General features: G+C 66.3%; 45 protein-coding genes, 1 tRNA gene and 1 pseudogene (2 of these 47 only partly in view). 22 read left to right on the top strand and 25 right to left on the bottom strand.

Features of this window, described 5'->3' with window-relative positions; translation table 11 throughout:
• Positions 1–122, top strand: partial view of a LuxR C-terminal-related transcriptional regulator gene (locus tag ACFWUP_RS03255; protein ID WP_379230939.1) — the 3' portion only. The gene continues 526 nt to the left of window position 1, outside the view; the window shows 122 of its 648 coding nt (coding positions 527–648); its start codon lies beyond the left edge, outside the window; it ends in the stop codon at positions 120–122.
• A 107-nt stretch (positions 123–229) separates the two neighbouring features.
• Positions 230–907 carry a DUF6308 family protein gene (locus ACFWUP_RS03250; protein ID WP_379230239.1) on the top strand — a complete coding sequence of 226 codons (678 nt, stop codon included), beginning with the start codon at positions 230–232 and terminating at the stop codon, positions 905–907.
• A 71-nt stretch (positions 908–978) separates the two neighbouring features.
• Here ACFWUP_RS03250 and ACFWUP_RS03245 read toward each other — a convergent pair whose 3' ends face one another.
• Complete coding sequence (locus tag ACFWUP_RS03245) at positions 979–1797, bottom strand: hypothetical protein (RefSeq protein ID WP_379230237.1); 819 nt, start codon at positions 1795–1797, stop codon at positions 979–981.
• 713 nt (positions 1798–2510) lie between these two features.
• Between ACFWUP_RS03245 and ACFWUP_RS03240 the strand changes: the two genes are divergently transcribed.
• Positions 2511–2584: transfer RNA gene (locus ACFWUP_RS03240), tRNA-Pro, on the top strand.
• A 717-nt stretch (positions 2585–3301) separates the two neighbouring features.
• Here the strand turns inward: ACFWUP_RS03240 and ACFWUP_RS03235 are convergent.
• Positions 3302–3499 (bottom strand): hypothetical protein, encoded by a 198-nt coding sequence (locus ACFWUP_RS03235; protein WP_379230235.1) that lies wholly within the window; start codon positions 3497–3499, stop codon positions 3302–3304.
• A 78-nt stretch (positions 3500–3577) separates the two neighbouring features.
• A complete protein-coding gene (locus tag ACFWUP_RS03230) occupies positions 3578–3820 on the bottom strand; it encodes a hypothetical protein (protein WP_379230233.1) in 243 nt (80 codons plus the stop codon).
• A 181-nt stretch (positions 3821–4001) separates the two neighbouring features.
• Between ACFWUP_RS03230 and ACFWUP_RS03225 the strand changes: the two genes are divergently transcribed.
• Positions 4002–4874: an alpha/beta fold hydrolase gene (locus ACFWUP_RS03225; protein ID WP_379230231.1), complete on the top strand. Its 873-nt coding sequence runs from the start codon at positions 4002–4004 to the stop codon at positions 4872–4874.
• 285 nt (positions 4875–5159) lie between these two features.
• Here the strand turns inward: ACFWUP_RS03225 and ACFWUP_RS03220 are convergent, their stop codons facing one another.
• Positions 5160–6800, bottom strand: a complete 1641-nt coding sequence (locus ACFWUP_RS03220) for an MFS transporter (RefSeq protein ID WP_379230229.1) — start codon at positions 6798–6800, stop codon at positions 5160–5162.
• Between the two features lie 172 nt (positions 6801–6972).
• On the opposite strand from ACFWUP_RS03220, the gene ACFWUP_RS03215 reads away from it, so the two are divergent.
• Entirely contained in the window at positions 6973–7605 is a 633-nt protein-coding gene (locus tag ACFWUP_RS03215) for a VC0807 family protein (protein ID WP_379230228.1), read from the top strand.
• A gap of 165 nt (positions 7606–7770) precedes the next feature.
• Here the strand turns inward: ACFWUP_RS03215 and ACFWUP_RS03210 are convergent.
• The 4 genes and pseudogenes from ACFWUP_RS03210 to ACFWUP_RS03195 form a co-directional block, all read right to left on the bottom strand.
• Positions 7771–9009: pseudogene (locus ACFWUP_RS03210) on the bottom strand (ABC transporter ATP-binding protein); the annotation flags it as partial.
• A complete protein-coding gene (locus ACFWUP_RS03205; protein ID WP_379230226.1) occupies positions 9006–9824 on the bottom strand; it encodes an ABC transporter permease in 819 nt (272 codons plus the stop codon). The gene ACFWUP_RS03205 and the pseudogene ACFWUP_RS03210, both read right to left, overlap by 4 nt.
• Complete coding sequence (locus ACFWUP_RS03200; RefSeq protein ID WP_379230224.1) at positions 9821–10780, bottom strand: ABC transporter permease; 960 nt, start codon at positions 10778–10780, stop codon at positions 9821–9823. The genes ACFWUP_RS03205 and ACFWUP_RS03200 overlap by 4 nt, the downstream gene beginning before the upstream one ends.
• The gene (locus ACFWUP_RS03195) at positions 10777–12324 is read right to left on the bottom strand and encodes an ABC transporter substrate-binding protein (protein ID WP_379230222.1); all 1548 of its coding nucleotides are present in this window, start codon (positions 12322–12324) and stop codon (positions 10777–10779) included. Before ACFWUP_RS03195 ends, ACFWUP_RS03200 begins: the two co-directional genes overlap by 4 nt.
• Before the next feature lie 157 nt (positions 12325–12481).
• Here ACFWUP_RS03195 and ACFWUP_RS03190 point away from each other — a divergent pair, with 157 nt between their 5' ends.
• From ACFWUP_RS03190 to ACFWUP_RS03140, 11 genes are all read left to right on the top strand, one after another.
• Positions 12482–13405 (top strand): thioesterase II family protein, encoded by a 924-nt coding sequence (locus ACFWUP_RS03190; protein WP_379230221.1) that lies wholly within the window; start codon positions 12482–12484, stop codon positions 13403–13405.
• 13 nt (positions 13406–13418) lie between these two features.
• Entirely contained in the window at positions 13419–20963 is a 7545-nt protein-coding gene (locus tag ACFWUP_RS03185) for an amino acid adenylation domain-containing protein (protein WP_379230219.1), read from the top strand.
• Entirely contained in the window at positions 20960–22042 is a 1083-nt protein-coding gene (locus ACFWUP_RS03180) for a saccharopine dehydrogenase NADP-binding domain-containing protein (RefSeq protein ID WP_379230217.1), read from the top strand. The genes ACFWUP_RS03185 and ACFWUP_RS03180 overlap by 4 nt, the downstream gene beginning before the upstream one ends.
• Entirely contained in the window at positions 22039–23127 is a 1089-nt protein-coding gene (locus ACFWUP_RS03175) for a Gfo/Idh/MocA family oxidoreductase (protein ID WP_379230215.1), read from the top strand. Before ACFWUP_RS03180 ends, ACFWUP_RS03175 begins: the two co-directional genes overlap by 4 nt.
• Positions 23127–24527: a methyltransferase gene (locus ACFWUP_RS03170; RefSeq protein WP_379230214.1), complete on the top strand. Its 1401-nt coding sequence runs from the start codon at positions 23127–23129 to the stop codon at positions 24525–24527. The genes ACFWUP_RS03175 and ACFWUP_RS03170 overlap by 1 nt, the downstream gene beginning before the upstream one ends.
• Positions 24524–25228, top strand: a complete 705-nt coding sequence (locus ACFWUP_RS03165) for a VOC family protein (RefSeq protein ID WP_379230212.1) — start codon at positions 24524–24526, stop codon at positions 25226–25228. The genes ACFWUP_RS03170 and ACFWUP_RS03165 overlap by 4 nt, the downstream gene beginning before the upstream one ends.
• The gene (locus tag ACFWUP_RS03160; protein ID WP_379230210.1) at positions 25218–26576 is read left to right on the top strand and encodes an FAD-binding oxidoreductase; all 1359 of its coding nucleotides are present in this window, start codon (positions 25218–25220) and stop codon (positions 26574–26576) included. Before ACFWUP_RS03165 ends, ACFWUP_RS03160 begins: the two co-directional genes overlap by 11 nt.
• Entirely contained in the window at positions 26573–31960 is a 5388-nt protein-coding gene (locus ACFWUP_RS03155; RefSeq protein WP_379230209.1) for an amino acid adenylation domain-containing protein, read from the top strand. Before ACFWUP_RS03160 ends, ACFWUP_RS03155 begins: the two co-directional genes overlap by 4 nt.
• Positions 31957–33276: a salicylate synthase gene (locus ACFWUP_RS03150; RefSeq protein ID WP_379230207.1), complete on the top strand. Its 1320-nt coding sequence runs from the start codon at positions 31957–31959 to the stop codon at positions 33274–33276. The genes ACFWUP_RS03155 and ACFWUP_RS03150 overlap by 4 nt, the downstream gene beginning before the upstream one ends.
• Before the next feature lie 121 nt (positions 33277–33397).
• Positions 33398–35245 (top strand): ABC transporter ATP-binding protein, encoded by a 1848-nt coding sequence (locus ACFWUP_RS03145; RefSeq protein ID WP_379230206.1) that lies wholly within the window; start codon positions 33398–33400, stop codon positions 35243–35245.
• The gene (locus tag ACFWUP_RS03140; protein ID WP_379230204.1) at positions 35242–37005 is read left to right on the top strand and encodes an ABC transporter ATP-binding protein; all 1764 of its coding nucleotides are present in this window, start codon (positions 35242–35244) and stop codon (positions 37003–37005) included. Before ACFWUP_RS03145 ends, ACFWUP_RS03140 begins: the two co-directional genes overlap by 4 nt.
• Here ACFWUP_RS03140 and ACFWUP_RS03135 read toward each other — a convergent pair.
• Both ACFWUP_RS03135 and ACFWUP_RS03130 read right to left on the bottom strand, forming a co-directional pair.
• Positions 36995–37711, bottom strand: coding sequence for a TetR/AcrR family transcriptional regulator (locus ACFWUP_RS03135; protein ID WP_379230202.1), 717 nt, complete (start codon positions 37709–37711; stop codon positions 36995–36997). The genes ACFWUP_RS03140 and ACFWUP_RS03135 overlap by 11 nt on opposite strands.
• A gap of 400 nt (positions 37712–38111) precedes the next feature.
• Positions 38112–38411: a hypothetical protein gene (locus ACFWUP_RS03130; protein WP_379230200.1), complete on the bottom strand. Its 300-nt coding sequence runs from the start codon at positions 38409–38411 to the stop codon at positions 38112–38114.
• Positions 38412–38614: 203 nt separating this feature from the next.
• Between ACFWUP_RS03130 and ACFWUP_RS03125 the strand changes: the two genes are divergently transcribed.
• Positions 38615–39319 carry a hypothetical protein gene (locus ACFWUP_RS03125; RefSeq protein ID WP_379230938.1) on the top strand — a complete coding sequence of 235 codons (705 nt, stop codon included), beginning with the start codon at positions 38615–38617 and terminating at the stop codon, positions 39317–39319.
• A 42-nt stretch (positions 39320–39361) separates the two neighbouring features.
• On the opposite strand, the gene ACFWUP_RS03120 is transcribed toward ACFWUP_RS03125, so the two are convergent.
• Both ACFWUP_RS03120 and ACFWUP_RS03115 read right to left on the bottom strand, forming a co-directional pair.
• On the bottom strand, positions 39362–39883 hold the full coding sequence (locus ACFWUP_RS03120; RefSeq protein WP_379230198.1) for a hypothetical protein: 522 nt from the start codon (positions 39881–39883) through the stop codon (positions 39362–39364).
• 289 nt (positions 39884–40172) lie between these two features.
• Positions 40173–40712 (bottom strand): hypothetical protein, encoded by a 540-nt coding sequence (locus ACFWUP_RS03115; RefSeq protein WP_379230197.1) that lies wholly within the window; start codon positions 40710–40712, stop codon positions 40173–40175.
• Between ACFWUP_RS03115 and ACFWUP_RS03110 the strand changes: the two genes are divergently transcribed.
• Complete coding sequence (locus ACFWUP_RS03110) at positions 40617–41819, top strand: dihydrolipoamide acetyltransferase family protein (RefSeq protein ID WP_379230195.1); 1203 nt, start codon at positions 40617–40619, stop codon at positions 41817–41819. The two genes, ACFWUP_RS03115 and ACFWUP_RS03110, sit on opposite strands and share 96 nt — an antisense overlap.
• 42 nt (positions 41820–41861) lie before the next feature.
• Here ACFWUP_RS03110 and ACFWUP_RS03105 read toward each other — a convergent pair whose 3' ends face one another.
• Together ACFWUP_RS03105 and ACFWUP_RS03100 are read right to left on the bottom strand one after the other, a co-directional pair.
• Positions 41862–42494 (bottom strand): MBL fold metallo-hydrolase, encoded by a 633-nt coding sequence (locus ACFWUP_RS03105; RefSeq protein ID WP_379230193.1) that lies wholly within the window; start codon positions 42492–42494, stop codon positions 41862–41864.
• Entirely contained in the window at positions 42491–43576 is a 1086-nt protein-coding gene (locus ACFWUP_RS03100) for an S-(hydroxymethyl)mycothiol dehydrogenase (protein WP_379230192.1), read from the bottom strand. The genes ACFWUP_RS03105 and ACFWUP_RS03100 overlap by 4 nt, the downstream gene beginning before the upstream one ends.
• Positions 43577–43788: 212 nt before the next feature.
• On the opposite strand from ACFWUP_RS03100, the gene ACFWUP_RS03095 reads away from it, so the two are divergent.
• Complete coding sequence (locus tag ACFWUP_RS03095; RefSeq protein WP_379230936.1) at positions 43789–45027, top strand: LuxR C-terminal-related transcriptional regulator; 1239 nt, start codon at positions 43789–43791, stop codon at positions 45025–45027.
• Between the two features lie 93 nt (positions 45028–45120).
• Here ACFWUP_RS03095 and ACFWUP_RS03090 read toward each other — a convergent pair whose 3' ends face one another.
• The 10 genes from ACFWUP_RS03090 to ACFWUP_RS03045 form a co-directional block, all read right to left on the bottom strand.
• Complete coding sequence (locus ACFWUP_RS03090) at positions 45121–45777, bottom strand: cutinase family protein (RefSeq protein ID WP_379230190.1); 657 nt, start codon at positions 45775–45777, stop codon at positions 45121–45123.
• Positions 45778–45920: 143 nt separating this feature from the next.
• On the bottom strand, positions 45921–46865 hold the full coding sequence (locus tag ACFWUP_RS03085) for an isopenicillin N synthase family dioxygenase (RefSeq protein WP_379230189.1): 945 nt from the start codon (positions 46863–46865) through the stop codon (positions 45921–45923).
• Positions 46866–46894: 29 nt separating this feature from the next.
• Positions 46895–47623 (bottom strand): alpha/beta fold hydrolase, encoded by a 729-nt coding sequence (locus tag ACFWUP_RS03080; RefSeq protein ID WP_379230187.1) that lies wholly within the window; start codon positions 47621–47623, stop codon positions 46895–46897.
• The gene (locus tag ACFWUP_RS03075) at positions 47620–48690 is read right to left on the bottom strand and encodes an isopenicillin N synthase family dioxygenase (RefSeq protein WP_379230185.1); all 1071 of its coding nucleotides are present in this window, start codon (positions 48688–48690) and stop codon (positions 47620–47622) included. Before ACFWUP_RS03075 ends, ACFWUP_RS03080 begins: the two co-directional genes overlap by 4 nt.
• A 54-nt stretch (positions 48691–48744) precedes the next feature.
• Positions 48745–49692, bottom strand: a complete 948-nt coding sequence (locus tag ACFWUP_RS03070) for an isopenicillin N synthase family dioxygenase (protein ID WP_379230184.1) — start codon at positions 49690–49692, stop codon at positions 48745–48747.
• A gap of 14 nt (positions 49693–49706) precedes the next feature.
• Complete coding sequence (locus tag ACFWUP_RS03065) at positions 49707–50726, bottom strand: Rieske 2Fe-2S domain-containing protein (protein ID WP_379230182.1); 1020 nt, start codon at positions 50724–50726, stop codon at positions 49707–49709.
• Positions 50723–51571, bottom strand: a complete 849-nt coding sequence (locus ACFWUP_RS03060; RefSeq protein ID WP_379230180.1) for an ABC transporter permease — start codon at positions 51569–51571, stop codon at positions 50723–50725. The genes ACFWUP_RS03065 and ACFWUP_RS03060 overlap by 4 nt, the downstream gene beginning before the upstream one ends.
• Positions 51568–52326 (bottom strand): ABC transporter permease, encoded by a 759-nt coding sequence (locus ACFWUP_RS03055; protein WP_379230179.1) that lies wholly within the window; start codon positions 52324–52326, stop codon positions 51568–51570. Before ACFWUP_RS03055 ends, ACFWUP_RS03060 begins: the two co-directional genes overlap by 4 nt.
• Positions 52326–53156: an ABC transporter ATP-binding protein gene (locus ACFWUP_RS03050; RefSeq protein ID WP_379230177.1), complete on the bottom strand. Its 831-nt coding sequence runs from the start codon at positions 53154–53156 to the stop codon at positions 52326–52328. The genes ACFWUP_RS03055 and ACFWUP_RS03050 overlap by 1 nt, the downstream gene beginning before the upstream one ends.
• Positions 53153–54178: an ABC transporter substrate-binding protein gene (locus ACFWUP_RS03045; protein ID WP_379230175.1), complete on the bottom strand. Its 1026-nt coding sequence runs from the start codon at positions 54176–54178 to the stop codon at positions 53153–53155. Before ACFWUP_RS03045 ends, ACFWUP_RS03050 begins: the two co-directional genes overlap by 4 nt.
• A 244-nt stretch (positions 54179–54422) precedes the next feature.
• On the opposite strand from ACFWUP_RS03045, the gene ACFWUP_RS03040 reads away from it, so the two are divergent.
• From ACFWUP_RS03040 to ACFWUP_RS03030, 3 genes are all read left to right on the top strand, one after another.
• The gene (locus ACFWUP_RS03040; RefSeq protein ID WP_379230174.1) at positions 54423–55148 is read left to right on the top strand and encodes a GntR family transcriptional regulator; all 726 of its coding nucleotides are present in this window, start codon (positions 54423–54425) and stop codon (positions 55146–55148) included.
• A gap of 24 nt (positions 55149–55172) precedes the next feature.
• Positions 55173–56129 (top strand): PDR/VanB family oxidoreductase, encoded by a 957-nt coding sequence (locus ACFWUP_RS03035; RefSeq protein ID WP_379230172.1) that lies wholly within the window; start codon positions 55173–55175, stop codon positions 56127–56129.
• Positions 56130–56579: 450 nt separating this feature from the next.
• Positions 56580–56942 (top strand): VOC family protein, encoded by a 363-nt coding sequence (locus ACFWUP_RS03030; protein ID WP_379230171.1) that lies wholly within the window; start codon positions 56580–56582, stop codon positions 56940–56942.
• A 27-nt stretch (positions 56943–56969) separates the two neighbouring features.
• Here ACFWUP_RS03030 and ACFWUP_RS03025 read toward each other — a convergent pair whose 3' ends face one another.
• Positions 56970–57671: the 3' portion of a helix-turn-helix domain-containing protein gene (locus tag ACFWUP_RS03025; RefSeq protein WP_379230169.1), read on the bottom strand. The gene runs 156 nt beyond the window's last position; the window shows 702 of its 858 coding nt (coding positions 157–858); its start codon lies off the right edge, out of view; its stop codon occupies positions 56970–56972.

The raw sequence follows: 57671 nt of genomic DNA, 5'->3' as shown, positions 1-57671 counted from the left end.
TCAACACACACCTCGAGCGCATCCGGACGAAGTACGCCCAGGCCGGCCGACCCGCCTCGACGAAAGCGGCGCTCGTGGCGAGAGCCATCCAAGACGGATTGGTCGACCCGAACGACCTGTAACCGGGCCCTTGTTCGACGACCGATCCGCCGCGTTGTCGGTTGTCCTTGTCGGTCGCCGTGATCGAATATGCGTGGGAACGCTCGACAAGGCAGCGAGGAGTTGGCCAGTGAGATCGGTTGCACGGTGGACACTTCCCGCGGAGTTGGAACGTGGCCGCACCGCAGCGGCTGCCGCACTGTTGCGTACGTACTTCTTCGACCGCGAGGCCGATGATTCGCCCAGCTATTCGGGGTCTGCGTTCGAGCGGTTCGGCGGTGGCGGCGATCGGACTGATGTCGCCGATATCTTCACCGCCGACGACGTGGTCGCGGTGTCCTTGCTGAGTGTGAAGGTTCCGGGCAGCGCGGCTTTGCGAATATTGGAGCGTGATCGCGACGCACTGGCCGGCCTACTGAGACTGATTCCGGCCGAAGTCGAATTGGTGGACGCCGCGAGCGACATTGTCGGCGACGGCTCGCCCGCCGATCTGCTGTGGCGCGCTCTGCGGTCCGCGGGTGCGGGGCCGGTGACCACCAGTAAGTTGCTCGCGCGCAAGCGCCCAAAGCTGTTGCCCGTTATCGACAGCGTCGTCAAGGAAGTCTTGAATCATTCGGACCGACAAAGCTATTGGATGACACTGCGTTCGGTTCTGCGAGACGACGAGCGCGCGCTCGTCGATATCCTCGCCGCGGCCCGTTCCGAAGCTGAGTTGGGCGACGACATCAGTCTGATTCGGTGTTTCGATGTTGTGGTGTGGATGGTGGGCCGCCGAGACGGGCATCTTCGCCCCCGTGGACGATATTGACGCTCCACCCAGCCGCCCGACCGTTGATCAATCGGTTGGGCGACTGAGCTTGTCGATCTACGCGCCGGCCATCAGTTGGCGAGCACGATCACCTTGGTCGTGGTGACCGCGTTGGACACCTTGATGTACGGCTTGTCGGTCTTCGAGCCCGGTGAGAAAACCACCGAGGTCACCCCGGACTTGCATTCGTTCTGGTTCACCCGGCTTCCGGCGCAGACCGCCGTGAACAGCTCACGCGGCTTCGCGCGCACGTAGGAGATGTGTTCGATGCCATCCAACGTAGGTGACTGCGAGGCGACGGAGACCAATCGTGCCGGGTTTCCACTCACCGAATTCGGCGCCACGGTGGGGACCTTGGCGAAAAAGTCGGCGACCACCTGTTCCGCAGTAGGCGAGTTCTGCACCGTGATGCGGGAAATTCCGTCTGTGATGATGAACTGGATGGCGCCCTGAACCACCTGTTCCCTGAACCATTTCACCTTTTCGCTGACTACCTTCGTGTCGATCTTCGGCAAGGGCCGTTGGTGCATGGGGCCGCCGAAATCGGGAGCGGCCGTCGCAGTGGGGGCTGCCACGGTGCCGACCATGACCATTGCAGCCAGGATGAGCCCGGCCGAGATACGAAGCCGCGAGGAAATTTTCATTGGAGCCTCCGATTCTGTCGGATAAGCGCTACTACATCCTCGGGTCGTGATGAAGCCGCCGAATCCGCTCTGGGCGGGCCACTTCGGGTCGCCGTAGCCCAGCGTATGGCGAGGTTGCGGATGCCGGTATCGGCTGTCGGACCTACAGCGATCCACGGTTGTCGTGGCGGAATCGGCTCCGCGGGTGGACCGAGTAGGGAGAGCGGTGTCCTCCTCGCGTCCGAGAAATTGAACGGCGGGATACACCGGGTCAGGACGGGAGTCCGTTGGTCAGCGCTCGGGACGCCAGATGGTGCCGCAGAAGAAGCTGTTCAGGTCAGCAAGCCGCTGGCGACAGTGCCGATACCGATCGGGCGGAGTTCGTGGGTCTGCGGCTCGGCAACAGCCTGTGCCGGGGCAACGGACATCAGAATCGCACCACCTAGCGCTGGCGATGAGGACGCGATCGACGCGAATCATGTGAATCCGATCTGCTCGAGTTGAATCCGGTCACCTCGCTTCGACCCCAAAGCCGTTGTGGTGTAGCTGAACCGAGGTGACCTGCGCTGGAACATCGAGCATCGTTCTGCCACGGTGGGCCGCTACCCGTCGCGCGCAGTGCGTTCGGCTACCTGGCGCAGTGACACGCGGTTACCGCCGAATCGTCGGCCGAGATGCGGCGCGCTTCGCTCCTCCAGGCAGTGGCCGGCCTGAGTCGCTGCGTGTGGCGCCGGACCTCGTTGTAGGCGATCACGTGACGCGGATCGGAGTAAGTACCGAAGAGGCCGGTGATTTCCATGCCGCCGCCAGGCAACGGTCCTGGGCCGCTGTCAGTGCACCGTTGCAACAGGGATCACCGCTGCAGCGACCGTCCGATGGCGGCCCTCCAGATCGACAAAAAGGTGCATCTACCAGCCGATTAGTACCTTGACCGGGAGGTGAGGTAATCTTTTCGAGCACCCGGAGACGGGGGCAAGAAACGGGCTGTGGCGCAGCTTGGTAGCGCACTTGACTGGGGGTCAAGTGGTCGCAGGTTCAAATCCTGTCAGCCCGACAGTGAAAACCCCCTCCGACCTCGGTCGGAGGGGGTTTCTTGTACCCCGAGATTTGACGTGGTTTGGTGATTTCTCACAGAAATCCCACACTTTTGATTCTGATCGTTCGTCCAGTGCGGCGTTATGGCCCTCCCGTTGGCCGTGCGGCGAGGACTGCACGCAGCCGGATTCAACGAGGTGCGACGGCAGAACCGCGGGCGCGGGACTTCGCTGAACTCGTTTCACGGTCTTACGATGCGGTAGACAATCAGCTCAGGAGCGAAGCTGCCTGTGCCACTTGAGATTGCGTTGGCGCGGCTCCGATGTTCGAGCCGCTGAAGCACCTAGGGTGAATCTTGCCCTGCGACGTGGCGGCGACGTGTGGGTGCATGGGGAACGGTTCGCCTCGGTCGGCTGGCCATGCGAACCGCATCGCGCCGAACGCCGCTGACCTGTCGCTGATTCGAAACCAGCTGGGACCACAGCATAACGGCAGGTCAGGGCCCTAACGGCGATGGCCTGTCGTTTTCGTTGAATATACGTTGAATATCGACCCCAAAATCGGGTCGCGGAGCCTCCGCATGTGGGGTTTCCTAGCCCGCTCCGGGGCGACCTGCCTGTGATGCTCATCACAGAATGGGCGGGTCAGTTGATAGGCCGCATAGCGGCGTCGATGTCTTCGACCGCGACCCGTATCTGACCTCGGAACCGGTATGCGGGAAGTGAACCGTCGGCGATCATCCCCAGGCGGCCTGGGCTGCCGCGTAACGGATGGTCAGGTCGTTGTCCTCGCGCCCGAGCCGCTGGGTCAACAGGTGCTGGATGTGGTGTCCGAGACTGTGGATCTGTTGCAGCTCACCGGTGCGGACCTCGGATTCGGATGTCATAAGGCGTACGCGACGCCGGATCCGGTCCTCTTCGACCGAATCCGCCAAGGCCGCAAATGTCGATCGGGGCGATGGCAGCGACCGCGGCCAGCAGCTCGGCCGGTGTGACGGCGTCAGTGTCAGCGGTCAGCAGGGTGAGGGCTTGGGTATCGACGTGGTCCCAAACGACCAGTTGTTCCTTGCTGCCGAAGTAGCGGTAGATCGTGCTCGCAGAGCCCCGGCTGCGGCGGCGACCTGCTCCACCGAGACCTTGCGGTAGCCGTCGGACTCGAACAAGCCCAGAGCGATGTCCTGGATCTCCAGCATCGCCTGGAGTTTGCGGCGTTCGAGCAGGCCGGGCGCTGATGATTGGCGGACGGGATCGGGCACCCCGAAACGATACGTGAGCCCGCTCCGCATCTGACAGTGCTTGCAGAACCAATCCGAGCAACGCTTGTCTCTGCAAGTCACTATCAGTTGGCAAGTGACATGCAGGTGGGGCGAAGTCGGTGCCACCGAAGTGAGGCGGGAGCCAGGGGTGGGTAGAAATTCCACAGTCAATGTCGGGTCCGTGAACCGGTCGAAGCCGCAGCGGCACGATCTCGTCGTCGACGGGCGGCGGGTTTCGTATGTGCAGGCTGGGGCCGGTGAACGTGTGTGCGTTCTCGTTCATGGGCTGGGCGGGTGTTGGCGGCACTGGGCCGCGACCATCCCGGCGCTGGTGCGCACCCACCGGGTGATCGCGGTCGACCTGCCTGGATTCGGTGAATCCGAGAAGCCTCGGGTGGCGATCATCGGCAACGCCGTGGCGGTAATCGACGCGCTGTGGCAACGGTGCGAAGTCGAGCGGATCGATGTGGTCGGGCATTCGATGGGAACTCTGGTGGGGTGCGAGGTCGCGGCCAGGCTCCCGCACACGGTGAATCGAGTCGTGCTCGCCAATGGCCCGATCACCTCGGTGCTGGCACTGTTCGACGCGCCGATCGCCACACTGCGCCGCGACCCCGGACTGGTGAACTTCGTCGTAGAAGCGGCAACCGCAGGGTTGCCGCTGCCCTCAGCGCTCCAGGCGTTGATCACTCGAACCCCTTGGGCGCGGAAACCGGCTCTGGCACCTTATGTTCCGCGCCCGGACGAAATCTCCGAAGAGGTATTCGGCCACTTCGTCGGCGTGGGCGCCGCCGGCACCCTGTCGACCTTGCGACAGGGATTCAGTTGCGACTTCACTGCCGCGCTGACGCTGACCCACCCGACCATGCTGATCGGCGGCCAGCTCGACCGAATCGCCCCGCCGACCGACTTACGAAACTTCGCGGCCGCCACACCGGCGGTACAGCATGTCGAGATCCTGGCCGGTACCGGACACCTGCCGATGCTCGAACAGCCCGACGAATTCAACCGGCACCTCGCCGAATTCCTTTCTCCCGCTCCCGAAGCCAGGTGAACCCCATGACTATCCCTACTCGAATCACCGCCGACTGCACCGACTCGTCGAATCCGAAGACCTCGGCACCTCTTTCTTCGCCGCCGCTGCCGACCATGCCGGCTCTGCGCGTCACCGCGAGGCCTGGCACGCGCTGCACGAGGTGGAGGTCCGAACCCAGGCCGGCGTCACCGCCTTCCTCGAACGCATCCATCCCCGCCTGCCTGTGACGACTGCTGTCGCCGACACACTTCGATACGTTGCGCGACATCGTCGGGAATGGGAACGAGACCGTTGCGGTGGTTGTCAGCGGTCACCGCCGGACCTCGCAGGTGGTGTCGCGGTCGAACTGGCAGGACCGGCTTGGCTCAGAATCGGGGTCGCGATGGTGCGTCCCGGCTGGCTGGAGGTGATCGTGTCGCGGTCGCGAACGAGCAACGCGCCCGCGACTCCGCAGAGCAAGGCACCGATTCCGCTGACGAGGAACAGGGTGGAAAGCCCGTCGGTGTAGCCGGTGGCGGCGAGGTCTCGGATCGCGGCACTCGCCTGGGGTGCGAGCCCGGCGGCCGCGTCGAGTTGGCCCGCGGTCGTCAACTCGCGCACCGAATCCGTCGCGCCCTGCGGAACTCCGGCGGCGCGCAGCGCGTCGTCGGACAATGACGCGCCGATCGCGCCGGTGAACAGGGCGCCGTAGACAGCGACACTGGCCGAAGTCCCGAGCGGGAAGAAGCTGTTCACCGCACCCGACGCGGTTCCGGCCTGATTCGCGGGAACGACGCTGACCGCGATATCGAGAAGGTGCGGCAGGATCAGGCCGCCGCCCAAGCCGCTCAGCAGCAGCATCGGCAGCAAAGCCGTCCAATTATCCTGTGCGTCAACGGGTACCGCCGTGAACATGCCGATGCCGGTGAGCACCATGCCGATCGTCAGTACGGTGGCCATCGGCAGCCGTTTGGCCAGCGTGATGCCCAGTGGTGCGCCGACCATGAGCGCGACCGCGAGAACGGTGAGTACCAATCCGACCTTGGTGGGGGAGAAGCCGAGTGAGGCGCTGAGCCAGATGATCAGGAAGGGGAACAACCCGAAGCTGACCATGCGCGCGGCGAAGCTCAGCAGCATCGCGCCGGTGAACGAGGGAATGCGAAACAACCGCAGTGGGACCATGGCTCGATCACCGAGTCGGCTCTCCGCCACGACGAAAGCGGCGAGCGCGAGGATGCCGCCGCCGAGGGCGATGAGCACTTCAGGCCTTTCCCAGCCCTCGCTCGCGCCGGTCACGAGCCCATAGTTGAGTAAGAAGAGGAACAACACAGCGAGGGTGGCGCCGACGAAGTCGATCGCCCGGTTGTTGTCGGGGACTGCTTCGTCGATCCACCGCAGTGCGCCGTAGAGGATGAACGCGCAGATCGGGATATTGATCGCGAACATCATTCGCCAACTCACCGAGTCGATGAGGAGGCCGCCGATGATGGGTCCCGATGTCGCCGCGAATGCCCCCGCGGCGGCGAAGATCGCGACCGCGCGTTCGCGTCCACCGGCCTCGGCGCCTTCGTAGGCGCCGGCGATCAAGGCCAGTGCGGTGCCCATCATCATCGCCGCGCCACCGCCCTGCACAACCCGCGCGGCGATCAGTACTTCCGAGGTCCAGGCGACGGCACACGCCGCGGAGGCGAGCGTGAAAACAACCGCGCCGACGAGGAACACGCGGCGACGGCCGAGTCGATCCGACAGGGCTCCGGCAGTCAGCAGCAGTGCCGCGAAGGACAGGGTGTAACCGTTGACCACCCATTGCAGCCCGCCGAGTCCGGCGTTCAGATCGGATCCGATCTGTGGGAGGCCGATATTGACCACTGTGATGTCGAGGGTCATCACCATCGCGGCGACCGACGCGACGATCGTTGTCCATTTTCGGTTCCGCGCCGTTGTCTGTGGCGTTGCCTGGGTCATGGCTGCTGGTCCTCTCTATCGCGGACACGTCGCTGTGTGCGCCGGTGATGGGGTTCAGGAGGTGTGGAACGCTGTACAACATCGAAATACAGGTTCTATCCGCGTATTGTGCCTCCTGTTAGAACATTGTTCAATAGATTGGATCGTGGTGGACAGCAGGCAATCGACTGGGGTGTTTCCGAACAGGCGCCCTGCCCGTGATGATTCGGGGCCGGACACCGTCCGCAGGCGGGCGACCGGTCTGCTCGCGGGGTTCGCGATAGATGTCGGCGTGCCCGTCGCCGTCTACTACTGCTTGCGAACAGCGGGTTTGCGGGAACCGGTGGCGCTCGGGCTCACCGCTGTGGTGTCGGCGGTGCGGCTGCTGACCGTCGCGGTCGCGCGGCGACGGTTCAACGGTCTGGCGGCGTTCATGCTCGGCCTCTATCTCACCGGGCTGATCTTGTCGGTGATGACCGGCGACGCGCGGGTGCTGTTGCTCAAGGATTCCGTCCCTGAGGGATTGTTCGGCCTGCTGTTCATGGGCAGTTGCGTGATCCGGCGACCGTTGATCCTCGCTGTTGTGCGACGGGTCCAGATCCCTGTCGGCGCTGATGAACCCGGCTCAGCGGCGCGTCATCGTCGCGCGATGATCTTGTCGGCGGTCTGGGGTCTGTCCTTCCTCGGTTTCGCCGTGGCGCGGATTCCGGTCGTCCTCGTCCTCCCCCTCGACACGGCTGTGCTCGCGGTCAATCTGGCGTTCGGCGTGCTGTTCACGGTCCTGATCATCGGCACGCTCGTCTATGGGCGACCGCTGTGGCGATGACCGCGATATCCGACCTTCCGACAGGACCAGAACGCGATCCGCCCGCGCCGCGACGTCAGGATCGTGAGTGATCATCACTACCGCCAGGCCTCGACGTGCCGTCAGCACGCCCAACATGGTCAGGACGCTCGCGGCGGTATCGGGATCCAGCGACGCGGTGACCTCGTCACAGATGAGCACATCGGGTTCGGCGGCGAGGGCGCGGGCGAGCGCGACACGCTGACGTTGCCCACCGGAGAGTTCCTCGGGCAGCCGGTCAGCGAAATCTCCTGACAGCCCGACGGATTCGAGGAGTTCGGTGATCCGATCGTCGATCGCTGTCCGTCGGCGCAGCCCGCGCAGCATCCTGAGCGGGCGGGTGAGAGCGGTGCGGACGTCCTGGCGTGGGTGCAGCGCCTCGATGGGGTTCTGCGCGACGAACTGCACGGCAGCGCGTTGAGTCGGCGTGCGCTCACGGACTTCCCATGGGAGTGGTTCCGCGCGCAGTTCCAAGGTGCCGCCGCGTGGTCTGTGCAGGCCGGCCAGACAGCGTGCCAGGGTGCTCTTGCCCGCGCCGGAGAGTCCGAGGATCGCGAGGCGTTCGCCGTGCCGCAGCTCGATATCGAGGTCGCGCAGGATCGTCTGCGCACCGTGATCGGCGCGTAGGGCGCGGGCTGCCAGCACGGTAGGACCAGGGTCGGTGGCGTGCGCGCGGTTGATCACGAGTGTCGCGGGATGGGACGGTTCGGCCGGTTCCAGTCGTCCACCGGCCAGCACGACGACGCGATCCGCCGCGTTGGTCAGTGTTTCGACGTCGTGGCTGATCCACAGCATCGCCACTCCAGCCTCGGACAGGCTCCGCAGCTCGCCCAGCATCTCGGATTTGGTGACGAGGTCGAGCCCGGTCGTCGGTTCGTCGAGGACGAGCAAGGCAGGTTCACGGGCCAGCGCCGCGGCTAGCACGACCCTTTGCTGCTGACCGCCGGAGAGCTGATGGGGGTACCGGCACGCGAACTCACGATCCGACGGCAGTCCCACCCGGTCGAGGAGTTCGGTGACATATCGGCCGCGTGCCCGTCGAGGAACCCGAGATCCCCGGGCAGTCAACAAGATCGCGCCGATCCGGGCGTAGGGATTGAGCGCTGCTCCCGGATCCTGACCGACGTAGCTGACGATCTCGCCGCGCACACCTCGAGACGGAACGGGCAACATCGGTCTGCCCGCGACAACAGCCGTCCCGCGCGTGTGACGAAGGCCTGCGCGCACATGTCCGAGCAGTGCCAGCGCCAATGTCGTTTTGCCAGAACCGGATCGGCCGATGACGCCGACGGTTTCACCCTCGGCGATCGTGAGGTCGGCGCCGTCGAGCAAGGGGCCATCCGCTCCGTGGATGGCCAGGTCACACAGTTGCGCGAGAGGTTTCATGCCAGTGCCTTCTTCGATCGGCCGACCAACGAATCGGCGAGCAGATTCGCGCCGACCGCCAGCACCGCGACGCCCGCCATCGGGATCAGCAGCGCCCAGGGTTGCAGAGCCGCGCCGGGAAGGGCTTCCACGATCAGGCGCCCCCAGTCGGCGTCGCTGGTCGCCAGGCCGAGGAACCCCGCGGCGGCGACCAGATACACGGCCGCGACGAACCGCATTCCCAGATCTGCCACCAGGGTTGCCGCGATCAGCGGAAGGATCTCGCGGCCGATGAGCCACGGCCACCGCTCACCTCGAGCCACCGCGGCCTCCAGATGGGCGCGGCCGATGAGCTGAGCGGTCGCGGCGGCGGTGACACGCGCCGACAGCGGTGCGCTGGTCATCGTGATCCCGACGATCAGACCCGCGCGGTTCGGGAGGGCCGTGAGAACGAGGAGCAACACCATGATCGGAGGGGCCGCCGCGACCGCGTTGAGCGGGCCCGAGATCAGCGCGGACATGCGTCTTCCGGTGGTGAGCGTGGTGAACAGCCCGGCCGCCGTCCCGAACGCGGTACCGCACGCGCCCGCGATCACACTGGTCAGCAGAAACGCCCTGCCGCCGTGCAGCACTCGGGACGCGACATCGCGGCCGAGATGGTCGCTGCCGAGCGGAAGCGCCGCCGATGGTGCGGTGAAGGGCGCCGCCACCTGCTCGGTCGCGGTGTGTGGCGCCAGCTCTGGGCCGGCGATCAGGATGCCAACGGCGAGCGCGAGCAACAACCAGATCGCCCAGCGCAGAGACCTGTGCGAACGACGTGACAGCCGCGCGGTCATCCGCGCGTTCCAGTCCGAAGGCGTGGCGTCAGCAGACGAACGGCGAGATCGGCGATGGTCAGTACGGCCAGTGTCGCCGCACCGAGGATCAGCACCAGTGCCTGTACGACCGGGAGATCTCCACTCTGTGTCGACGTGACGAGCAATTCGCCGATCCCGGGGTAGGAGAACACCTTCTCCACCAATACCGCGCCACCGATCAGCCCGACCCCGGTCACCAGCCAGCACTGCACGGCGACCGGGAGGACAGCCGGGACCACCGCGGTGCGGAGCACGGTCGTCGTTGTGGCTCCGCTCAGTCGCAGGAACTCCACATGCGAAGCCCGTAGCTCGGTGGCCGCCGTCGATCGAATCACCCGGAACGCGTACGCGGTCCCGGTCGATGCCAGCGCGAGGACCGGTAGCGCCAGCGCGTCGGGATGATCGAGCAGGCGCGATCCGGCGGGAATGATCGAAACTGCCGGAAGCCAGCGAAGATTCACCGCGAAGATCACCACAAGACCACTGGCCACCACGAACTCGGGGACCGAGACCAGCAAGAGGGTGGTCGTCGACAGCGCGCGGTCGGTGGCCCGGTCGCGGTGCAGCGCGGCGAGCACAGCGAGTCCCAACGACAGCGGCACCACGATCGCGATCGCCAGGCAGGCCAGGACGATCGAATTGCCGACGCGGTCGCCGAGCATGTCCGTGACGGGTCGGCCCGAGGTGGAAGTCCCGAAGTCGCCGTGCGCCACACCGGCGACCCAGTCGGCGTAGCGGGCCAGGATCGGACGGTCGAGACCGAGATGGGCGCGGACCGCTGCGATCTGGTCCGGCGTGGCCGTCAGACCGAGCTCGCCGGTGATCGGGTCACCGGGCAACATGTCGACGCCGAGGTAGACCACGAGCGAAAGTAGCAGCAGAAGTAGCAGGTTCGCGCCGATGCGCTGGGCGATCCGGCGCACCAGAGGCGTCATGCCAATCCCGCCTTGCCGAGGTACGGATATTTCGCCGAGCCGAGGTTGCGGACGCCGGCGACGTTCTTGCGGGCGATCGACAGTGTGTCGGCGCAGCCCCACACGACGGTGTTGCCGCGGTCGAAAACGATGTCTTGCAGGTGTTCCCACGCGTGTGCTCGGGCGAGGTCGTCGGTAGCGGCCAGCGCGGTGTCGAGGGCCTCGTCCAGGTCCGCGGGTGCGAGCGAAGGGTAGGCGGCGAGTCTGCCGTAGGTCACCGGCAGCGGGATCGGGCCGATCGCGAACACCACGCCGTTCGCCGCGGCCAGCGCGTCGAGCTGGAAGAACTCCGCCACACCGACGATGTCCTGCTTCACTGTCAGCCCGATGCCACCCAGCTGTTCGGCCAACAGTTGGGTGGAGGCGTTGAAGCCGACTTCGTATTCGGTTGACCTGATGCGGATCTCGGTGTCCTCGGCACCAGCGTCGCGCAGGAGAGCACGCGCGGTGTCGAGGTTTCGCGCAAGGGGTTCGCGGGCGCTGAAGTACTGCGCTCCGCTGCCGAACAGGTCGTTTCCCGGCGAGCCGTAGCCGAGCATGACGGTGTCCACCATGGCCTGTCGGTCGATGGCCAGCCGGATGGCTCTGCGGACGCGGGGATCGTCGAAGGGTGCTCGGCCGGTGTTCAACACGAACGCGTAGCTGGTGCGGTTGTGCCGGCCCGCGGTGCGGATTTCCAGGTCAGGGTCGGTGGTGCCGATTCTGGCCGCTGTGAAGGGAATATCGATGGCGTAGTCGACCTGGCCGGTGCTGATCGCGTTCACCTTCGCCTGGGCGTCGGAGAGGCTGGTCAGCTCGAGGGTGTCCGCGAACGGCGCTCCGTCCCAATGACTGTCGAATCGGCGCAACCGTGTCTGCCGTCCCGGTGCGAAAGCCTCCACGCGGTAGGGCCCGGTGCCGACTGCGGTTTCGGGGGTGAACGTGACGGTGCCGTTCTTGATCACCTTGCCTGGGAAGGCCGCGAGCAGCATCGCGGGGTCGCCGATCGGGCGACGCAGCGGCACGCGCAGGGTGTACCGGTCAACGACACTGGGCTGCGCGAGGTCGAGGTAGAGCGAGAGTTCCGTGGGATGTGACCGCTCCGGCGAGCTCATGTAGCGCAGGCTGTAGGCGACATCGTCGGCGGTCAACTCGGAGCCGTCGTGAAAGGTCGTTTCACGACGCAGCGTCAGCGTGAAGGATTGCCGGTCCGCCGTCAGTTCGGCCGCGGTCGCTAGCGCCGGTGCCGGGGTGCCGTTCTGGAGCCGGAACAATGAGTCGAAGATCACATCGTTGCGAATGATGTCGGCGGGTGAACCGCCGGTGAACGGGTCGAGCGATTCGGTGGCTCCGCCGCCGGTGAGCGCGGCTCGAAAAGTGCCCCCGCGTCGAGGTGTGGCATCCGATCCGTTTTCGACCGGCCCGGTGCCGGGCGGCGAGGCGCATCCGCCGGTCAGGCCGGTCGCACCGGCCGCGGTGGCGGCCCAGATGGCCGCTCGTAGTAGGTCCCGGCGACTTCGTGGCATCTCGCCTGCCTCCCCAAAAGGTTATTGAAAATGATTTTCATATCGTATACCGTGAGCGAGTATCCGGTCCGGAAAGTGAGCTTAGGCTGAGTTTATCTCTTGATCTGTGTACAAAACACAGGGTAGCGCTGCGGTCCAGATTTCTGGTACTCATCGTATGTCCGGCTATGGCAAGGGATTTCAACCCTGGCGGCTGGTTGGAACTGTGTACAACTGGGGGATTTGCAATGAAGATCCAACGATGTCCTGTGCTCGATCGAGTTGGCCAGGTATGAACACCCCGTGGCTGAGGTGCCGAGCACCACGTTCGGCGCCGCGTGTCCGGCTCGTTTGCTTCCCGCACGCGGGCGGCGCGGCCAGCTTCTTCAAAACTTGGCATGAGGAGCTGCCCGTCGATATCGAGGTCTCCGCGGTGCAGTACCCGGGACGCGAGGATCGGCTCGTCGACCCGCATATCGACCGCATGAGCCAATTGGTTCACCTGGTAGCCGCAGCGCTTGTGCCCTTCCTCGATCGGCCGTTGGCCTTGTTCGGGCACAGCATGGGCGCGGCCGTGGCGTATGAGGTCGCGCGGTCGCTCGAACGGGCGAACGCGACTTCCGGCGCCGAACCGCTTGTCCGCCTGATCGTTTCCGGCAGGCACGCTCCATCGGAGCTGGTGATCGGGGACGTGCATCTGCGATCCGATGACGCCGTCGTCGACGAACTGGTCCGGCTCGGCGGTACCGACGGGGAACTGCTACGCCTGCCGGACGTGGCATCGGTGTTCCTGCCCGCGATCCGTGGTGACTTTCGCCTGGCCGAAACCTATCGGCACGCGGCCGGGTCGCCACTTGCTTGCCCGGTGACGGCGGTGATCGGAACCGAGGACGCCGAAGTAACCGCCGCCCAGGCCGAACGTTGGGGCGAGCACACCACCGGCGAATTCGATCTGGTTCAACTTCCCGGTGATCACTTCTACCTGCGCGATCAGCAGCAGGTCCTGCTCGAGCGGATCAGGCGGCGGCTGGCGGCCACCGCGACATCGAGTCCAAGCCGAAACCCCGTGTCGCACATGGGGTTATTCGGACAGCGCGTATAGAGGACAGAACTTCATGGTCACATATGACGGTCCGGACCTGCGGCAGGTACTCGCCGAAGTGCTCGACACCGCCCCCGATCGAATTCCCGACACTACGAACCTCATCGAACTCGGACTCGACTCGATCACCATGATGCGCCTGGCCGGTCGATGGCGCCGAGCTGGATTCGAGGTCACCTTCGCCGACCTGGCGGCCGAGCCCACGCTCGCCGCCTGGCAAGCGCTCGCCGCTCAGCGTCTTCGACACGGCGACGTCATCGACGCCGACACGACCACGGCAATCGACGAGCACGCGCCCTTCGAACTGGCGCTGATGCAGCACGCGTATTGGGTCGGTCGGCAGCGTGGCCAGCGCCTGGGAGGGGTGAGCGCGCACTTCTACAACGAGTTCGACGGCACCGGCGTGGAACCGGATCGGCTCCAGTCCGCTGTCGCCACGGTCATCGCCCGACACGGAATGCTGCGGGTCCGCGTCAACGACGACGGTACCCAGGAGATCCTGGAAGACAGTCCGTGGCCAGGGCTGCGCGTGCACAACCTGCGCCCGATGAGCGCGAGCGCGGCGCAGGATCGGCTCGCCGAGTTACGAAGGACGCTGTCACACCGCACGCTCGATATCGGCGTGGGTGAGGTCTTCGATATCCAGATATCCCTGCTACCCGAGGGGATTCGGCCAGGTGGGACTCGAATCCATGTGAACGTGGACATGATCGCGGCCGACGCGCTCAGCCTCCGCGTGCTCTTGCGCGATCTCGCCGCCGCCTACTCCGGCACGGCACTGCCGACGCTGCATTACAGCTTCCCGCGCTATCTGCGTGACCGGGCCACCGCGCGAGCGTCCACATCGCGAGCGCGTGCCGATGATCGTGCGTACTGGCAGGCGCGACTGCCGGAACTGCCCACCTCACCGCAGCTGCCGGCATCGACCCGAGACGGGCTCGACGCGACCACAGTCCTGCGTCGGCACCGGTGGCTCGACCCCCAGCGAGTGCGACGGCTGGAAACTCTCGCTCGTCGACATCGGCTGACCCCGGCCATGGCGTTGGCCGCGATATTCGCCGAAACGCTGACCGGGTGGAGCGCCCGACCACGGTTCCTGCTCAACCTGCCGCTGTTCGATCGTGAGCCGCTCCACGAGGGGGTGGCCGGTGTGGTCGGCGACTTCACCTCCTCGGTTCTGCTCGCCTGGGACGGCGGCGCCCCTGGCAGCTTCGCCGACCGGGCCCTTCTGCTGCAAGCGGGCTTCCACGCCGATGCCGCGCACGCCTCCTACAGCGGTGTCGAGGTGCTGCGTGATCTGTCGCGCCTGCACGGCGAACGCGTGATCGCACCGGTGGTGTACACCAGCGCGCTCGGGCTCGGCGAGTTGTTCCCGGCTTCGGTTCGCGAGCAGTTCGGTGAGGCCGCGTGGATCATCTCGCAGGGCCCGCAGGTGTGGCTCGACGCCCAGGTCACCGAACTCGACGGTGGGCTGCTGGTCAACTGGGACGCACGCGAGGACGCGTTCGCCCCCGGCGTGCTCGACTCGATGTTCGACGCCTACGTCGACTTGCTCGACCGGTTGATCGACCACGAGCAGGCATGGTCGGCGGCGGTGCCCGCGCTGCTGCCCACCGACCAGCTCACGGTCCGTGCCAGGGTGAACGAGACGGTGGGGCTGCGGTCGGGTGTTCGATTGCACGACCGGTTCTTCTCCCGTGCCGCAACGCATCCTGATGTCACCGCCTTGGCGTGGGGTGAATCCGGCGCGATGAGCTACGGCGAACTGAGTGATCGGGCACTGCGACTGGCCGGGCATCTCGTCGCGTCCGGAGCGCAGCGCGGCGATCTGATCGCGGTGACCCTGCCCAAGGGCCCCGAACAGATCGTCGCGGTTCTCGGCGTGCTGGCGACGGGATGCGCGTATCTTCCGATCGGCGTGGATCAGCCTGCGCTGCGCCGGGACCGCATCCACCACGCGGCGGGTGTTCGCCTGGTTGTCGACGACCTCGAGCCCAGCGCGGCCGCGGCGCCGCTGTCGGGGCCGGTCGAGGGTCACGACGGCGACCTTGCCTACGTCATCTACACCTCCGGGTCGACCGGGGAACCCAAAGGCGTCGAGCTGACCCACGCGGCGGCGATGAACACGATCGACGACCTCGGCGAGCGACTCCGGATCGGGCCGGGGGACCGAACGCTGGCTGTATCCGCGCTCGACTTCGACCTGTCGGTGTACGACATCTTCGCCCCGCTCTCCGCCGGCGGCGCGGTGGTGTGTGTCGAGGAGCGGCATCGGCGCGACGCGATCGCCTGGGTGCGATTGCTGCGCAAGCACGCCGTCACGGTGTTGAACTGCGTCCCCGCGTTGCTGGACATGGTGTTGAATGCCGCAGGTGATGACCGCGCCGGGATTGTCCTGCGGGCGGTACTCCTCGGCGGGGACCGGGTGACACTCGACTTGCCGGGCAGGCTGGCCGAGCTCGCGCCCGGCTGCCGGTTCGTCGCGCTCGGCGGCACCACCGAGACCGCCATCCATTCGACCATTCTCGAAGTGGAATCGGTTCTGCCGGAATGGAATTGCGTTCCCTATGGGATGCCGTTGCGTAACGTCGTGTGTCGGGTGGTCGACGAGCTCGGGCGCGACTGCCCGGACTGGGTGCCCGGCGAGTTGTGGATCGGCGGCACGGGCGTGGCTCTCGGCTACCGCAACGACCCGGACCGGACAGCGGACAGATTCGTGCGGCACGACCGCATCCGGCTCTATCGCACCGGAGATCGCGCACGGTATCGGCCGGACGGCACCCTCGAATTCCTCGGTCGCGCCGACCATCAGGTGAAAATCCGCGGTCATCGCATCGAACTGGGGGAGGTCGAGGCCGCGCTTTCGGCGTATCCCTCTGTCGCGCAAGGCATCGCCGTCGTCTTCGGTTCGCGTTCGCTGGGCGCTGTCGTTGTCGCCGCGTCCGGTGAACCACCAGACTCACTGGATATCGAGGGGATCGAGGCTTTCCTCGCCGAGCGACTGTCGGCGGCGATGATCCCGGATCGGATCGTGGTGCTGGAGGCACTGCCGCTCACACCCAACGGCAAGGTCGACCGCTTGGCGATCGCAGCGATACTCGACGAACACGACGCGGGTGCCGAGGAGACCGCCGAGCCCCCGATCGGGGAAGTGGAAGTGCGTGTCGCGCAGGCGTGGTCGGAGGTGCTCGGTGTCGCCGACATCGGTCGCGGACACGACTTCTTCGCACTGGGCGGCGATTCCCTGCTCGCCACGCGCCTGGTCGGCAGGTTGCGTGCGGCCCGCCTGTCCGGCTACGCGTTGGGTGAACTCTTCGCGCACCCACGTCTGGCCGATTTCGCCGCCACGCTGCTGCTCGTGGATTCCCCGGATGAGCAGCCCGAGCCGCTGACCGAGTTGACAGCCGATCACGAGCGCGCACACGAGCCGTTCGACCCGACCGACGTCCAGCGCGCGTACTGGCTCGGCCGATCCCCGGAATTCACCCTCGGTGGTATCGGCTGCCATTTCTATCGCGAGTACGAGGTGGTCGATCTCGACGTGGTGCGGCTGGAGAAGGCGATCGACGTGCTGATCGCACGACACCCCATGCTGCGGGCGGTATTCGACGCCGATGGTCGACAACGCGTACTGCCGCAAGTGCCGCACTTCACGGTCGAGATGACCGAGGTCGCCGACGAAGCCGAGTTGGAGAGGCTGCGCGACACCGCATCGCATCGGGTGTTCGACCCCGCGACCTGGCCACTGTTCTCGATCAGCGGTATGCGGTGCGGGCGGGTGAGCCGGCTCGCCGTCGGGGTGGACAACATCGTTGTCGATGCCCTGTCGATCCTTCGCTTCTACGACGAACTCGGCACGCTGTACGAGAATCCGGACGCCGGGCTACCCGAGATCGGGGTGACCTTCCGTGATTACCTTGTCGGCGCCACGCCGGCAGCCGACGCTGTGGCGGCTGCGCAGCGATACTGGCGTGCCAGGCTCGACGAGATGCCGCCCGCTCCGGCGCTGCCTCTCGCCGTCGAACCCGATCAGATCGACACGCCCCGGTTCGTTCGGCACCAGGGTGAGCTCGACGCGATCGCCTGGCAGTCGCTGACCCGGCGGGCCAAGGAACACGGTGTCACCCCGTCTACGGTGCTGCTGTGCGCTTTTTCCGAGGTGCTGTCCCGGTGGAGCGCAACGCCGGACGTCACCGTCAATGTGACGTTGTTCGACCGACGTGAAGTCCATCCCGACATCAACAACGTGCTCGGCGACTTCACCTCCCTCATGCTGGTGTCACATCATCCGCAACCGGAACGGTCGTGGTCTGAGGTTGTGCGGGCGATGCAGGGCCAGGTGTGGTCCTCGCTCGACCATCGTGGGGTGTCCGGAGTCCAGGTGTTGCGTGAACTGGCGCAGGCGCGCCAGGAACCCACGTTGTCCATGCCGGTCGTGTTCACGAGCGCGCTCGGTGTCCCCGGTGGCACGACCGGCCCGGCGACCGGATTGTTCGCCCGCCAGGTAGGGGGGCTGTCGCAGACCCCGCAGGTGTGGCTCGACCACCAGGTGGTCGAGACGCGGGGCGGTGGCATCGCGGTCAACTGGGATGTCGTAGAGGAACTGTTTCCCGCCGGTCTGATCGAGGAAATGTTCGACGCGTACGTGCGGTTGCTGAACTGGCTGTCGGCGCGGGAGTGGACCTCTCGGCCACCGGATCTGTTGCCCGCCGCGCAGGTTCGCGTACGCGCACAGGTCAACGCAACCGATGGTGCCTTGCCTGATGCTCTGCTGCACGCTGAGTTCTTCCGCGTCGCGAGCGAGCGGCCGGACGGGATCGCGGTGATATCGGACGCGCAGACCTTGACCTACGGTGCACTCGCCGACCGAGCCCTGCGGTTGGCGACGGTGTTGTCGGAGAAGGAGATTCGGCCGGGCGACCCGGTCGCGGTGCACCTGCCCAAAGGCCCCGATCAAATCGTCGCGGTGCTGGGTGTGCTCGCCGCCGGTGGTGCCTATGTCCCCATCGGTGTCGACCAGCCGCCTGCTCGCAAGGACCGGATCCTGGCACAGGCGGGTGCACGGATGGTGATTACCGAGGAGTTCGTCGCTGCGGCCGCCGACGCCGAGCCCGCGGCCTGTCCGTTGCCCGTCACCGCCGACACCCTCGCCTACGTGATCTTCACGTCCGGGTCGACCGGTGCGCCCAAGGGTGTCGAGATCACCCACCGGGCCGCGCTGAACACCGTTGCCGATATCAACGAGCGATTCGAGATGGGGGCGCGGGACCGTTGCCTGGCCGTGTCGGCGCTGGACTTCGACCTGTCGGTATACGACATCTTCGGCATGCTGTCGGTCGGCGGTGCTGTGGTCACCATCACCGAGGCGCAACGGCGAGATGCTCGCGGATGGCTGGAACTCGTTGCCGAGAACCAGGTTTCGGTATGGAACACGGTACCGGCGCTGCTCGACATGCTGCTGACCGTCGGGGCGGGCACACCGGGATCCTTGGACTCACTGCGGGTGGTCATGGTGTCGGGAGACTGGGTCGGCCTCGATCTGCCCGGCCGGCTCGAGGCGGTGACACGAGAATGCCGGTTCATCGCTCTCGGCGGTGCCACCGAGGCGTCGATCTGGTCCAACTATCACGAGGTGATCGACCTCGACCCGGCATGGCGGTCGATTCCGTATGGCCGTCCACTTCGCAATCAGCGGTTCCGGGTGGTCGACGTCTATGGGCGCGACTGTCCCGACTGGACCCCCGGGGAGTTGTGGATCGGGGGAGCCGGGGTGGCCAAGGGCTATCGAGGCGCCCCTGAACTCACCGAACATCACTTCGTCGAAGGAGAATCGCGCTGGTACCGCACCGGCGACACCGGCAGGTATCGGCCCGACGGCACGCTCGAGTTCCTCGGCCGCACCGACCACCAGATCAAGATTCGCGGGCACCGGATCGAACTGGGCGAGATCGAAGCGGCTCTGCACGGCTGCGCGGGGGTCGGTCAGGCGGTGGTCGTCGTGTCCGGGAGCGGAACCTCCGCACGGCTGATCGCGGCTGTGGTTCCGGCACCGGGTCGGGACGGAACGATCGCCGGCGGCGAAGCGTCGCCGCCCGACGCTGCCGCCGCGCGTGAGCGTGACCGGGGCATCGAGTCCGCCGCGGTCGCGTCCGCGCTGGTCGGGCTGCTCCACCTCGACAGCACCGCGATGCCGACCGTGACCCAACTCCGCGATCGGCTCGGCGTCGCCGAGGAATACCTCGATGTGCTCCGGCTGTGGATGCGCTGGCTCGCCGACACCAAGGCGATCGTGATCGACGGCGAACTCCTGCGGTCTGGACCCGAATTTCCCACCACCGAGCCATCGTTCGGCGACGATTCCTATGGTCGGCTCATCGCCTCGGCGTATGGACGACTCGGCGAACGGCTCGACGACTACCGGCGAATCCTGGCCGGAACCCTCGACGTCGCCGTCCTGCTCGATGATGACGTGCTCGCACCCGCGGCACTCGCCGCGATCGATCCGGGGACGGGCCCGGCACTGGCGCAGATGAGCGCGCGCATCGCCGAGCTCGCCCGAGAACTCGGCCGGCCGGTTCGAGTTACCGAACTCGACGGACGGTCCGGTGACACCGCCACTCGAATACTGAAATCCCTGTCGCCGCAGCAGGTGTGCTACACCGTGCTGGACGAGGCCCCCGCGATGATCGCCGCGGCACGCAGCGCGTTGACCGGGTTCGGCCACGACACCGATTGCCGTGTCTTCGACGGCGACCAGGTACCCGACGACCTGCGAAACCAGTTCGACATCGTTGTCGCCAACAATGTGCTGCACCGTCGAGCCGATCCGGCCAGTGGGCTCGTCCTGGCAGGTCTGCTGCTTCGTCCTGGCGGTGAGCTGCTGGCGGTCGAGCGCGAGGAACTCACTCCGGTCGCGCTGATGACCGCGGCCCTGCTCGATCGTGGCTATGCCGGTCTCGATCCGGCGCGCCGGGCCGCGGGCTCACCGATGCTCCCCGGCAGGGAATGGGCGCGGCTCGCCTGCGCCAGCGGGTTCGACGAAGTATCGCAGCGGCCCGTCGCGCACTCGTTCTCGATCGTGTTGCGTGGCACTCGTCCGCACGACGCGATCGTGCTCGAGTCGGCCGCGATACGCGAGCAGCTCGACGCGGTGCTCCCTGGTCACATGGTGCCGGATCGCATCGAAGTCCTTGCCGCGCTGCCACTGTCGCTCAACGGAAAGGTGGACCGGGTCGCGCTCGCTCGACGCGGCACCGAGCACTCCGACGGTGGCGGGCAGGCGCCGGCGACCGAACTGGAGAAAACCGTCGCCACCATGTGGCAGGCGGCACTGAAAGTCGAATCGATCGGCCGGGACCAGAACTTCTTCGAACTCGGTGGTGACAGCTTGCTCGCAACCCGGTTCCTCGAAGACATCCGCGTCCGGCTCGGCGTCGAACTGCCGATGCGCCGAATGTTCGCGGCGGCCACCGTCGCCGCGGTGGCGGCGGCCATCACGGCCGAGCAGGGCAACGGACACGACGAACCGGCCGCCGACATGGAGGAGGGCGAGCTGTGATCGGGATCCTGGGCGCGACCGGTGCGGTCGGCCGACAGGTCGCTCGGCTCCTGGCGGCCGAACAACATCACCCGCTGCGACTCGGCGGACGTGACGGCGCCTCGGTGCGCCGGTGTGCCGACGAGCTCGGTATCGCGGCACAGGCGATTTCCGTCGACATCACCGATGAAGCCGCACTCGCTGACTTCGTTCGAGGATGTCGGCTGGTGGTGACCTGCGCGGGTCCGTCCCACCGGATGGCCGGCCCGATCGCCTCGGCCGCGATCGACGCCGGGGCCGACATCGTCGACGCCGGCGGGAACAGCGCGATCGCGGCGATGGACACCGGCGATCGCACCGCCGTGTTCTTCGCCGGGGCGCTGCCCGGCCTGTCGGGGATTCTCCCGCGCTGGCTGGCACGCGACTTCGACAGTGTGCGCGATCTGCTCGCCTACAGCGGCGCGCTCGACCACTTCAGCGCGGCCGGTGCCGAGGACTACCTCGACGGTGTGTTCGGTGCCGGCACAGAACCACTCGCGGCGTGGCGCGATGGTCGACCGGTCGACAATGTCTTGACCAGAGCACGGATCGACCTGCCTGGATTCGGTTCCGATGCGATGGCGTTGCCCTACCTCGACGACGAGTCCAGACGGCTGGCGACCGATCTGTCGCTGCGCGACGGCCAGTGGTACTCGGTCGTCGATGGTCGCCACCTCGGCGCGGCGCTGGATCAGGCCCGCGCGCTGAGCTCGGCCGACGCTGTCACCAGACTTCGCCGCGCCGCCGCCCTCGACCTCGCCGGGCGCGAGCCGCACGTCACCTTCCTGGTCCAGGCCCGCGGCCTGCGTGCGGGACGAGCGCTCACCCGCACCGCGGTGCTGCGCGCCGCGGGCATCGCCGACCTCACCGCGACGGCTACCGGACTCGCGGCGCTGGCGGTGATCGGTGGGGGGATCGCGCCAGGCGCCCATCATGCGGCGACCGTACTCGACCCGCCGTACATCGTCGACACGTTGCTGACCGCCTCGGCGCTGCACGAGTTGTCGGTACACGACAGCTCGATCGCGGAACTGGCGATGGTCGAAGAGGGTGCGTTGTGAATGCCCCGCTGAAGGTCGTGGTCGCTGGTTCGACCTTCGGCCAGTTCTACCTGGCTGCCCTCGCGCGACTCCCCGAGCATTTCGAGCTGGTCGCCATGATCGGCAAAGGCAGCCAACGGTCACGCGACTGCGCGGCCCGCCACGACGTACCGCTGTTCACCGATCCGGCGCAGCTGCCCGAGGACGTCGACCTCGGTTGCGTCGCCGTGCGATCCAGCGTCATGGGTGGTGCGGGAACCGAACTCTCGCAGGCACTTCTGACGCGCGGGATCACCGTGGTTCAAGAACATCCGGTCCACCACGACGACGTCGCGGCGTGCCTGCGTACCGCTCGAACACACGGGGCCGGCTACCAGCTCGGCGATCTCTACCCGCAGCTACCCGCGGTTCGCCGGTTCGTGGCGGCCGCACACGTAGCGCGCGCGGCGGGCCCGATCACTCACGTCGATGCCGCGTGTTCGGTACAAGTGGCGTTTCCCCTGGTGCACATCCTGAGCCGAGCGCTCGGCGCACTGCGTCCGTGGCGCTTCTCGCCCGCCACCTCGGCTGGCGGTCCGTTCGACGTCGTGACCGGGGTCGTCGCCGGTATCCCGCTGATCCTGCGCGTACACAACGAAGTCGACCCCACTGATCCGGACAACCACATCCACCTGCTCCACCGGATAACTCTCGGTACCGCGAGCGGCAGCCTGACGCTCACCGACACCCACGGCCCGGTCACCTGGAACCCCCGATTGCACATCCCGGACACGGTGAAGGACGCCTTCGACTTCGACGATCCACGCTCAGCACATCTGGGCGAGGCTGGCACGACATTCCTCGGCCCGTCGACCGTGCCCGACTACCGCCATCTGCTCTCGCGTGTCTGGCCGGCCGCGATCGGCGCTGACCTGCTCGCCGCGGCCGATGACCGTTCCAGGGCCGTCCGCGCACCCGCCCACGCACAACAACTGCTCAGCGCGTGCCGCATGTGGCAGGACCTGACCGAGGCCCTCGGATATCCGACGTTGCGGCCGGGCCAAACCCATAACCCGCTGCCTGTCGGCGCGCTGACGGCCGCTGTAGCTCGAATAGGAAACAACTGATGCACGCTGTGCTCTACCCACCGGAAGAAGTAGCTGTCGGATCCGGCGACGATGTCATCTACATCGATGTCGATGCCCATCTCGCGGTGATCCTGGCAGAACTCGAGCGTCGAACACCAACCAAGATCACGCTCCCCTCGGCGCTGCTGTGGCGGCTGTGTGCCGAGCCGGCGGCGTTCATGACCGACCTGTCATCGATTCGTGAGGTGGTTCACCTCGGTCCGCCGCCGAGTGAACGCGAATTGAGCTGTGCCACCGAGGTATTCGGTTCGATCCTGGTTCACGTCCCCGAACCGGGCGCGGTAGGGGACGGGGCACGTGTGGTCGCGGCGGCGCGCGCCGCCGCGGACACGGTCGTGGCGGGAATCGCCGATCATCAAGTGGCCGAGTATGTCTCGGCGATCCGGGTAGCGGAACTGGGGTCGATGCTCTTCGCCCTGCAGCGCCACGGCGTCCTCGACGACCCGGCCCGCGTCGACAGCTGCGAGAGGGTGCTGGTAGCGGCCGATGTCGCCGCGGAGCACCACGCGGTGATCCGCCGGTGGCTGCGGGGCCTCACCGAGAACGGTGTCCTCGTCGCCGACGGCGACGACTACCGCGGCACTCGACCGGTACGCGGCGAGGATCTTCGTGACGCGTGGCGACGAGTCCATCACGCGTGGACAGGTGTGCTCGGCCCCAGCGCGTTCGTCGACTACCTCGAGGTCAACGCCCTGCGACTCGACGATCTGATGAGTGGACGTGACCACGCGGTCGAATTGCTCTTCCCCCACGGCCGAACCGACATCGCCGACGCTGTCTACCGCGACACCGTCACCGCGCGATATCTCAACAGCGCGATCGCCGCCGCCGTCGCTGAACTGGCAGCACAGCGGCCGCTGCGAATTCTGGAAGTCGGCGCGGGCACCGGCGCGACAACGGAGGCAGTCGCCGCCGCGCTCGGACCCGACCCGCGGGTCGATTACCTGTTCACCGACGTGTCGCGGTTCTTCCTCGCCACCGCCAAAGGCCGCCTCGCCGAATATCCCTGGATCGACTACGGCCTGCTCGACATCGACGCGATCGAGACAACCAGGTCCTACGACGTGATCATCGCGGCGGGGGTGCTCAACAACGCGCGCAACACCGACGAGACCGTCGCGGCGCTCATCGCCGCGCTCGCGCCGGGCGGCTGGCTGTTGATCACCGAACCCGTGCTGGAGAACCTGGAAATCCTCGGCTCCCAGGCTTTCATGATGACCCGTCCCACCGACGCGCGTGCCGCCTCGCAGAGCACTTTCCTGTCCGAGCCGCAGTGGCTCGAGGTGCTCAGCGGGCTGGCCGAGGTCGCCGTCCTTCCGGACGCGGGGCATCCGCTGGCGCCGCTCGGCCAGCGACTGTTCCTCGGCAGACGCTCGTGACCGCCCTGCGCTGCAGCCACGTGCAGTGTCGAGTACGCGACATCGGCGAAGCGGTCGCGGACTTCACCGCGCTCGGCTTCACCATCGCCTGGGGCAGCGACCCACGCACCGCGCACAACGCGCTGATCTGGTTCGCCGACGGGCCGTTCATCGAATTATACGAATTGCCAACGCGATTCGCCGCGCTTCGGGTGCCGTTCTCGGCTGTGTACGGACGTGCTGCCGGAACCCGGTTGGCCAAATGGGCGCAGCCGGGCGAGGGCTGGCGCGACCTCGCAGTGGAGACGAGCGACATCACCTTGGCGGAGACGCACCGTGCGATCCGGGGAGTCGGACTGCCGGTGTCGCGAGTCGTCAAGGGAAAACGGACGAGACCGGACGGACAGCGCGTGCGCTATGAGTTCCTGGCCCCTCGTACTTCGGGACTGCCGTTCGTTGTATCAGGTTACGCGGCGGCGCAACGAGATCGGGCCGTATCGCATGCCAACGGCGCTCGAGCGGTCGCGACCGTCCACTTCGGCGTGGCCGACCGCGACCGGGCGGCGTTCGACACGTTGGTCGGCGACCAACGGCGAATCACAGTCCGACCGGCCACCAGCACCGGTGTGCTCGGCATCGAACTGTCCGGGCTGGCAACCGAACTGGACCCGAGCAAACTGCACGGCGCGGCGATCGGGGCGAGGGTGCGTGATGGACGCTAGTTTCACCGGGCAGCTCATCCGCCCCGGCGACCCCGCCTACGACGCCGCGCGACGGGTGCGCAATCCCCGTGCCGACCGTGAACCCGCGCTGATCGCACGGTGCGCCGACGTCACCGACGTGGTCGCTGTCGTGCGATACGCGCGGCGGGCCGGGTTGCCGATCGCGGTGCGCGGCGGCGGCGCGAATGTCGCGGGCTGGGGGACGTGCGACGGCGGTGTCGTGATCGACCTCAGCCTCATGCGCCGGATCGAGATCGCGCCGGAGAGCCGGATGGCGATAGCCGAACCCGGGGTCACCTGGGGCGAGTTCGACGCCGCTACCCAGCGACACGGCCTAGCCCTTCCTGGTCCACGCAACCCCGATGTGGGCATCGCCGGGCACACGTTGGGCGGCGGCGTCGGAGATATCTCCCGGATGTACGGGTTGACCAGCGACAACGTAGTGTCGTTCGACCTGGTTACGGCCGCGGGCGAGCGGGTGCGGGCGAGCGCGACCGAGAACCGCGACCTGTTCTGGGGACTGCGTGGCGGCGGCGGAAACTTCGGCGTGGTCACCACATTCACCTACCGACTCCATCCGGTGGCCGGAGTCGTCGCGGGCCCGCTGCTGTTCCCGGCCGCCGACGCCGAAGACGTCCTGCGCCGGACTCGGGACTGGTTGGCGACCGCACCGGACGCCGCCTCTGTCGTGGCTCTGGTCTGGACGGCTCCGCCGCTCGAATTCATCCCGGAGCCATGGCAGTTCGAGCGCTGCGTAGTACTCGTTCCGACCTGGTTCGGAAATCCTGACCGAGCCGAGACCGTGCTCGACCCGTTACGGCGGGGCGCGGTGTCCGACCGGATCCGGCCCATGCGGTACGTGGATTATCAACGGTTGTTGCCCTCACCGCCGAACGCCCACCAGCAACAGGTCTACAACCGTGGCGAGTTGCTCGACGAGTTGTCCGACGCCACTATCGCCTCGCTGCTCGCGCAGTGGCGCGCGGCGGGCCCGAACTTCTCGCTCGTGTTCGGGGCGCTCGGCGGCGCGATCAGTCGCGCACCCGCGGGCCCCACCGCCTTCGTCCATCGACACGCGACGTGGTTCGTCGAGGTGTGCGCCCAATGGTTCGGCGCACCCGACAGCGAGCCGCACCTGGGACCCGCTCGTCGGGCGTGGCAGTCGCTCGCCGATGTCAGCAGCGGACCCTACGTCAATCTGCTGCCCGACCCCGAGCCCGAATGGGTCGACCGAGCCTATGGGCCGACCGCCGTGGCCGCGCTGGCCGACCTGAAACGGCAATGGGATCCAGGCAACGTCTTTCGCTTCAACGCCAATGTGGCGCCAGATCTAGGAGTTCACAGATGAGAGCCGCACAACTGATCACCGAACTGTCCCGCGCCGGCGTTCGGCTGTGGGAAGAGGACGGCAAACTCCGCTACCGCGCGCCCAAGGGTGCGCTCACCCCGGAGCGGCTCGCCACACTGCGCGCGACCAAGGACGGGGTGCTCGCGGAACTGCGTGAGCAGCACACCCTGCCGACGATGACATCGGATCGCCTGGCACGGTATGACCCCTTCCCGCTCACCGACGTCCAGGCCGCCTACCTGGTCGGCCGCAATGAGGCGTTCGGATACGGCGCAGTCGCCTGTCATGTGTATCTGGAAGTCAACTATCCCGATCTCGATCCGGTCCGCGCCGAGGCGGCGTGGAACCGGTTGATCGAGCGGCACGACATGCTCCGGATGACGGTCTCGGCCGAGGGCTATCAGCAGGTGCTGCCCACGGTCGGACATCTGGTGGTGCCCGCCGACGACCTGCGTGGCCGCGGCGGCGAGGCGATCGAGTCCGTGTTGACGACCGTCCGGTCCGACATGGGACATCGGGTCTACGATCCTGGCCGCTGGCCGTTGTTCGACCTGCGGATCAGCCGGCTCGACCAGCGCGCGATCCTGCACCTGTCGATGGATTTCCTCGTCGCGGACTGGGCCAGCATCTGGCTGCTCCTCGCGGAGTTCGAAGCGCTGCATGCCGATCCCGAACTCGAGTTGTCCACCGTGGACGTCCGGTTCCGCGACTACCTGCTCGCCGAGCGCGCACTGCGGGAAACGGGACGGTTCGATCGCGACCGCGAGTACTGGCACGCTCGGGTGGACAGCCTGCCCCCAGCGCCGGAACTCCCTGTGCTGGAGCCGGATCCGAACGCTGCCGCGCGATTCCATCGGCGGTTTCTGCGGATGGACGTCGCACGGTGGCGCCAGCTCGAACAACACGCGCGTGCGCACGCGCTCACCCCCTCGTCGGTGGTCCTCGCCGCGTACGCCGCGACCATCGAGCGGTGGAGCGCATCGCCTCGGTTCACCCTCAATCTGACCGTGCTCAACCGCCTGCCACTACATCCCCAGATCGGGCAGGTAGTCGGCGACTTCACCTCGGTGAGCCTGCTCGAGGTGGACCGGACCGCCGCTGCGACGTTTACCGAGCAGGCTGCCGCGCTCGCCGCGCAACTGTTCGACGATCTCGACCATCGTCTGTGCTCAGGGGTCGAGGTGTTGCGCGAGGTCGCCCGTCGCAAGGGCCGTGACGCAGCACTCATGCCCATTGTCTTCACCAGCGCGATCGGGCTCAGCGACGGTGGACAGCTCGCGACCGGTCGCCTCGACGGCTTCGGCATCACCCAGACACCACAGGTGTTCATCGACTGCCAGGCCATGGACGACGCGCACGGTCTACAGGTCAACTGGGATGTGCGCGAGGGTGTGTTCCCCGACGGCGTGGTCGATGACATGTTCGCCGCGTTCGAATCCCTGCTGCGCGCGCTGGCCGCCGATCCGGCGAGTTGGTCAACCACCCACCCGGTGCCGTTACCGGGGTGGCAGGCAGCCGAGCGTGCGGCGGTCAACGCGACCGCGGCCCCGTTGCCGGAGGTTTCGCTGCACACCGAGGTCTTCGCGCAGGCCACCCGCACACCCGACGCCGTAGCGGTGATCGATCCGCGCGGCGATGTCACCTTCGCGGAGCTGGCCGGGCGCGCGACGGCGGTGGCCGAGGCGCTGCACGCGGCGGGTTGCGCGCGCGGCGAGCGGATCGCGATCGTCATGGACAAGGGCGTGGACCAGGTCAGCGCCGTGCTCGGGACGTTGCTCGTGGGCGCGGTGTACTTGCCGGTCGATACCGTCCAGCCACCGTTGCGCCGCGCGGGAATCCTCGGTGACGCGGGCGTGCGCGTGGTGCTCACCCAGTCGTGGCTGCCCGGTCAGTGGCCCGAGGGAGTCGAGCCCATCGACGTGGATCTGCTCACGGCCGGGTCGACCCCACCCACCGTGATCGAGGATGACCCCGACGCCGCGGCCTACGTGATCTACACCTCCGGTTCGACCGGCAAGCCCAAAGGCGTTGTCATCAGCCACCGCGCCGCGCTGAACACCATCGCCGACATCAACGCTCGTTTCGGCGTCGGTCCCGGCGACCGTGCGCTCGGTCTGGCGAACCTGGGATTCGACCTGTCCGTCTACGACATCTTCGGCCCGCTGAGTGTCGGCGCGACCCTGGTCCTCCCCGACACCGAACGTCGCAGCGACCCATCGCATTGGGTGGAGCTGATCGAACGTCACCGGATCACGCTGTGGAACTCGGTGCCGGCGTTGATGCAAATGCTGGCGACCTACCTGATGACGGAATCCGCCGAGCGTTCGGGACTGTCGTGCTTGCGGCTGGCGCTGCTGTCGGGCGACTGGATCCCGACCACGCTCGCCGACGAGATCCGCGCGCACATCCCCGGACTCGACGTGATCGGCCTCGGTGGCGCGACGGAGGCGGCGATCTGGTCGAACTACCACCGGATCGGCGGGCTCGACGAGGGTTGGCGCAGCGTCCCGTACGGGAAACCGCTGGCGAACCAGGGTTTTCGAGTGCTCGATCAGGCGATGCGTGACTGCCCGGTCTGGGTTCCCGGCGAACTCTGTATCGCGGGGGCGGGCCTTGCCCTCGAGTACCTGGGTGATCCGCGGAAGACCGAGGAACGCTTCGTCGTCCATCCCGACGGTGAACGTCTGTACCGCACCGGCGATCTGGGCAGGTACCGGCCCGACGGTCTGCTCGAGTTTCTCGGCAGACGCGACACCCAGGTCAAGATCCGCGGTCACCGCATCGAACTCGGCGAGATCGAGAACGCCCTGCTCGCCCATCCCGCGGTCGCCGCGGCCGCCGTGGTGGTGGACGAGAACGCGATGGGCGAACGCGGTCTGCTCGCGGCCGTGGAACCGGCCAGGATCACCGAGCCGCAGCCGACGGACGAGCGAACGACGACGTTGGTGCGCGCGGCCGCCGATCGGGTGGCGCCAACCGTCGAACGCGAATACGTCCAACGCTACGTCGCAGCGATCGATCGGGCGGTGCTGGCGTCGATGGCCGACGCGCTCAGCCGGCTCGGGGATACCGAACAGCAGGTCATGGCCGCCGTCGCCCCCGAACACCACTGGCTGGTTCGCCGCTGGCGCGCCTTGCTCGCCGATGCCGATCTCTCCGGTGTTCCGCCGAACCCCGCCGCACTGTGGGACGCGGCCGAACACGCGTGGTCGGGCCTCGGTTCCGCGGAGTTCGTCGCCTACCTGCGACGCAACGCCACCCTGCTTCCCGAGCTGCTGACCGGCAGGCAGGATCCGGTGGCTTTGCTCTTTCCCCAAGGGGAGTTCGAGACAGCGAACTCGCTCTACCGGGGCAACGTCATGGCCGAGTACCTCAACCGCGCGGTCGCCACGGTGCTGCATCGACTCGCTGCCCACGGCACGCGACCCGACCGGTTGCGAGTGCTGGAAGTGGGCGCGGGAACCGGCGGCACCACCCAGGCTGTGCTCGCGGCGTTGGACGGCTTCGCCGTCGATTACCACTACACCGACGCCTCACCGTTCTTCCTGCCCACCGCGCGGTCGGGATTCGGCGACCGGCCCGGTCTGTCCTTCGGCGTCTTCGATGTCGATATCGACTGTCGCGCACAGGGTTTGGCGCCGGGCAGCTTCGATGTCGTCATCGCCGCCGGGGTTCTGGAGAACGCGAGGAACATTCGCGCGGCGCTGGCGGGCTTACGTGATCTGGCCGCGCCCGGCGGCTGGCTGGTGATCACCGAACCGACCAGGGAACATCCCTGGATCATGGCTTCGCAGGCATTCATGATGACACCCCCCGAAGACGACCGACGCACCGACGGACCTTCCTACCTGGACCGCGACGGCTGGCTGACAGCCCTGAACGAACTGGGCGCCGAGACGGTCCTGTGCCTGCCCGACGACGACCACCGGCTGGCGCCGCATGCGATCTGCCTGTTCGCCGCACGCGTGAAGACCGATCAGCGACCCGTCGGAGCCCCCGAACTCGCGCGCTTCCTCGCAGACCGAATCCCGAGTCAGATGATCCCGTCGCACATCCAGGTGGTCGATGCCCTGCCGTTGACCGAGAACGGCAAGGTGGACCGCCGCGCACTGGCGAATTGGCGGCCCGTGGTGAGCGACGGCGGGGTGCTGTCGATCGACGACGAACCCGCCGACGACCTCGAGCGGACGCTTGCCGAGAAATGGGCACAGGCATTGGCGATCAGCGCGATCGGCCGTACGGAAAGCTACTTCGACCGAGGCGCGGATTCGCTGATCATGGCCCGAATGGCGGGCAGGCTACGCGAGGAACTGCCCCAAGCCGCCGACGTCGCCTACGACACACTGCTGCGGCACATGCTCAACGCGCCGACGGTCGCGGCATCAGCGGACTTCCTGCGCCAGCGTGCCGCAGGCCCGGTGCCGGCGGGAAGGACTCGTTCGGGCAGCAACGCGGCGCTCGTCTCGTTCAGCGCCACGGGCACCGGTCCGCTGCGGGTGATGTTCCATGCCGGTCTCGGCACCATGGAATGCTATCGGCCGCTGGCCGCGCGGCTTGTCGCGCAGGATCTCGGCCCGGTGGCGGGAATCGTCATCCAAGACGCCGAGCAGTACTGCGCGCTCGACGACCGCGAGGTCATCGAGCGGCTGTCCGACGATTACGCCCAGCGTCTCGTCGACGAAGGACACGACAGTTACCAGCTCATCGGCTACTGCTTGGGCGGCATGTACGCGGCCGAGGTATCGCGTCGGCTCATGGAGCGTGGCGTCGAGGTCGTCGATCTCGTACTGGCCAGCAGCCATCCCGTGCTCCAGCAGGTCGACGACGACCTGATGATCGAATCGATGTTCCCGCCCAACATCGGACTGACCATGTCCCAGCTCGGTTTCGGCGAGGTGGATTCCGGTGCCGCGGTCGATGAGTTCATGCGCATCGTCGACAAGCACGACGGCCGGATTCCGGCTGGTGCGCTGGTGGAACTCGACGGGCCGATCGGTGAGTTCTATCGGCGCATGGACGCGGTCGACCGTGAGGAGCGATTCGCCATGTACGCGGCAGCGGCGTCGCGCGCGACCGGGCGAGAAATGGTGCCGGAACTGGTATCGGGGATGTTCCGCGTCTTCCGCCAGAGTTTCCGCGCCGCGCGATTCGATGTCGAGCCCTACGCCGCCGACATCCGCTTCCTCCAGCCTGCCGGAGCATCCGGGTTCGCTCCGGGAATGGAGGAGCTGACGTTGAAATTCTGGCGAGACGCCTGCCTCGGTGAATTCGCCGTCACCGAGATCGAAGGAAACCATTTCACCTGTGTCACCGAGCCTCATGTGGCGCGGGTGGCCGAACTGATCGCCGCACCCCTGCGCGCGGAGATCGAGGAGCGACCGTGACCGCCCACCGCTACGACGAGACAGTATCGACGGGCACCTTCGACCCGCTCACCGTCATATCGGCGGCTGTCCGGACCGGCCTGTTCACCGACTATGTGATGTACGAGCGTGCCGGTTGCTGGTACTTGGCAGGCCGTCCGGTCTGGGAAGTCATCGTCAGCCATGGCGTGGTCCGCGCGGGTCGCGACGCGAAGGAGATCGCGTTGCGATGGTCGGGCACCCCGTGGCAGGCGGTACACAAGGCGCTGAACCTGGCGCCGGCCCGGGACTGGCGCGCGTTCGGCTGGGCGGCCTTCGAACTGGCTATCGCCGAGGCAACCCATTCGGACACGTTGGCGCACTTGATGATCCCGGGGTTGGAGTTGCAGGTCACCACAGACCGCATCGTCATCCGATCGGCAGTTGCGGGTGTTGCCGTGGCCCTGGAAGCCGCACTTGCCAAGGCCGTCACACCGTCACTGTCGGTCGGGCAGCAAGCCGTTTCCTGGACGGCAGCCGATCCGCACTACCTCGACGCGGTCGCGCAGGCCGTGCGTCGGATTCAGAACGGCGAGCTGCGCAAGGTGATCCTCTCTCGGGCAGTCGAGGTGCCGTTCGAGGTGGACATGGTGGCCAGCTACCTCAAAGGACGGGCAGCGAACACCCCGGCTCGGTCCTTTCTGCTCGATCTCGGCGGCTGGCAAGCGGCCGGGTTCAGTCCGGAGACTGTCGTCGAGGTCGACCCCACGGGGACGGTGTCCTCGCAACCGCTGGCGGGCACCCGCCGCCGCACCGGCGACGCCGATATCGACGAGGCACTGCGCGAGGAGCTGCACGCCGATCCGAAAGAGGTGTTCGAACATGCCACCTCGGTCAAATTGGCGGTGGAGGAACTCACCACTGTCGGGCGCGCGGGATCGACGCACATCAGCGAATTCCTCGCCATCAAGGAACGCGGCAGCGTCCAGCACCTCGCCTCACGCGTGGTCACCGAACTCGCGGAGCCGCACTCGTCCTGGGACGCGCTCGGAGCGGTATTCCCCGCCATCACCGCCTCCGGGATTCCCAAATCCGCGGCATACGAGGTGATATCGGAGCTCGAACGGGAACCGCGCGGCCTCTACGCCGGTGCGGTGCTGATGGCCACCGAGAACGGCATGCTCGACGCCGCGCTCGTGCTGCGCGCGGTATATCGGCGCGGCGGCCGGACCTGGCTCCGCGCGGGCGCAGGGGTCGTCGCCGCCTCGACACCCGAGCGAGAACACGAGGAGACCAGCGAGAAGCTCGCCAGTGTCGCACCGCATCTTGTTCCCGCCATGGCGCCCGTGCCGGTGTGAGGGCTGCCGGATGATCATTCGTCGACCGTGCTGACAAGGAAATTAGTGTACCCTTCTTTATTGAACGGTGTTCTAACCCGTGTGTAGGTCCCCTCTAGATTCGGAAGTAGCGGACTGTGTGATGAACGATCCCGATGCATCGGATGCCGAGGAATTGCCTACCGCGACGGAGGAGAACGGCTTGAAGCAGGTGGGGCGGCTGGTCAACCGGTCGCCTGAGGTGCGCACCTATCTCCGGCGGGCGGCCGCGCTGAGTGCCTACTGTGGTGTGGCCTCCGTGGCCGGGCTGACGTGCGTGGCGCTCGCCATGGGGCAGTTGTACGACGATCAACGGTCGTGGGGTGCGGCGGGCTGGTTACTCATCGGCGCCGCTGTCGGCTTGACCAGTGCGTTCGGCGCGCGTTGGCTGGCCGATCACCTGGCCCACGAAGCCAGCTTCGCCCTGGAGGTGACCCTGCGTCGAGCGCTCGCGCAGGCACTGGCCGATATGCCACTGGGTGCGGTGCAGCGTCTGGGGGCAGGGCGGATCAAGAAGGTCGTGCACGACGACGTGAAATCGCTGCACAACGTCGTCGCTGACGGGGTGCCGTTCATCGGTTCCACAGTGGCCCAACCGATCGCGGCGCTGATCGTCCTCGGCATCGTCGAGTGGAAGCTGCTGGTCGCGGTGCTGCTCATCGTGCCCATCGCGATGCTGTGCATGTCGTTGATGACTCGCGATTACGCCGAACAGCGCTCCCGATACAACCGGGCGAACGAGGAGGTGAACGGTGCGGTCGTCGAGTTCGTCCAGGGCATGCCGGTCGTGCGGACCTTCGATGACGGCGGCACCTCGTTCCGGAGATTCGCCGTGGCTGTCCGGGGTTTCACTGTCGCGGTGGGTGACTGGATCGCGATCTCGCGTTCGTCAGGGGTGCTGACCCAGTTGTTCATCGTGCCGTTGCCGACCTTGCTCCTGGTCGCGGTCACGGCGGTTCCGATGCTGGCCGCGGGCTGGATCTCGGTGCCGGCCCTGGTCGTGGCGCTGCTGATCGGCGCGATGCCGATCGAGGCGGTCGGCCCGCTGATGCACCTGACGAACTATCTCAACGACTCCAAAGCCGGTGCCGCGCGAATTCTCGACATCCTCGCCATCGCGCCGCTGCGCGAGCCCACCCACCCGCGCACCCCGCAGAGTTCGTCGATCGCGCTGCGGTCGGTCGGATTCGACTACGGCGAGGACCGTGGCAAGCCGGCGCTGGCCGAGGTCGACATCGACATTCCCGCGGGCACCGTCTGCGCGCTGGTCGGCCCTTCGGGCTCCGGCAAATCGACCGTCGCGCGACTGATCCCGCGTTTCTACGACGTGACGAGCGGCTCGGTCACGATCGGCGGAGTCGACGTGCGCGACATCGCCGGCCAGGTGTTGCTGAGTCAGGTCGCGCTGGTCTTCCAAGAGCCTTTCCTCATCGACGCGACGATCGCGGACAATATTCGCCTCGCCCGCCCCGACGCGACCGACGAGGAGGTCGAGTCCGCGGCCCGGGCGGCGGCGGCGCACGACTTCATCGTCGACGACATACCCGGCGGCTACGCCGCTCACGTCGGCGAGCGCGGGGGATCGCTGTCCGGCGGGCAGCGGCAACGACTCACGATCGCAAGGGCGATTCTCGCTGACGCGCCCATCGTGATCCTCGACGAGGCAACCGCTTTCGCGGACCCGGAGAACGAGGCGATCATCCAAGAGGCGATCGGGCGGATGATGCGAGGACGCACTGTCCTGATCATCGCGCACCGGCTGTCCACCATCGTGGACGTGGACCAGATCGTCGTCCTCGACGAAGGCCGCGTCGTGGAGCGCGGCAGACACGCGCAATTGGTCGCGGCGGGCGGAACCTACGCGCGCCTGTGGTCGCGGCACGAACAGGCCGCGCGCTGGGGACTCGGCACCGATTCGATCAACACGGCCGTCACGGAGGTAGCGCGATGAGGATTCTGCGACTGATGGTGAAGGCCGCGGGCCCGTTCGGTCCGCAGTTTCGCGCCACGCTGCGGGTGTCGGCCATCGCGACCCTCGTGCAAGCCGCCGCCTACGTCACCTTCATCCCGCTGTTGATCGAGCTGTGCGCCGAGCCCGCGCGAACGGATCGGGCCTGGCTGTGGGTCGGTGTCCTCGCCGCGTTGGTGATCGCCGAGGCGGCGCTGCGGATCCGTGAAATGGGATTCACCTACGACTACTGGCATTTGGTCACCGAGGACGTGCGATTGCGGCTGGGGGAGTCGCTGCGCGGCATGCCCCCGCAGGAGTTGTCGAAACGTGCCGCCGGCGACCTCACCACAGTCGTCGGCAGCAACGTCACGAGCGCGACAGCGGCGATCTCCTCGCTCTCGGCACTGTTCATCAAACTGGTGACAGTGCCGGCGGTGCTCGGAATCATTGTGCTGGTGGTGGATTGGCGCTTGGGCGCGGTTGTGCTCATCGCGATCGGTGTCGCCGCGCCGTTGGTGGGCGTGGTCCGGTCGCGCTCCGGAACGGGATTTCGCGACATCGATGCCGCCGACGCCCGTGCTGCCGATCGCATCGTCGAATATGTCCAAGGACTGGCCGTGTTCAAGGCCACCGGGCAGGCGGGCGCCGACGCTCCCCGCTTGAACGCCGTGCTCGCCGAGCAGCACCACGCACAGGCGTCCGCGAACCGATCGGCGTCGATTCCTGTTGCGGCACTGCAACTTCTGGTTCAGATCACCGTCGTCGCGTTGGTCGCGGTCGGCGCCGCGCTCATGCTGGGAACGTCGCTGTCGTTACCGCTGCTGGTCGCCGTCGCGGTCACGGCGGCTCGCTTCGCCGAACCGGTCGCCCTCGCGGCCACGATGACCAGACTGTTCGAGATGTCGGAGGCCGCGCTGAGTCGCATCGATGATGTCCTCAGCGTCGAGCCGCTGCCCACCGCCGAAACCGGCGCCCGGCCGCGCAGTTTCGCCATCGAATTCGACAACGTCGCCTTCGCCTACGACGGTCACGCCGAACCTACCCTCGACGGTATCGACTTCACCGTCCCCGAACGCAGTATGACGGCCTTGGTCGGACCATCCGGGTCGGGCAAGACCACGATCACCAAGCTCATCACTCGCTTCGCCGATCCCCAGTCGGGGATGGTCACACTCGGCGGCATCGACATCTCCACGCTCGCGCCAACGGAACTGCTCCGGCATATCGCGGTGGTGTTCCAGGACGTGTACCTGTTCGATGACACGATCAGGGCGAATATCGCGATGGGACGCCCCGACGCGTCGGACGCCGACATCGAAGCCGCCGCCCGGGCCGCCAATGTCGACACCTTCGTGCGTCGCTGGCCCGACGGCTATGACACGAGGGTCGGTGAGATCGGCGCGGCGCTGTCGGGTGGCGAGCGTCAGCGAATCTCCATCGCCCGCGCGATCCTCAAAGACGCCCCTGTGGTGCTGCTCGACGAACCGACAGCGGCGTTGGATACCGAATCCGAAGTCGTTGTCCAGGAGGCTATCTCGGCACTGGTGAAAGGCAAGACGGTCGTGGTCATCGCGCACCGGCTGTCCACGATCGTCGGGGCCGACCAGATCCTGGTGGTCGACGACGGCCGGATCGTGCAGCGTGGCGCGCACGGTGAGCTGATCGCCGATCCTGACGGGCGATACGCGCGGATGTGGCGAGCCCAGAGCGAGGCCCGCCACTGGCACGCACCGGCGAGCGCCGTTTCGCCTATGGCCTGATGTCTGCCAATCGCTTGGCGACACCGTCGAGGGTACGTTCGACCGCGTAATCGTAGAAACCGGCATAGAAACCGGCCAGCGATTCGGGATGCTCAGCCAAATCGTGCATGAGCGAACCCATGGCGGCCAAGCCCGGGAGCTCGGGGTTGTCGCGGAACTCGGCATAGTCGTAGGCGGCGGCGCGGCGGCCCGACTGGCGGTGGCTGCGATCGTCCTCGGTCGCCACGAACTGACAGGCCATATTGAGAATCATATTGAAGACAAGTGCGCTCTCCTGCCCGAAACCGGCGTCCTGCAACAACCGGATTCCACGATCGATGATCAGCCCACCGACCGACGCGGGTGGACCGTCCAAGGCCAATCGTCGAGCTACCCCGGGATAGCGGTGCAGGACTGACCGCAATTCGCCGAGTAGAACCCGGTACCAGTCGCGCCATGGCAGCTGAGCCGGAGGAACCCCGACCATGCCGACGACGCGTTCCAGAACAGCGTTCACCACGACCTCACGGTCGCCGACGTGGTAGTAGATCACCGACGGGAAGGCTTGAACCGCCGACGCCAGCTGGCGGATCGTCCAATTCTCCAGTCCATGTTCCATTGTCAAGGTCAGTGCGGTGTCGACGATCTGATCTGAGGTGATGGCAGGCAGCCCGGCCGCCATGCGTGAGCGCGGCTTGGATGCGTTCGACCGCGGTGAAGTGGACATAAATGAACCTTATCGAGGTCGAACGATGTTCAAGAGCGAGACCCACTTATCGTGATCGTTGATGAGTATCGGGATCGGAGGAGCTGTGGGCCGGCTATCGGTCTGTCGAGAACGATTGTCCTTATAGCGAGGGTTGGCGGGGTGACTGTGGTCGGTATCGCTCAATCCGCTGCGCTTCAAAGCAATTGACGTCCCACGGCCGAATCCGCAACGTCCATGTGAGGTCTGGAACCTAACTGGTAGGGCAGGTGAAGATGTCACCTGTCCGTGTGGCAGCCCCGTACTTCGCGACGATCAACGCCCGGTTCGGCCCATCGGTGAAGTAGTTCCATTTGTCCTGTCCGCGGTGTCGAGCGGGCTCGTTCGGCTCGTCGTGGTCGATTCCGAGCGTTCGGGTCGATCAGTGCTCGTCGAAGTGGCCCTCGTGTGCCGCATGGCGGCAACCGTCGTGCACGTAGTCGACATGATCACCATGGGGCACCGCCACGTGACCGCAACCTTCCCCGTGCGCATGGTCGTGGTCTTCGTGCACACGGTGCGCCGCCGACTCGCACTCATCGAAATGCCCATCGTGAGCCCGGTGGATATGTCCGTCATGGACGTAATCCACATGATCCCCGTGGGGTAACGCGACATGTCCGCAGCCCACGTCGTGAATGTGGGTGTGATCCGTGTGCTCCTGATGCATTGCTGTAGACATCGGACCTCCTTGCGTCGAATCGCCCAAGCGAGGCGCGAATTCGCATTGTTGGATGCGCATAACCTACAGCATTTTGTCGCTGAATGTTAGCTGTAGCGAGAGGGTGGGTGTCGCCCCGGACGAAAGATGAAAATGATAACCATTAGCGTTAGGATTCGGTGGCCGTGCGTTTTGTACGGCATCTGTCTGATGAGGAAGTCGTTATGTTGATGAGGAAATTTGTTGTCCCCGCTGCTGTTTCGCTGGCGGCCCTGACTGTCACCGCCGGTGCCGCGCAGGCGCAACCGGCATTGGATCAGTCGATCGGATTCACCGCTCATGCCACCGACAGCGCGTCGATCGTAGAGGTCGATGCGGGTGCGCTCGTCGTCGAGAATGGCGTGCTCGAAGTGCGCGACGACGCGGGGCGGGTCGTCATGGCCGCGCCGCTGACTTTCGCCGTCGACGACTTCCAGTTCCCGATCGCAGCCGCCATCGCGGGCCGCACCGTCACGCTCACGCCCGAGCTGAGCATGGACAAGGCCGTGTACAAGCCGGTCGCTTTGCCCTTCGAGGACAAGGCGCCGTGGAAGTCTGAATACGACCGGGAACAGGCAGCTTGGTCGCGGATGACCAGCACGGTCGGGGTGGGCGCCAGCATTGGCGCGCTGGTTGGTGGTCTCGGCGGCGCTGCCGTCGGTTGCGTGCTCGGCGGTCTCGCCGGTGCGACGGTCGCCGCGGCGACGATCGTCGGAATGTTCGGTCCGTTCATTCCGGCCGCCGCGCTCGGATGTCTGGGCGGTGTGCTCGCGATCGGTGCGCTCGGCACGGTTGCCGGTCAGATTCTGGTGACCGCGCCGGTGGCTGTGGGTGCGATGATCCAGTACTTCACCACGATCAACCAGCCGTTCACGGCTCCGGCGAAGTAGCCGTTTGTGTTCTCGATCGCTGGTTTGCCCGAAGTAGGCAGATCAGCGATCGGTGCCGCGTGCGATGACGAGGTCGTCGTCGACCTCCGCCGGTGCCCCTGCGTCGGCGAGTTCACGCGCCAGCACTTCCGCAGTGACGATCCACCAGTCGTATTCGGCTACCGCCCTGCTGATTTCGCGATCCTCGTGCAGGGTGCGATAACTTATCGTCCAACGCAGGCGGTCGGGTCCTGCGGGAAGCGCCCGGCCGGAGCCTTCGTAACGCAGTTGTCCCTGCTGCACCGCGAAGGGTTGTACCTCCACGGTTTCGGCGGTGTGTGGGGGTTGCACGTTGAAGATGATCGGCGCTCCCGGCGTGAGTCGTGGAACGAGGTCAGCGAAGAGCGTGCGACGCACCTCGGGTGCGAGGTGGCCGATCATATGGATGCCGATGGCTGCGCAGATGCGCTCCGGCAGCACCGGTGCTTCTGCACCGCGGGGGAATGCGCGGACTCGTTCGCCATCGGGAAGGTTGTGTACAGGCGGATAACTGACAGGGACTGTCTCCCGGTTCGAGTCGGTCATCGCTTGTCCTGCTGGCTGAGAACGACGGGGTGTGAACGCGGAAATTGCTGGCAGTTGTGCTTCTCAGTCTAGGTGTGCGACCGAATGAAATTGCAAATGATATTGCATCGTGGCACCTTTTCGTCCGATCAGCGGCCTCCTCCACTCCATAGAAATGAAGCCGGCGAGCTTCGGCACCAGTTCTATTTCGGCACACCGAAATTGGGAGGTGGATTCCTGTGGTAAGTCACAGAACCGAATCGGCGCAGCGAACTCCGCGGTCGCCGCGCCGATCGACCGTCTCTGATTTCTAGTCGAGATCGGGCTCGGCGGAGGGCAGCGGAGTCGCGACGACGAGCTGGATTGGGTGCGCGAGGATGCTTTCGGTCAGGGTGAGCTGGTAGGAGGTCGGGTTCCGATGGGCGTCGCGCGCGCGGAGCAAGGCCCTGGAATCGCGGCCGCGGGAAACACTGACACTCGTCGACCACAGTCGCTGCGCATCGCGGTTCCGGGACAGCCCGGCGACCAGATCGGCTGCCTGCACCGATGTCCGGTGCCGGGCCAGGGCACCTTTGAGGATCTTGACAGCCCAGGACCGCTCGGTCTCGGGATCGAGGAGCGTGGCGGTGCCGTGGTCGCTGAACAGCCACATCGCAATCGACTCGGTGTTATCGAGGCCGGTCAGGACATCGGCGAACAAGTCGTTGCGCACCAACACATTCCAGAAAGGGTCGACGTAGGCAGCGAGGACTCCTTGGGCCTGAAACCTTGCAAGGTTCAGAGCCAGGGTCGGGTCGTCTCGGACGTAGTCGCGAAAGTGTGTCGGCGGGGGCAGCAGGATCGCGGGCATGTCGAGGTCGTGCAGGTGTGCGGCCATGGCCTGGTCCAGGCGGTATCCGCTGATGAGGGCTTCCATGAAGTTAGTGATGGCACCGGATCGGCTGCGGCACCGGCGGATTCGACGAGTGCTGCGCCGACGCCCACGGATCTCGCGCCGGCAGTCGTCGTCGCGACCGCCCCTGCCGCTGCGCCACTGCCCGGTTCGCGCACTGGCTTGCGCCGGACCGGGGTGGTCAAGTCCTCGCCACTGGCCCGCAAGATCGCACGCGAATTGCAGGTCGATATCGGCGCTGTCGTCGGCACCGGTCCCGATGGACGGATCACCAAACGCGATGTGGAGGCGGCTCACAGTGCCGAGCCTGCTGTATCCGCTGACATCGCGACGCCGTCACCTGACACGAGTGTGCCTGCTGTGCACCAGGTCTCGTCATTCGGGGAATACGAGGAAGCCGCGCTGACGAACATCCAGCGCCTCTCAGCAACTCGACTCACCGAGAGCATGCAGCAGGCACCCCACTTCTATGTCACCAGCGCGATCGACGTAACCGATTTGTTCGCCTTCCGGGCACAGATCAACGCGACGCTGGACCTCGGCAAGGTCAGTGTGAACGACCTGCTCGTCAAGGCGGTCGCTGTCGCCTTGCGTAAGGACGGTTCGATCAACGTCAGCTTTGCGGGCGACAAACTGTTGCGGCACAAGCAGATCCACATTGGCGTCGCGGCGGCGACTCCGATGGGACTGCTCGTTCCGGTGATCCGGGACGCTGACCGCAAAAGCGTGTCCGAGATCGCGACCGAGAGCCGTGAAAAGGCGACCCGCGCCCGCGACCGCAAGCTTCGCGCCGAGGAGATGTCGGGCGGCACCTTCACCATCTCCAACCTCGGCATGTTCGGCATCGAGCAATTCACCGCCGTCATCAACTCGCCCGAATCCGCGATTCTCGCGGTCGGCGCGGCAGCCGATGAATTACGTCTGGACAACGACGAAGTCGTTGCGCGCAGGATCCTGCGCGTGACCCTGTCCGCAGACCACCGTGCCATAGACGGCGCGGTCGCAGCCCAATTCCTCGCAACCCTGAAGGAACTCGTCGAAAACCCCTTACGGATTGTCGCGTAACGGATTCACCAGCCACGGACAAATGCGCCTGCTCGCAGTGCGTCAGAACCCGCGTGCTATCCACTCGTCGAGATGGGGTGTTTCGGTATCGATCGTGGTGCCGTCGCCGTGACCGGTGTAGACGCTCGTATGGCCGGGCAGCGTCAGCACACGATCACGGAGCGAGTCGATGATGGTGGGGAAGTCGGAGAAACTTCGCCCCGTCGCACCCGGCCCTCCGGCGAACAAGGTATCGCCGGAGAACAGCGCATCCGCCTCGGGCAGATGCAGGCAGACCGACCCCGGTGAGTGCCCGGGTGCGTGGATGACGTGAAGTTCGGTGCCCGCCAGCGCAATTCGCTGGCCGTCGTGCAGTGACCAGTACTTGCTGCCAGGATGGGTCAGTTGCCAGAGCGCGTCGTCGCCGGGGTGGAGCAGAACCGGCGCGTAGACATCCTCGCCGAGTTGTGGTGCGAACGTCACGTGGTCGTTGTGTCCATGGGTGCACACCACCGCGACGACATTGCGTCCGCCGATGGACTCCACGACCGGCTTCGCGTCATGCGCGGCATCGATGACGACGACCTCGTCGTCATCGCCGACAACCCACACATTGTTGTCGACATCCCAACTGCCGCCGTCGAGTTCGAACACCCCGGACGTCACCACCCGATCGATACGCAGTCGACCGCTCACAGCACGACGACCGACCGCAGTACCTGGCCTTCGTGCATGGTGTGGAAGGCCTGCTCCACGTCCTCGAGCGCGATGCGCTCGGTGACGAACCTGTCGAGCGGCAATCGGCCCTGCAGATAGAGGTCGATCAGCACCGGGAAGTCGCGCTCCGGAAGACAATCGCCGTACCAGGAGGACTTGAGAGCTCCGCCACCGGAGAAGAAGTCGATGAGCGGCATCTCCAGGCGCATGTCAGGGGTGGGAACACCGACCAGGACGACCGTGCCCGCGAGATCGCGGGCGTAGAACGCCTGCCGCCAGGTCTCGGGCCTGCCCACCGCGTCGATGACCACGTCCGCGCCGAACCCGCTGGTGAGTTCTTGGATGGCGGTGACGGTATCGGTGGTGGTGGCGTTCACGGTGTGGGTGGCGCCCAGGTCACGAGCCCAGGCCAGCTTCTGCTCGTCACGGTCGACGGCGATGATGATGGACGCGCCGGCCAACCGGGCACCGGCGATGGCGGCGTCGCCGACTCCGCCGCAGCCGATCACCGCGACCGAGTCCCCGCGACCGATATTGCCGGTGTTCACCGCCGCGCCGAGCCCGGCCATCACACCGCAGCCGATCAGGCCCGCGACGGCGGGGTCCGCGGCGGGGTCGACCTTCGTGCACTGCCCGGCGTGGACCAAGGTCTTCTCGGCGAACGCGCCGATGCCGAGCGCGGGGGTCAGTTCGGTGCCGTCGGTCAGCGTCATCTTCTGCGCGGCGTTGAACGTGTCGAAACAGTACTGCGGACGGCCACGTCTGCAAGCTCGGCAGCGTCCGCACACCGCGCGCCAGTTCAGGACGACGAAATCGCCGACCTCGACGGAATCAACAGCCGCGCCGATACTTTCGACCGTGCCCGCGGCCTCGTGGCCGAGCAGGAACGGGAATTCGTCGTTGATTCCGCCCTCGCGGTAGGTCAGGTCGGTGTGGCAGACTCCGCACGCGGCGATCGCGACGACGACCTCGTGCGGTCCCGGGTCGGGGATGACGATGTCGGTCAACTCGACCGGGGCGCCGGGCTTCCTGGCGATGATTCCGCGAACCTGCTGCGGCATGGGGTGATCCTCCGATGGTGAGTGCGGGCAGCGATACGCACGCTGCGCGTCGACGCTAACCCGCCGGTTGCGCCGGTGGACCTGATCGAAGGACGAGCAAAACCTATCCTTCCGGGGAGGTCGACGTGGCGCGCTCGGCGTGGTCTCCGTCCTACACTCGGCGGGTGGGCGACTCAGCGAGATGTCAGTCGAGGGAAGAGGCGCTGCGGAGTCTGCGAGACGTGGTCGATGGTCCGCTGGTGGAGATCGCGGCGCGGCTGTCGCGATGTCTGACCGAGCGCTGGCCACATCTGGCCTTGGTGATCTTTACTCGCGAATGTAGCGGTCGACCGCGCAAAGTCGCCGGACCAGCGGAGATCGTCGATCGGATAGCCATCGCTGAACTCGAGGATTTGAAGGCGACAGTCGAGCCGGATAGTTGCTGTGCCGACGAAGCGGTTATGGCTGGTGCGCGGCGCTGGGTGTGGGCGGTGCGTGACCGCTCGGACACACTGCTGGTGCTGATGCCACGCAAGTGCGAGCCCCTGCCGCATCGAGGAGAACTCGCCGCCATTTTCGCCATGGTGGCGACATCGATCAGCCAGCAGGTGGCTCAGGCCAGTCCCGACTATCTCGCCGAATCGCGGGCGGCCTCGACAGCCAGGGCCCGTGCGATCAGTGAGCTGACAGCGGCGCATGAGGCGGTGCTCGCGGGTCTGCTGGTCACTCTGCGCGCGCCGGGCCTTGACGACGGTCGGTCCAGGGCCGCGGCGACGTCGGCGGCGTCGGAGGCTTTGATCGCTGTGCGGTCCGGGGAAGCTGTCGATCGGGCGCTGTCGGAAGAACCGCCGGCGGCGGCATTCGAGCGGCTGCATCGCGAGATCGAGCCGTTGTTGCACCGCCGGGCGATCCCAGCGGAGTTCGCGGCGCCGCACGTCGACGGTCGGCGACTACCGGGCGAAGTCGCCCACGGCGCTCGCGCCCTGACACAATCGGCGGTGCTGGTTTTCACCGCACAACCCGACCTCGGCCGGTTGCGCATCGCCTGGACATCGGACTCGGAACGACTCGTCATCGACGTTCGGGATGGCGGGGCCGGGCAGCTCGATACCGCCGCGCTGACCCAGAGCCTCGAGGGTCGGGCCCGGACACTGCGCGCGGAAATCGACGTCGAGGTGGTTGCGGGTTGGGGGAGCAGGGTGCATGTGCGGATCCCGCTCGATCCGCCCGTCACCACCGTTGAACAGGCGGAATTGGCTTCGCTGAACCGGCGCGAACGCGAAGTGCTGGCCCGAGTTGTGGCCGGGTTGCGAAACCGGGCTATCGCTGACGATCTCGGGATCGCCGAGAGCACCGTCAAGTTTCATGTCGCCGGCCTGTTGAAGAAGCTCGCCGTCTCGTCGCGAGGCGAGGCGGCTGCCATCGGAATTCGTGCCGGGCTCCCGCCGATCGTCGATTCGGCTCAGCGGTGACCCGCGGCCGGATACGTGACGAACACAAGGTGATCACAACGTGGAGGCGTATGGGGCTTCCGGGGACGCCGTCGGCCCGGAAGCCCCCACTCCTCACAGGCGATCTACCGCGAACTGCGCGGCGCGCCCGGCATCCTGCCCGTAGTTGGTGTGCTGGTTGACATTGTTGCCGTTGGGATCGCACACCGGGTCGCCGTCGTGGCAGATGTCGAGCGTGCGGGCGGCGTAGGTGCCGGTGACCCTGCCGCCGTTGGCGCCGATCGGATTGCCGAACAGCAATACCGCCTTGATCTTCGGTTCGACCCAGCCGGGAATGATCTTGGAACCCCAGCTCGTGTAGGTCGGTACACCGAGTGAATTCTCCACCACAAAGGCGCCCTGCGAATAACCGACCAGAACGAAACTCTGGTTCGGGCAGGCCGTCGCCTGCTCGGTGATGTGATTCACCAGGTCGGTATTACCGAGTGAAATCGAATTGACCTGTGTGGCACTGGCCGGGTAGTCCACCCGATAGGGGGAGGAACTGGCAGTGAGTTTCTTGTTGATCGCGTTGTACACCGGATTGCCGACGACAATCCCCAACTGTGGGGCGAAGCCGAGTGGTTCACCGGTCCCACGCGCGGAAATCACCTGTACAGCGGTGCATCCGTCTGCCTGGGCCTGACCCGTGCCGATCGTTGTCGCCAGACCGGTCAATGCGGTGATACTGAGGGCCGCCGAAAGCGCTGCCCGAATATTCCTGCCGTTCACGCGCGGTTTCCCTTTCCTTTGATTTTACTGCGACTGTGCGGCGCAGACACGCTGAACGTTAGCCATGGAAAATAAAATCACCGAGTGCGAAAACTGCTTTTTGGAGAACTCATATCAATTTTTGTGCACCGTCACAGCCTCGTTCAGGTCAGCGCTACGGTGTCGACCTTCTGCTGGACGTAGGCTCCGGCGGTGACGGGCGGGTAGTGGGTTCCGCCGCCGTGGGGTGGCGGCAGGGTTTCGATGGTGGCGTCGGCGCTCAGTTCGTGGAAAAAGGCCAGGGAGATGAGTCCTTCTTCGGGCGCAGTGGGATCCGGCGGGAGGACACGGTGACGGGTGGAGCGCCACCGGTCGCCGGTGAGTCGAGCCAGGAGGTCTCCGACGTTGATGGTGTAGGCGTCCGGGTAGCTGGGGGCATCGATCCACTCACCCTGCAGGGTGCAGATCTGGAGACCGGCGCGACCGGGTTCGCGGTCGAGAATGGTGACGCAGCCGTAGTCGGTGTGGGGGCCGATGCGGAAGCGGGCGGGATCGGGAGTGCCTACGCGGTCGATGGCGGGGTACCAGTTGAGGGTGAGATGGCTGGGCGGATCGACCGCCAGGTCGGTCAGGTAGCTCTCCGGCAGGTCAAGTGTGCGGGCGAACAGGCGAAGCAGGTCGTCGCCCAGGCGCAGGAGTTCGTTGACGTATTCGCCCATCGCGGAACGGAATTCGGCCGAGTCGGGCCAGATGTTGTCGGGCAGGTCGGTGAACGCACCGACGGGTTCGCGACCGATGTTGAAGCTTTCCTTGACGTCGGGCAGGTGCAGTTGGCCCGACGCCAGTCCGGTGGCCTCGTCGCCGTTGCGGGCCCAGCCGCGGTTGTTCGTGCCGTGGAACCGGTCTTTGTGCTCGTCGGGTCGGTGAAAGAAGGCGCGGGCTGTTTCGCGGGTGCGGGTGCGTAGTTCTGCTGGTACCCGGTGGCCGGTGAGGAGCAGGAAGCCTGACTCCTGTAGGCAGCGGTCGATGTCGCTGATGAGGTGTCCGGTTGCCGCGGTGTCGTTTTCGTACCACGGTGTGAGGTCGAGTAGCGGGAGTGTGGTGGTCACTGTCTTCCCTTCTGGTTGGGGGGTGAGTTTCAGGCGGTGAAGTCGAGCAGTGCCTTCGCGAGTTCGCCCGGTGCCGACATCTGGGGTGCGTGGTCGCTGTCGAGGGTGACCACGCGGGCGCCGGGTGTGCGGAGTTGCATGTGTCGTTGCAGTGCGAGCGGGATGGTGCGGTCGTGGACCGCTTCGATGTAGAGGCGGGGGATCACGCCGTACCGCTCGGGGGTCCAGTGCGGAGTCATCATCCGTCCGGCGTCGGGTTGCGGGCGAAGCCGGCGCGCTGCCGCTACCGCGTGATGCGGTGGTGCTCGGTGGAAGAACACGGCGACGGCGGCGTCGGCGGGGACGACGCTGCCCGGCACGGCACCGGCGGGTTCGAGGAACACCTCGATGCCGAGTGGTGTCGGCATGCCGGGTATTTCCGATCGCAACTCCTCGAAGCTCATTCCGGACGGCAGCATCATGCCGGCGACGTAGACGATGCCGGTGATGCGTTCGGGGATGTGTTCGGCCACCGCGGTAGCGGTCAGGCCACCGCCGGAATGGCCGACCAGGATGATGGGCCCGGCGAAGTCGGCGATCTGCGCGACCACGTGATCGACGTTGCTGTCGAGTTCGGTGGTCTGATCGGGGTCGACGTCGGGAAGGTCGACGGCCAGCGTCGCGCACCCGGCATCGGTGAGGGTGCCGATGATGGGATTCCACACCCAGGACGCGGCCCACGCGCCGTGGATGAGGACGATCAGTGGTGTGTGGCTCATGCGTTCTCGACTGTTCGCGGTGGTTGGGCGGCCAGCACGCGGGAGGCTTCGCGCTCGGCGTAGGGATTGGGTTGTCCGTTGCGGGAGCCGTTGAGTTTGGCGATCAGGTGGTCGCGGACGGTGATCGGGCGGTAGGACGGTTGCGTGCCTGGTGCGACACAGGAGGGGAGGGGTTCGACGAGGAAGTCGACGTTGCCGTCGTGGAAGAACGCCGCGGAGCGCCGACGCTGGATGGTGCCGTCGACGATGGGTGGTTGGACGCGGTGCAGCGTCGAGAGCCAGCGGTCGTTGGTCAGGCGTGCGGCCATGTCACCGAGGTTCACCAGCAGTGCTCCCGGTGCCGGGACGACGTCGTGCCAGCGGTGGTCGCCGCCCAGCACTTGCAGGCCGGGTACGCGATCGGCCCACAGAACCGTGACGAAGCCGAAGTCGGTGTGTTCACCCATGCCGGTGGCCTCGGATGCCGGGACCGGCGTGCCGCTGGGCAGGGCGTAGTTGTTCATCCGCAGGACGTCGATGGAGTGGTCGGTGGCCTGGGCGAAGTAGCCCGGGTCCAGATGCAGGGCGTCGGCGAAGATCGTCGTGAGAGTGTGGGCGACGCGGCGTGCGTGGTGGAAGTAGTCCAGGACGTCGGCTTCGAAGGACGCGATATCGGTCGGCCACGCATTGGCCGGGTAGTCGGCGGCGCTGAGGGCGACGTCGGGGTAATCATCGGCCGCCGCACCGATATTGAACGCTTCGAAGTAGTCGTTCATGTCCGAAGGCGAGCTCACGCCGATGGTATTGCGCAGCGCCTCGCTGCGTGGTGGGCTGTACCCGCGGTTGACCGCGGGTGGCAGTCGGTAGGCCATCTTGTCGGCCAGGGGTTGTCCGAAGAACGCATCCATGGCCGATGCCAGTCCGGCGATGGTGCGGTCCGGGACGGCGTGGCCGTGGATCTGGATGAAACCGACCTCGCGGCAGGCGGTGTCGATCTGACGTGCCACGCGGTGTTTGTCGGCGGGGTTGTCTCCGTCGACGTACGGCGCGATGTCGATCAGCGGCACTTCAAAGGTGTTGGGCGGCATGGGGTCTCCTGCGGTGGCAGTCGCGGCGGTGGTCGAAAGGGGCGCGCTCGGCGGCTATTCGGCGAGCATGTCGATGCTGTCGATCTTGGCGCGCAGATAGTCACCGGCCCGGACGGGCTCGTAGTGGGTGGGTCCGCCGACCGGCAGGGTGTTCAGTGTCGTGTCGGGTCGGACACCGCAGAAATTGATCAGCGAGAGCAACTCCTCGTCGGCATCGTGATCGCTCGGCGGCAGGACTCGGTGGACGGTGGAACGCCACCGGTCGCCGGTCCAGCGAGCGAGCATGTCGCCGATGTTCACCGTCAGCGCGCCGGAAACGTCGGGTGCGTCGATCCATTCTCCGGCCAGCGTCTGGATCTGCAGGGCGCCGTAGCCGGTCTGTCGGTCCAGGATGGTCAGCATCCCGAAATCGCTGTGCGCGCCGATACGGAACTGGCCCTCGGCGGGGGGACCGGTCGTGCGCAGGCTGGGGTAGTAGTTGATGTTGAACGACGATGCCGCGGCCGAGGCGTGCAGGGTGAAGGTTCCCGCGGGGACGCCGAGGGCTTGCTCGAACAGCGTGAACATGTCCATGGCCAGCGCCCACGCCCCCTCGAGATAGGCGCGAACGAGGTGTTGCAGGTCCGGGACCTCGGCGGGCCATCGGTCGGGGCGAGTGATGTCGGGGTCGCCCGGCGCGGCCATCCCGATCTTGTAGGTCTCCTTCATGTCCGGGGGCGCGGACACCCCGGAGGCGTAGCTGTTGGCTTCGGCGCCGGGTGGTATCCACCCCCTGCCGCCGACCCGGCTGCTGTAGTTGTCCTTGGTGCCGTCGTCGAGTGCGAAAAATCGCCTCGCCTCGGCCCGGACTCGCGATGCCAGGTCCTCGTCGAGGCCGTGATCGCGGATGAGCAGGAACCCGAATTCCTGGAGGGCGCTGTCGAGTTCGTCGGCGATGGTCCGGCGTTCGGTGTCGGTGCCTGCGCGCCATTGCTCGATGTTCAAGATCGGTAGTTCAGACACGGTGGTGCGCTCCATCAAACGGATTGGGTGACCGGCGGTGCGGTCTCGCGGGTGAGTCGGGCGATATCGGCGAGCATGCGCCGGTATTTGATGAGATTGGCGTCGGCGGCGGTGCTGATCTCCGCACGCAGGCCCAGTGGGAGGCGCTGTTCGGCGAAATCCTCTAACACTTCCAGGTCCTCGTCGTAGACCAGGTTGTTGAACTTGGTCTCCACGTCGATCGCGGCCTGGTCGCCGTGGGTGGTGTCGGTGCCCACACCGAGAAACAGTCGTGTCTCGGTGGCACTGACCGGTTGCAGGAAGAACGTGAAAACGCGTGAACCGCCGGCGGATTCGAGGTGCAGCCAGAAGTTGAACGGGCCCTGCAGCAGGGTGTCGACCTGCGCGGTGACCGTTCCCAGCCCGGGCTGATAGGACACGTGCGGGTACGTGCAGCGCATCCGCCAGCCATCGCGGTCGCTGAACTCGACTCCGCTGGAGGGACTTTCGGCGCCGAAGCTGTTGCGGTGCACGAACGCGAAGTGGGTGGTGTCCATGAAGTTCTCCGTCAGCAGGCCACCGTTGACGTGCGTCGAGCGCCGTTCGAGCCACCAGGTGTCCCACCCCGCGGTATTCCATTGCGGCCAATCGATCAGGCCGACGACCGGTTCTTCGATCGCCATCCAGATCAACCCGAGGTGCTCGGTCACCGAATGCGCGGCGGCCAACCGGGCCCGCGCCGGCGGCGGCGAACCCTGCGGCAGTGCGGGTACCAGTACGCACTGACCTTGCAGGTTGTATCGCCAGCCGTGATAGGGGCATTCGATGGTGCCTTCGACGAGTTGACCTTTGCTCAGCGAGGCTCGGCGGTGGGGACACTCATCGCGAAAAGCGACGATGTCGTCGCCGGTGCGGATCACGACCCAGCGGCGCCCCAGCAGTTCCACGCGGGTCGGCGCGTCGGCGGTGACCTCGTGGGCGAACGCCACCGGGTGCCAGAAATTTTCGAGGCCTTCGATGCTGTTGTCGAACCATTGTTCGTCGGTGTTGTTCACAGGATGTCCATTCCGTCGTGGTGGGGAGCCCACCTCCGCAGGAGGCGGTGTTCGACGATGACGGCGAGGCCGTAGGCGATCATGGCGACCACGGTCACCAGAAATGTTGCGGCCCAGACGGTTCCGTAGTCGAACGTGGATTGGCTGCTGATCATCAGGAGTCCGAGCCCGTTGCCGGTGGCGAGCCATTCGGCGAGCAGCGCGCCGATGAACGCACCCGGTGCGGCGATGCGCAGCGACAGCGCCAGGGCGGGCACGGCCGTGGGAAGTTGGGCGTAGAGCAGGATGTGGCGTTTGCGCCCGCCGCCGGCGCGGATCGAGTCGACCATTTCCGGGCTCACCTCGCTCAGCGCCTGCATCAGGTAGTACAGGCACGGCACCATGGTGATCAGGCCGCCGATGGCCGCGACCACCGCCAGTTCGTTGCCGAGCATCAAGATGATGATCGGCGCGAAAGCGACCGTCGGAATGCAGGTCAGGGCGATGGCGATGGGACGGATCACGTGCCCGGCAATGCTCGACAAGGTGGTGGCGACGGCGAACACGCAGGCACAGGCCAGGCCGGTGAGCATTCCCAGGCCCGCGTGCCACAGTGTGGTCCACAGCGCGTCGACGAGCGCTTGTCGGCTGGCGGCGGCATCCGGACCGGCGGTGAGGTCGTGCCAGACATCGGTCGGTGACTTCGCGATCAACGGTGAGGTGTCGATCACCGCGAGAAACAGATACCAGCATCCCAGGAGAGCGGCGAGCGGAACAAACAGGACCGCAATGCCTTTCGCGATGCGGGTACCCACGCGCTGGATCTGGTGTGCGCGACCGATGGTGGCCGCTGTGAGTGTGGTCATGAACGGCTCCCGGCGTAATGCCACGGGGCGAGCACCCGTGCGGCCACATTGATCAAGGCGGTCGCGACCAGCGCGACAGCGAGGATGGCCAGACAGTACGACCAGGCGCGCGCCGGGTCGCCGGTCTTCTGGGCGTCGATGAGCCCGACGCCCAAACCTGCTTCGCCGCCGAGGAACTCGCCGAGTACCGCCCCCAGGATGGCCAGGGGTGCCGCCAAACTCAACGCGGTCAGCGTCGGACCCAAAGCCGCTGGTAGCCGGGCGTATCGAAGTTGAGCCCAGCCTCGCCCGCCCAGGGAGGCCACCACCTCCATCGGCACCCGCGGTGCCGCGCGCAGACCACTGAGGACACCGAGCATCGTGGTGAAGAACACGCACAGCGCGGCCAGGGTGACCTCGGTGGCAGCACCGTCGAGGGTGATCCGCAGCAAAGGTGCGACCGCGACCAGCGGCAGGCAGTACGACATCACCGCCACCGACACCAGCGTGCGTTCGAGTCGGCGGACCGTGAAAGCGACGATCGCGACCGCGATCGCGATGACGGTCCCGATCAGATAGCCGCGGGCCGCGGAATCGGCGGTGTGGCTGATGTTGGCGCCGATAGTGGTGCGGGCATCGATCGACCACCGCAGCACCGATTCCGGTGTCGGAACACCTCGTCGAGCACCGAGGAGATAGGCGGCGGCGAACCAACCGGCGAGCAAGACGCCTGCGCCGAATGCGCCTCGGGCGAGGGCGAGGGTCGGGCGGCCCATCAGTGCCGACCTCCGGTCAGCATCGTGGTGATCCGATCACAGAGTGCGTGGAACGCGGGGTCGACCATCAGGTCAGGGGTCCTCGTCTGCCCGAACGGCACGTCGATGACCGCTTGCACCCGGCCGGGCCGCGCCGACAGGACCAACACCTTGGTGGCCAGGAACACCGCTTCGGAGACCGAATGGGTGATCAGCACCGTCGTGGTGGCCAAGCGCTCCGATATCTCCAGCAGGGCGACATTCAATGTCCGGCGGGTGAGGGCGTCGAGCGCACCGAACGGCTCGTCCAGCAACAGCAGGTCCGGTTCGAGAGCCAGCGCCCTCGCCAGCGCAACGCGCTGTCGCATGCCCCCGGACAATTCATGAGGACGTGCGTGCTCGAAACCGTTGAGCCCGACCAGATCGATGAGTTCGGCCAGTCGAGCCTTGGGCGCGCGGCGCCGTGCCACCTGAAACGCGAGTTCGATATTCGCCGTCACGGTGCGCCATGGCATCAACCCTGCTTCCTGGAATGCCACTCCCACACGGTGTTCGCGACACAGTTGCCCCGGTTCGCGGCCGCCGAAGGTCATCGAGCCGGTGTCGGGAGTGTCCAGTCCTGCCAGCATCCGCAGCAGCGTCGACTTTCCGCACCCGGACGGGCCGACGATGGCCAAGAACCCACCACTGTCGAGATCGACCGAGATGTCGGCGAGTGCGACCGTCTCCTTGGCCCGGGTTCGATAAACCCGTCCGACGTGATCTATCACCAGCCGATCAGCTGTATCTGGAATTGCTTGTGCTGCAAGCGATCCGGTCGCCTGTCGTGATTCGTCGAGGTTGATGGTCATAGCTGTGCCCGCACCTCGTCCATCAGGGAAGTGTCGAAATTGCTGGTCCGCAAGGTCGATTTCTGTCTGGCCAGACCCGCGATGGTGTCGTCGATGAGCTGAGGAGTCAGCCCGAAGATGTCGGCGACCGGGCCACCACCGGTCATCAGCGGGCCGATCGCCTCGACGGTCGCGATCGCCGCGGTCGGCGTCACCGACACTCCCGCGCAGTACTTCGCCACCAAGCCGGGAACCAGGCCGGTCGGGTCGTGGAGAACATCGGTCCAGCCCTGGACCTGACCGGCCATCAACGACACCAGTCGCGCGCGCCTGTCCGGGTCGGTCAACACCGCGGACTCCACCGCCCACGCATTGTTGATGACGTTGTAGTTGTGGTCGGAGAACAGGATCGTCTCGGTCGCAATGCCCTGCTGGGCAAGGTCCACCGGCTCGTCGTAGGCGTAGCCGAACAACGCGTCGACGCTGCCGTTGGTCAGGATCGACGGATCGAAGTTGTAGGGCACGATCTTCACCGCACTCGCCTCGATGTTGTTGCTCGCCAGGAAGGCCTCGAACGGCACCGAGGTCGACGCGTTGACACCGATCGTCGTACCCGGCAAGGCGGCGACCGTCGACACCGGTTTGCTCGCCAGCGACACCAACGCCGCGGGCTGCTTCTGGGTGGAGCTGGCAATGATCGTCAGCTCGGCACCGCGAGCGATCGCCCCGGCGACCGACGCCGCCGACGGCGCCGAGGTGAACGCCTTGCCCGCCACGACCGGAACCAGCGGATCGATCGTCCCGCCGCCGGCCACGAGACCGACATCGAGGTTGCGGCTGGTCCAGTACCCCTTCTCCGCTGCTTGATATTCCCCCACGAAGGTTTCGTCCTTGAGCCACGACAGCTGCAGCTCCACCGTCGAGGACCCTCCGTTGGCGGAACCTCCATCATCGGAACAGCCGGCCAATAACGAGGCCGCGGGTACCGCTGCGGCGCCGACCCCCATCAGCGCCAGGAACCTGCGGCGATCCATGTCCATCATCTGCACTCCGGTAGGTATTCGGCTGTTCCCCGGGGAACAGCGTGGTCGGGACCTGCCCTGACCCACACGAACCTATCGAGCTGATATGTCCGACAAATCAGATGCTCTTTTCGATCCTGTAACGCGATAGATTCCAGGAAAGTTCGGATAACGCCTTTGACATGCTGTTTTATTGGCTACGTAACATCCACCGGAGAGGTGCATTTGACCGACAATTGACCGACGATGGTTTATAGTCGACAACGTGACACCATCAGATCCCACCGCGATCAGACTGCTCGAGCGTCTGCAGACAGCATCGCGGCAAGCGCACGTGGCCGGCACGCCGCTTCCCCCCGAGCCTGTCCTCGCGAACAACCTCGGCGTGAGTCGCTCACGGTTGCGCGAGGCGCTCGCTCGGCTCGAAAGCGCGGGTCTCATCGCCCGTCGATCGCGCACCGGAACTGTGGTCAACGGCGCCGCACTCGACATCCAAACCTGGCTGACTCGTCAAGAAGAGTTCACCGACACCCTGACCCGCCTCGACATCGGCACGCCGTCGGTCGAGCTGCTGTCTTTGCGATTTCGCCAGATGAGCGAGGACGAACAACACTATTTCGGGCAGCAGCCCGGGTGCGGACTGATCGAGGGCCGCAAGCGCTTCCGCGCCGGCGGATCGGTGCACATGGTCTCCGACTACCAGGTGCCCGCGCCGGGAGCCGCGAGTCTCAGCGATATCGAGGACCCCGGCGGCCCGATCTTCGATGTCATCGGCCGCGTCCTCGGGTCGACACCCCAGTGGGAAGTCGCGCGCTCGTCGGCGGCGCTACCCACCCCGCAGATGGCCGCAGATCTCGAAATCGATGCGCACACACCGATTTTCGTGCTCGACCTGATGGGCGTGAGCGCCAACGGAACCCGCCTCTACCGAACTATCGAGAACCACGCGGGCAGCGCGATCGAGTACGGCTTCGTCCGCACCTTCGACTGACCGCGAGGATCAGGAAGCGACCTCATGACACAAGGCACCCAGATCGACCTCGTCGTCTCCGCCCGCGACATCGTGGCGGACGAGGTGGTCGTGTTGTCCCTGACCGACCCGACCGGCCGGCTTCCGGCGTGGGAACCCGGGGCGCATATCAGCCTGTCCCTGCCCAATGGCCTGGTCCGCCAGTATTCCTTGTGCGGCGACCCCGACGATACGACGACTTGGAAGATCGGTGTACTGCGCCAGCCCGACGGACGCGGCGGATCGCAGTACGTCCACGAGGCGCTCGTGCCGGGCACACGAGTCACCGCCCACGGACCCAGCAACCACTTCGCCCTCGTCGAAGCGCGGGACTACCTGTTCATCGCGGGTGGCATCGGGATCACTCCGCTGCTGCCGATGATCGCTGCCGCGCACCGCGCGGGCGCGAACTGGCGACTGCGCTACGGTGGCCGCAACCGCTCATCCATGGCGTTCGCCGACCAGCTCACCCAGCAGCACGGATCGAACGTACAGCTATATCCGCAAGACGAGCTGGGCCTTCTCGACATCCCCCAACTGCTCGGCACAGCACAGCGCAACACCCAAATCTATTGCTGCGGACCAGAACCCATGCTCGACACCATCACGCAGCAGCATGCTCGACTGGGTGTCGGCACCGTCCACCTCGAACGCTTCACCCCCCTTGCCGCACAGGCAGGTGGCGTCGACGACACCGCCTTCGACGTCATCTGCGCCGCCAGCAACCAGACCCTGCGAATCCCGCCCGATCAATCGATCCTGCAGGTCGCACAAGCCGCCGGCATCGACGTGTTCTACTCGTGCGAAGAGGGCATCTGCGGCACCTGCGAAACGAAGATCCTGGCCGGGCAAGCCGACCACCGCGACGCGATACTCTCCGTGGCCGAACAAGAACGCAACGAGACGATGATGATCTGCGTCTCCCGCAGTCGCGATCGCTGCACGCTGAGACTGGATTTGTAGGCCCGTTCCCGAGCCGGTCCGATCGCCCGAGTCGGAAAGTCCGACCGGTCGAACGGTGCCGACGTCTCGGTTATCGCTTTCTGCTACCACCGCCCGGGCCGAATCCGGCGTCGGTGTGACTCAGCCGCACGGTGGCGGCGTCGCGCCGGCGAATTGTCGCCGATCATGGCGCCGTGGCCGTCGCTCTGGAGCGCCGAGGCACGAGTACTGCACCAGGCGACCGGACTGGCCAACTCCGCGGGTGGCGGCGAGCGCTCGAGCGTGAGGAAAGCGATGGTCCTGCCCGTGTGTGCGTCGAAAGCGCCGGTTACAGCCACCCGTTGCGCTGAGGCGGAGGGGTAAAACCGCTACTTCAGCGGTGGTTGTAGCGAGTACGGTGTGGCAGCCGGCCGGTGATCGCGTGCAGCGGCGGCAAGCGGACACCGACGCGCGGATACGAAGGAGCCAATAGTGCCAGGTGCTGAACTGCGAGGGGTGACGCTGGACTGTGCCGACCCGCAGGCGCTGGCGGGCTTCTACGGTGCATTGACCGGGATGCGCGAGCTCTTCAGTACGGGCGAGTTCGTCGCTCTGACGGACGGCTCCGGCTGTGATCTGGGATTCCAGCGGGTTGACGGATACCGGGCTCCGCAGTGGCCGGGTCAGGACGTGCCACAACAGTTCCACCTGGATTTCCGCGCTGATGACCTCGATGCGGTGGAACAGTTGGCGCTGGAACTCGGCGCGGCCAAGCCGGACCATCAGCCCGGTGACGGACGCTGGCGGGTACTCATGGATCCCGCTGGCCACCCCTTCTGCCTGATGTCTTCCTGACATCGCCGGCCGTTGTTTCTGCCACTGTCACCGCAGGTCGGTGAACTCCTGGGTGCCGACCACGGTGAGCAGGTCCAGTTTGTTCGCGCTGTCGGTGCCGATGGCGGGGGTGAACCAGAGCAGTCGTTGTCGGCCGTCTTCGCTGAACAGGTTGAGGCAGTTGACTTCGATCAGGCCGAGAGTCGGGTGGTTGATCCGTTTGCGGTCGTCTCGGCGGAAGGCCACATCGTGGGCGGCCCAGATCGCCGCGAACTCGGCCGAGCAGCTCAGGAGTTCGGAGATGAGCGACGCCGCTTCGGGATCCGCGGCGGAGCGGCGGCCCGCGGCGGCCCGCAGATCGGCGACGAACGCCCGGGACTGGGTTTCGTGGTCGGCCTCGGGGTAGAGCCGCCGGGCTCGCGGGTCGGTGAACCACCGGTACAGAAAGCTCGCCTCGATGCCCTGGCGACCGGAATGATCGCCGAGCAGCGCGACGGCCAGCGCATTCTGGACCAGCGTGACGTGCAGGTCGGTGATCACCAGTGCGGGCGTCGCGACCAGCCGGGTGAGCAGGTCGAGCATCCCTGGATGGACGTGCGAACTCGCGGTTCCGTCGCGCGGCACCGGGCGATCGGCGAGGTGATAGATGTGGTCACGTTCGTCGGCGGTCAGCCGCAACGCGCGCGCCAGTGCCGCCAGCATCTGTTCCGACGGCTGCGACCCGGCACCGCGCTCGAGCTCGTTGTAATA

The sequence above is a fragment of the Nocardia sp. NPDC058658 genome, assembly GCF_042716665.1.
Taxonomy (GTDB): domain Bacteria; phylum Actinomycetota; class Actinomycetes; order Mycobacteriales; family Mycobacteriaceae; genus Nocardia.
Note: the sequence above shows the minus strand (reverse complement) of the source record. Positions and strands in the feature narration are given on the sequence as shown.

What these genes read in the sequence shown, in the direction of transcription:
- ACFWUP_RS03220 (WP_379230229.1), bottom strand. Translation starts at nt 6,800, where the DNA reads ATGACCCAGGCAACGCCACAGACAACGGCGCGGAACCGAAAATGGACA.
- ACFWUP_RS03205 (WP_379230226.1), bottom strand. Translation starts at nt 9,824, where the DNA reads ATGACCGCGCGGCTGTCACGTCGTTCGCACAGGTCTCTGCGCTGGGCG.
- ACFWUP_RS03200 (WP_379230224.1), bottom strand. Translation starts at nt 10,780, where the DNA reads ATGACGCCTCTGGTGCGCCGGATCGCCCAGCGCATCGGCGCGAACCTG.
- ACFWUP_RS03195 (WP_379230222.1), bottom strand. Translation starts at nt 12,324, where the DNA reads ATGCCACGAAGTCGCCGGGACCTACTACGAGCGGCCATCTGGGCCGCC.
- ACFWUP_RS03190 (WP_379230221.1), top strand. Translation starts at nt 12,482, where the DNA reads ATGTCCGGCTATGGCAAGGGATTTCAACCCTGGCGGCTGGTTGGAACT.
- ACFWUP_RS03185 (WP_379230219.1), top strand. Translation starts at nt 13,419, where the DNA reads ATGGTCACATATGACGGTCCGGACCTGCGGCAGGTACTCGCCGAAGTG.
- ACFWUP_RS03170 (WP_379230214.1), top strand. Translation starts at nt 23,127, where the DNA reads ATGCACGCTGTGCTCTACCCACCGGAAGAAGTAGCTGTCGGATCCGGC.
- ACFWUP_RS03160 (WP_379230210.1), top strand. Translation starts at nt 25,218, where the DNA reads ATGGACGCTAGTTTCACCGGGCAGCTCATCCGCCCCGGCGACCCCGCC.
- ACFWUP_RS03155 (WP_379230209.1), top strand. Translation starts at nt 26,573, where the DNA reads ATGAGAGCCGCACAACTGATCACCGAACTGTCCCGCGCCGGCGTTCGG.
- ACFWUP_RS03145 (WP_379230206.1), top strand. Translation starts at nt 33,398, where the DNA reads ATGAACGATCCCGATGCATCGGATGCCGAGGAATTGCCTACCGCGACG.
- ACFWUP_RS03140 (WP_379230204.1), top strand. Translation starts at nt 35,242, where the DNA reads ATGAGGATTCTGCGACTGATGGTGAAGGCCGCGGGCCCGTTCGGTCCG.
- ACFWUP_RS03135 (WP_379230202.1), bottom strand. Translation starts at nt 37,711, where the DNA reads ATGTCCACTTCACCGCGGTCGAACGCATCCAAGCCGCGCTCACGCATG.
- ACFWUP_RS03130 (WP_379230200.1), bottom strand. Translation starts at nt 38,411, where the DNA reads ATGTCTACAGCAATGCATCAGGAGCACACGGATCACACCCACATTCAC.
- ACFWUP_RS03125 (WP_379230938.1), top strand. Translation starts at nt 38,615, where the DNA reads ATGTTGATGAGGAAATTTGTTGTCCCCGCTGCTGTTTCGCTGGCGGCC.
- ACFWUP_RS03120 (WP_379230198.1), bottom strand. Translation starts at nt 39,883, where the DNA reads ATGACCGACTCGAACCGGGAGACAGTCCCTGTCAGTTATCCGCCTGTA.
- ACFWUP_RS03115 (WP_379230197.1), bottom strand. Translation starts at nt 40,712, where the DNA reads ATGCCCGCGATCCTGCTGCCCCCGCCGACACACTTTCGCGACTACGTC.
- ACFWUP_RS03100 (WP_379230192.1), bottom strand. Translation starts at nt 43,576, where the DNA reads ATGCCGCAGCAGGTTCGCGGAATCATCGCCAGGAAGCCCGGCGCCCCG.
- ACFWUP_RS03080 (WP_379230187.1), bottom strand. Translation starts at nt 47,623, where the DNA reads ATGAGCCACACACCACTGATCGTCCTCATCCACGGCGCGTGGGCCGCG.
- ACFWUP_RS03075 (WP_379230185.1), bottom strand. Translation starts at nt 48,690, where the DNA reads ATGCCGCCCAACACCTTTGAAGTGCCGCTGATCGACATCGCGCCGTAC.
- ACFWUP_RS03060 (WP_379230180.1), bottom strand. Translation starts at nt 51,571, where the DNA reads ATGACCACACTCACAGCGGCCACCATCGGTCGCGCACACCAGATCCAG.
- ACFWUP_RS03055 (WP_379230179.1), bottom strand. Translation starts at nt 52,326, where the DNA reads ATGGGCCGCCCGACCCTCGCCCTCGCCCGAGGCGCATTCGGCGCAGGC.
- ACFWUP_RS03050 (WP_379230177.1), bottom strand. Translation starts at nt 53,156, where the DNA reads ATGACCATCAACCTCGACGAATCACGACAGGCGACCGGATCGCTTGCA.
- ACFWUP_RS03045 (WP_379230175.1), bottom strand. Translation starts at nt 54,178, where the DNA reads ATGATGGACATGGATCGCCGCAGGTTCCTGGCGCTGATGGGGGTCGGC.
- ACFWUP_RS03035 (WP_379230172.1), top strand. Translation starts at nt 55,173, where the DNA reads ATGACACAAGGCACCCAGATCGACCTCGTCGTCTCCGCCCGCGACATC.